General features: G+C 52.3%; 52 protein-coding genes. 23 read left to right on the top strand and 29 right to left on the bottom strand.

Annotation, left to right across the window (positions count from 1 at the left end; genetic code table 11):
* Positions 1 to 195 precede the first annotated feature (195 nt).
* The 3 genes from KNP79_RS05070 to KNP79_RS05080 all read right to left on the bottom strand — a co-directional run bounded on the left by KNP79_RS05070 (position 196) and on the right by KNP79_RS05080 (position 4,040).
* Entirely contained in the window at positions 196 to 993 is a 798-nt protein-coding gene (locus KNP79_RS05070) for an SRA domain-containing endonuclease (RefSeq protein ID WP_214754439.1), read from the bottom strand.
* Between the two features lie 96 nt (positions 994 to 1,089).
* Positions 1,090 to 2,958: a molecular chaperone HtpG gene (gene htpG, locus KNP79_RS05075; RefSeq protein WP_214754437.1), complete on the bottom strand. Its 1,869-nt coding sequence runs from the start codon at positions 2,956 to 2,958 to the stop codon at positions 1,090 to 1,092.
* Between the two features lie 170 nt (positions 2,959 to 3,128).
* Positions 3,129 to 4,040 (bottom strand): hypothetical protein, encoded by a 912-nt coding sequence (locus KNP79_RS05080; protein ID WP_214754435.1) that lies wholly within the window; start codon positions 4,038 to 4,040, stop codon positions 3,129 to 3,131.
* A 287-nt stretch (positions 4,041 to 4,327) separates the two neighbouring features.
* On the opposite strand from KNP79_RS05080, the gene gloA2 reads away from it, so the two are divergent.
* The gene (gloA2, locus tag KNP79_RS05085) at positions 4,328 to 4,708 is read left to right on the top strand and encodes an SMU1112c/YaeR family gloxylase I-like metalloprotein (RefSeq protein WP_214754433.1); all 381 of its coding nucleotides are present in this window, start codon (positions 4,328 to 4,330) and stop codon (positions 4,706 to 4,708) included.
* 26 nt (positions 4,709 to 4,734) lie between these two features.
* On the opposite strand, the gene KNP79_RS05090 is transcribed toward gloA2, so the two are convergent.
* Positions 4,735 to 5,361 carry a TetR/AcrR family transcriptional regulator gene (locus KNP79_RS05090; RefSeq protein WP_215191445.1) on the bottom strand — a complete coding sequence of 209 codons (627 nt, stop codon included), beginning with the start codon at positions 5,359 to 5,361 and terminating at the stop codon, positions 4,735 to 4,737.
* Positions 5,362 to 5,483: 122 nt separating this feature from the next.
* Here KNP79_RS05090 and KNP79_RS05095 point away from each other — a divergent pair, with 122 nt between their 5' ends.
* Both KNP79_RS05095 and KNP79_RS05100 read left to right on the top strand, forming a co-directional pair.
* The gene (locus tag KNP79_RS05095; RefSeq protein ID WP_214710772.1) at positions 5,484 to 6,233 is read left to right on the top strand and encodes an SDR family NAD(P)-dependent oxidoreductase; all 750 of its coding nucleotides are present in this window, start codon (positions 5,484 to 5,486) and stop codon (positions 6,231 to 6,233) included.
* Positions 6,234 to 6,454: 221 nt separating this feature from the next.
* Positions 6,455 to 9,079: a S8 family peptidase gene (locus tag KNP79_RS05100; RefSeq protein WP_215191447.1), complete on the top strand. Its 2,625-nt coding sequence runs from the start codon at positions 6,455 to 6,457 to the stop codon at positions 9,077 to 9,079.
* A 49-nt stretch (positions 9,080 to 9,128) separates the two neighbouring features.
* Here the strand turns inward: KNP79_RS05100 and KNP79_RS05105 are convergent, their stop codons facing one another.
* Positions 9,129 to 9,455 (bottom strand): hypothetical protein, encoded by a 327-nt coding sequence (locus KNP79_RS05105; protein ID WP_034780432.1) that lies wholly within the window; start codon positions 9,453 to 9,455, stop codon positions 9,129 to 9,131.
* A gap of 121 nt (positions 9,456 to 9,576) precedes the next feature.
* Between KNP79_RS05105 and KNP79_RS05110 the strand changes: the two genes are divergently transcribed.
* The gene (locus KNP79_RS05110; RefSeq protein ID WP_215191449.1) at positions 9,577 to 9,990 is read left to right on the top strand and encodes a hypothetical protein; all 414 of its coding nucleotides are present in this window, start codon (positions 9,577 to 9,579) and stop codon (positions 9,988 to 9,990) included.
* A 28-nt stretch (positions 9,991 to 10,018) separates the two neighbouring features.
* On the opposite strand, the gene rluF is transcribed toward KNP79_RS05110, so the two are convergent.
* Positions 10,019 to 10,729, bottom strand: a complete 711-nt coding sequence (rluF, locus tag KNP79_RS05115; RefSeq protein ID WP_214788235.1) for a 23S rRNA pseudouridine(2604) synthase RluF — start codon at positions 10,727 to 10,729, stop codon at positions 10,019 to 10,021.
* Between the two features lie 95 nt (positions 10,730 to 10,824).
* Here rluF and KNP79_RS05120 point away from each other — a divergent pair, with 95 nt between their 5' ends.
* Positions 10,825 to 11,634, top strand: coding sequence for a hypothetical protein (locus tag KNP79_RS05120; RefSeq protein ID WP_215191451.1), 810 nt, complete (start codon positions 10,825 to 10,827; stop codon positions 11,632 to 11,634).
* Here the strand turns inward: KNP79_RS05120 and KNP79_RS05125 are convergent.
* Both KNP79_RS05125 and KNP79_RS05130 read right to left on the bottom strand, forming a co-directional pair.
* On the bottom strand, positions 11,622 to 12,281 hold the full coding sequence (locus KNP79_RS05125) for a C39 family peptidase (RefSeq protein ID WP_215191453.1): 660 nt from the start codon (positions 12,279 to 12,281) through the stop codon (positions 11,622 to 11,624). The two genes, KNP79_RS05120 and KNP79_RS05125, sit on opposite strands and share 13 nt — an antisense overlap.
* A gap of 73 nt (positions 12,282 to 12,354) precedes the next feature.
* The gene (locus KNP79_RS05130; protein WP_215191455.1) at positions 12,355 to 13,731 is read right to left on the bottom strand and encodes a YjiH family protein; all 1,377 of its coding nucleotides are present in this window, start codon (positions 13,729 to 13,731) and stop codon (positions 12,355 to 12,357) included.
* A 275-nt stretch (positions 13,732 to 14,006) separates the two neighbouring features.
* Here KNP79_RS05130 and KNP79_RS05135 point away from each other — a divergent pair, with 275 nt between their 5' ends.
* Positions 14,007 to 14,999, top strand: coding sequence for an LLM class flavin-dependent oxidoreductase (locus KNP79_RS05135; protein ID WP_215191457.1), 993 nt, complete (start codon positions 14,007 to 14,009; stop codon positions 14,997 to 14,999).
* A gap of 39 nt (positions 15,000 to 15,038) precedes the next feature.
* Here KNP79_RS05135 and KNP79_RS05140 read toward each other — a convergent pair whose 3' ends face one another.
* Positions 15,039 to 15,350, bottom strand: a complete 312-nt coding sequence (locus KNP79_RS05140; protein ID WP_034780450.1) for a hypothetical protein — start codon at positions 15,348 to 15,350, stop codon at positions 15,039 to 15,041.
* A gap of 152 nt (positions 15,351 to 15,502) precedes the next feature.
* Here KNP79_RS05140 and KNP79_RS05145 point away from each other — a divergent pair, with 152 nt between their 5' ends.
* The 5 genes from KNP79_RS05145 to KNP79_RS05160 are packed head-to-tail and all read left to right on the top strand — an operon-like array spanning position 15,503 to position 20,733.
* Positions 15,503 to 18,493 carry an EAL domain-containing protein gene (locus KNP79_RS05145; RefSeq protein ID WP_251132883.1) on the top strand — a complete coding sequence of 997 codons (2,991 nt, stop codon included), beginning with the start codon at positions 15,503 to 15,505 and terminating at the stop codon, positions 18,491 to 18,493.
* Between the two features lie 21 nt (positions 18,494 to 18,514).
* Positions 18,515 to 18,673, top strand: coding sequence for a hypothetical protein (locus KNP79_RS15715; protein WP_251132884.1), 159 nt, complete (start codon positions 18,515 to 18,517; stop codon positions 18,671 to 18,673).
* A gap of 14 nt (positions 18,674 to 18,687) precedes the next feature.
* Positions 18,688 to 19,449, top strand: a complete 762-nt coding sequence (locus KNP79_RS05150; RefSeq protein ID WP_215191459.1) for a P-loop NTPase family protein — start codon at positions 18,688 to 18,690, stop codon at positions 19,447 to 19,449.
* Positions 19,436 to 20,296, top strand: a complete 861-nt coding sequence (locus KNP79_RS05155; RefSeq protein WP_214708295.1) for an MBL fold metallo-hydrolase — start codon at positions 19,436 to 19,438, stop codon at positions 20,294 to 20,296. Before KNP79_RS05150 ends, KNP79_RS05155 begins: the two co-directional genes overlap by 14 nt.
* Complete coding sequence (locus KNP79_RS05160) at positions 20,296 to 20,733, top strand: GNAT family N-acetyltransferase (RefSeq protein ID WP_152567778.1); 438 nt, start codon at positions 20,296 to 20,298, stop codon at positions 20,731 to 20,733. Before KNP79_RS05155 ends, KNP79_RS05160 begins: the two co-directional genes overlap by 1 nt.
* 28 nt (positions 20,734 to 20,761) lie before the next feature.
* Here the strand turns inward: KNP79_RS05160 and guaC are convergent, their stop codons facing one another.
* The 9 genes from guaC to KNP79_RS05205 form a co-directional block, all read right to left on the bottom strand.
* Positions 20,762 to 21,745, bottom strand: a complete 984-nt coding sequence (gene guaC / locus KNP79_RS05165) for a GMP reductase (RefSeq protein ID WP_214708298.1) — start codon at positions 21,743 to 21,745, stop codon at positions 20,762 to 20,764.
* Positions 21,746 to 21,944: 199 nt separating this feature from the next.
* A complete protein-coding gene (locus tag KNP79_RS05170; protein ID WP_251132885.1) occupies positions 21,945 to 24,005 on the bottom strand; it encodes a PAS domain S-box protein in 2,061 nt (686 codons plus the stop codon).
* A 107-nt stretch (positions 24,006 to 24,112) separates the two neighbouring features.
* Entirely contained in the window at positions 24,113 to 25,297 is a 1,185-nt protein-coding gene (locus KNP79_RS05175; protein ID WP_214754407.1) for an MFS transporter, read from the bottom strand.
* A 139-nt stretch (positions 25,298 to 25,436) separates the two neighbouring features.
* On the bottom strand, positions 25,437 to 26,693 hold the full coding sequence (locus KNP79_RS05180; RefSeq protein WP_215191461.1) for an MFS transporter: 1,257 nt from the start codon (positions 26,691 to 26,693) through the stop codon (positions 25,437 to 25,439).
* 120 nt (positions 26,694 to 26,813) lie between these two features.
* Positions 26,814 to 28,823 (bottom strand): catalase, encoded by a 2,010-nt coding sequence (locus tag KNP79_RS05185; protein WP_214754403.1) that lies wholly within the window; start codon positions 28,821 to 28,823, stop codon positions 26,814 to 26,816.
* A 109-nt stretch (positions 28,824 to 28,932) separates the two neighbouring features.
* Positions 28,933 to 31,017, bottom strand: coding sequence for an alginate lyase family protein (locus tag KNP79_RS05190; protein WP_215191463.1), 2,085 nt, complete (start codon positions 31,015 to 31,017; stop codon positions 28,933 to 28,935).
* 111 nt (positions 31,018 to 31,128) lie between these two features.
* Positions 31,129 to 31,791, bottom strand: a complete 663-nt coding sequence (locus KNP79_RS05195; RefSeq protein WP_215191465.1) for a hypothetical protein — start codon at positions 31,789 to 31,791, stop codon at positions 31,129 to 31,131.
* Positions 31,792 to 31,841: 50 nt separating this feature from the next.
* Positions 31,842 to 33,047, bottom strand: coding sequence for an NAD(P)/FAD-dependent oxidoreductase (locus tag KNP79_RS05200; RefSeq protein ID WP_034780469.1), 1,206 nt, complete (start codon positions 33,045 to 33,047; stop codon positions 31,842 to 31,844).
* 113 nt (positions 33,048 to 33,160) lie between these two features.
* On the bottom strand, positions 33,161 to 36,667 hold the full coding sequence (locus KNP79_RS05205) for a chitobiase/beta-hexosaminidase C-terminal domain-containing protein (RefSeq protein ID WP_215191467.1): 3,507 nt from the start codon (positions 36,665 to 36,667) through the stop codon (positions 33,161 to 33,163).
* Between the two features lie 387 nt (positions 36,668 to 37,054).
* On the opposite strand from KNP79_RS05205, the gene KNP79_RS05210 reads away from it, so the two are divergent.
* From KNP79_RS05210 to KNP79_RS05230, 5 genes are all read left to right on the top strand, one after another.
* Positions 37,055 to 37,810 (top strand): alpha/beta hydrolase, encoded by a 756-nt coding sequence (locus tag KNP79_RS05210; protein WP_034780472.1) that lies wholly within the window; start codon positions 37,055 to 37,057, stop codon positions 37,808 to 37,810.
* Positions 37,811 to 37,950: 140 nt separating this feature from the next.
* Positions 37,951 to 39,648 carry a glycoside hydrolase family 13 protein gene (locus tag KNP79_RS05215; protein ID WP_371743417.1) on the top strand — a complete coding sequence of 566 codons (1,698 nt, stop codon included), beginning with the start codon at positions 37,951 to 37,953 and terminating at the stop codon, positions 39,646 to 39,648.
* Between the two features lie 49 nt (positions 39,649 to 39,697).
* Positions 39,698 to 40,030 carry a hypothetical protein gene (locus tag KNP79_RS05220; protein ID WP_214797371.1) on the top strand — a complete coding sequence of 111 codons (333 nt, stop codon included), beginning with the start codon at positions 39,698 to 39,700 and terminating at the stop codon, positions 40,028 to 40,030.
* Positions 40,031 to 40,094: 64 nt separating this feature from the next.
* On the top strand, positions 40,095 to 40,298 hold the full coding sequence (locus KNP79_RS05225; protein WP_021067949.1) for a YwbE family protein: 204 nt from the start codon (positions 40,095 to 40,097) through the stop codon (positions 40,296 to 40,298).
* A gap of 1 nt (position 40,299) precedes the next feature.
* On the top strand, positions 40,300 to 40,467 hold the full coding sequence (locus KNP79_RS05230; RefSeq protein ID WP_200881508.1) for a hypothetical protein: 168 nt from the start codon (positions 40,300 to 40,302) through the stop codon (positions 40,465 to 40,467).
* Positions 40,468 to 40,516: 49 nt separating this feature from the next.
* On the opposite strand, the gene KNP79_RS05235 is transcribed toward KNP79_RS05230, so the two are convergent.
* On the bottom strand, positions 40,517 to 41,491 hold the full coding sequence (locus KNP79_RS05235) for a hypothetical protein (protein WP_034780476.1): 975 nt from the start codon (positions 41,489 to 41,491) through the stop codon (positions 40,517 to 40,519).
* Positions 41,492 to 41,910: 419 nt separating this feature from the next.
* On the opposite strand from KNP79_RS05235, the gene KNP79_RS05240 reads away from it, so the two are divergent.
* Complete coding sequence (locus tag KNP79_RS05240) at positions 41,911 to 43,374, top strand: alanine/glycine:cation symporter family protein (RefSeq protein WP_034780477.1); 1,464 nt, start codon at positions 41,911 to 41,913, stop codon at positions 43,372 to 43,374.
* A 53-nt stretch (positions 43,375 to 43,427) separates the two neighbouring features.
* Here KNP79_RS05240 and KNP79_RS05245 read toward each other — a convergent pair whose 3' ends face one another.
* Both KNP79_RS05245 and KNP79_RS05250 read right to left on the bottom strand, forming a co-directional pair.
* On the bottom strand, positions 43,428 to 44,228 hold the full coding sequence (locus KNP79_RS05245; protein ID WP_214797372.1) for a formate/nitrite transporter family protein: 801 nt from the start codon (positions 44,226 to 44,228) through the stop codon (positions 43,428 to 43,430).
* 95 nt (positions 44,229 to 44,323) lie between these two features.
* Positions 44,324 to 44,710, bottom strand: a complete 387-nt coding sequence (locus KNP79_RS05250; RefSeq protein WP_214797373.1) for a VOC family protein — start codon at positions 44,708 to 44,710, stop codon at positions 44,324 to 44,326.
* Positions 44,711 to 44,791: 81 nt separating this feature from the next.
* Between KNP79_RS05250 and KNP79_RS05255 the strand changes: the two genes are divergently transcribed.
* The 3 genes from KNP79_RS05255 to KNP79_RS05265 are packed head-to-tail and all read left to right on the top strand — an operon-like array spanning position 44,792 to position 48,077.
* Entirely contained in the window at positions 44,792 to 45,910 is a 1,119-nt protein-coding gene (locus tag KNP79_RS05255) for a GTPase (RefSeq protein ID WP_214797374.1), read from the top strand.
* 12 nt (positions 45,911 to 45,922) lie between these two features.
* Complete coding sequence (locus tag KNP79_RS05260; RefSeq protein WP_034780484.1) at positions 45,923 to 47,065, top strand: YcjF family protein; 1,143 nt, start codon at positions 45,923 to 45,925, stop codon at positions 47,063 to 47,065.
* Between the two features lie 49 nt (positions 47,066 to 47,114).
* Positions 47,115 to 48,077, top strand: coding sequence for a 2-hydroxyacid dehydrogenase (locus KNP79_RS05265; protein ID WP_034780487.1), 963 nt, complete (start codon positions 47,115 to 47,117; stop codon positions 48,075 to 48,077).
* 46 nt (positions 48,078 to 48,123) lie between these two features.
* Here the strand turns inward: KNP79_RS05265 and KNP79_RS05270 are convergent, their stop codons facing one another.
* The 4 genes from KNP79_RS05270 to KNP79_RS05285 form a co-directional block, all read right to left on the bottom strand.
* A complete protein-coding gene (locus tag KNP79_RS05270; protein ID WP_214754382.1) occupies positions 48,124 to 48,897 on the bottom strand; it encodes a YflT domain-containing protein in 774 nt (257 codons plus the stop codon).
* Positions 48,898 to 48,910: 13 nt separating this feature from the next.
* A complete protein-coding gene (locus tag KNP79_RS05275) occupies positions 48,911 to 49,426 on the bottom strand; it encodes a YflT domain-containing protein (protein WP_029596367.1) in 516 nt (171 codons plus the stop codon).
* A gap of 112 nt (positions 49,427 to 49,538) precedes the next feature.
* A complete protein-coding gene (locus KNP79_RS05280) occupies positions 49,539 to 50,462 on the bottom strand; it encodes a hypothetical protein (protein WP_251132886.1) in 924 nt (307 codons plus the stop codon).
* Positions 50,443 to 50,856: a methylglyoxal synthase gene (locus KNP79_RS05285; protein ID WP_034780495.1), complete on the bottom strand. Its 414-nt coding sequence runs from the start codon at positions 50,854 to 50,856 to the stop codon at positions 50,443 to 50,445. Before KNP79_RS05285 ends, KNP79_RS05280 begins: the two co-directional genes overlap by 20 nt.
* A gap of 226 nt (positions 50,857 to 51,082) precedes the next feature.
* Between KNP79_RS05285 and KNP79_RS05290 the strand changes: the two genes are divergently transcribed.
* Entirely contained in the window at positions 51,083 to 52,870 is a 1,788-nt protein-coding gene (locus tag KNP79_RS05290; protein ID WP_215190483.1) for a mechanosensitive ion channel, read from the top strand.
* 143 nt (positions 52,871 to 53,013) lie between these two features.
* Positions 53,014 to 54,462 carry an HD domain-containing phosphohydrolase gene (locus KNP79_RS05295; protein ID WP_371743418.1) on the top strand — a complete coding sequence of 483 codons (1,449 nt, stop codon included), beginning with the start codon at positions 53,014 to 53,016 and terminating at the stop codon, positions 54,460 to 54,462.
* Between the two features lie 38 nt (positions 54,463 to 54,500).
* Here the strand turns inward: KNP79_RS05295 and KNP79_RS05300 are convergent, their stop codons facing one another.
* Together KNP79_RS05300 and KNP79_RS05305 are read right to left on the bottom strand one after the other, a co-directional pair.
* Positions 54,501 to 54,803: an AzlD domain-containing protein gene (locus KNP79_RS05300; protein WP_138860152.1), complete on the bottom strand. Its 303-nt coding sequence runs from the start codon at positions 54,801 to 54,803 to the stop codon at positions 54,501 to 54,503.
* Entirely contained in the window at positions 54,800 to 55,528 is a 729-nt protein-coding gene (locus tag KNP79_RS05305; RefSeq protein ID WP_084592950.1) for an AzlC family ABC transporter permease, read from the bottom strand. Before KNP79_RS05305 ends, KNP79_RS05300 begins: the two co-directional genes overlap by 4 nt.
* Positions 55,529 to 55,640: 112 nt before the next feature.
* Here KNP79_RS05305 and KNP79_RS05310 point away from each other — a divergent pair, with 112 nt between their 5' ends.
* Positions 55,641 to 56,342, top strand: coding sequence for a CBS domain-containing protein (locus KNP79_RS05310; protein ID WP_214754374.1), 702 nt, complete (start codon positions 55,641 to 55,643; stop codon positions 56,340 to 56,342).
* Here KNP79_RS05310 and KNP79_RS05315 read toward each other — a convergent pair.
* Together KNP79_RS05315 and KNP79_RS05320 are read right to left on the bottom strand one after the other, a co-directional pair.
* Positions 56,325 to 56,660, bottom strand: coding sequence for an antibiotic biosynthesis monooxygenase (locus KNP79_RS05315; protein ID WP_034780505.1), 336 nt, complete (start codon positions 56,658 to 56,660; stop codon positions 56,325 to 56,327). The two genes, KNP79_RS05310 and KNP79_RS05315, sit on opposite strands and share 18 nt — an antisense overlap.
* 78 nt (positions 56,661 to 56,738) lie before the next feature.
* Positions 56,739 to 57,578, bottom strand: a complete 840-nt coding sequence (locus tag KNP79_RS05320) for a M15 family metallopeptidase (protein WP_214709644.1) — start codon at positions 57,576 to 57,578, stop codon at positions 56,739 to 56,741.
* Positions 57,579 to 57,671: the final 93 nt, after the last annotated feature.

The raw sequence follows: 57,671 nt of genomic DNA on the forward strand, positions 1-57,671 counted from the left end.
CAACTTAAACGTTAGGGTGAGATTATGGTTGCTGGCAAGTCCTTTTTCTTTTCTAAAATAGGAGTGCAGAGTTGTGTACGTTTCCGTTGCACACTTCTGCACTCCTATTTTGCATTACACAGAAATGAACACATGATTCTCGTAATAAATCGTCACATTATCAATTACAAATAAAAAACCTCAATCTAAAGCAGATTAAGGTTGTTGAATCTTATTGATGATATGTTGATTAAATTCTACTCTGTCTGTACCTTTATGCAGGCGAGCGTGACAGTTCGGACAAACTGCTACGACTTGATCCGGTTGCGATAAGCCATCATCGGATTCTTTATAGAGCGAGTGGAGCTCGAGATAAGGTCCGTTTTCCGTTTCAAACGGAGCTGGTTGCCCACAAGCTTCGCAACAGTTATTGGCACGAGCCAGCACATAATAAAGAAGCGCTGCTGTTTGTTCGCGAACTTGTAGCTTTCGTGCGGACATACTTAAGCCGGTGGCTCGTTTGGGATCGCGTGATGCAATTTCCTCTAACTCTTCAATCGGTTTATAACGCATCGTCGATGAGAATTGATGGGCCTCTTCCTGAATCACGTGTAACGGTTCAAAAGCAAAGACGATGACTTCTCGTTGATTATGATATTTATCAATTCCAAATTGAATATCGAATCCAATTAAAATGAGTTGATCGACAAAGCGATAAGTCCCTCGTCCGAGTGATTCAAATAAATAAACGTCTTCGCCGTTCTCTACATGGTTAAGGAGCGCTTTGTTGCCGAACGAGAACGATTGATTTCCTTCCTGTCCTTCTCCGCTGTAATAATAGAGGCCATCATCTTCGTTCCAACCATTTTTGTATCCAAACTCTTCGTCCATTCCACTATCGAATATAAAGATAAGTTTATGTTTGTTGGGGGTACTAATCCCTCGTTGTCGACTCCCACCATAACGATCGTGAAGTTCAGAGCGTTTATACAACTTATTTTTTTCGAACAGCATATGACACCTCATTCCCAAGAATTTCTTCTACGTTAAATTGTATCACGTCTCCATACGAATAAATGAAAAAGACAGAGGTCGCCCTCTGCCTTTCCATTATTCTGCCATCAACGCACACACCGCATTCGAATAGGCGACCGGGTCTTCAATCGGTAGCCCTTCGATAAGGAGCGCTTGCTGATAGAGCAAATCGGTATACTGTTTCGCTTTCGCTTCATCTTCCTTATAGGTGCGCTGTAACGTCTGGAAGATGGCGTGATCGGCGTTCACTTCAAGCACTTTTTCGGCTTTCATGCCGCCGCCATTCGGCATCGTGTTCAAAATCTTCTCCATCTCGATCGAGACGTCGCCGGCGACCGTCAAGCAAACCGGATGTGACTTGAGGCGTGTCGATGCGCGCACTTCTTTAACACGGTCGCCCAGTTCTTGTTTCATGAAGGCGAACAAGTCCTTGTTGTCCTCATTGAGGGAATGGGCCGCCTCGTCATCGAGCCCGAGGTCACCGCTCGCGATTGACTTGAACTCTTTGTCGTCATACGACTGGAGCATCTTGATGGCGAACTCGTCGATTTCTTCGGTGAAATAGAGAATCTCAAATCCTTCTTCTTTCAAGCGCTCCGCTTGTGGTAACAGGTCGATGCGGTGAATCGATTCACCCGTCGCGTAATAGATGTACTTCTGGTCGTCTTTCATGCGCTCGACATACTCTTTGAGCGTGACGAGTTTGTTCTCGTTCGACGAGTGGAACAAGAGCAAGTCTTTCAACTCGTCCTTGGCGGCACCGAACTGATCGTAGACGCCGAACTTGAGCTGACGGCCGAACGACTCGAAGAATTTCTCGTAGTCTTCGCGCTCATTTTGGAGCATCTTCTCGAGCATGCCTTTGATTTTCGACTTCACGTTTTTGGCGATGACGCGGAGTTGGCGGTCCTGCTGCAGCATCTCCCGGGAAATGTTGAGCGAAAGGTCTTCCGAGTCGACCATCCCTTTGACGAAACCGAAATAGTCCGGGAGCAGGTCAGGCGACTTCTCCATGATCAAGACGCCGTTCGAGTACAGCTCGAGCCCTTTCTCGAACTCTTTCGTGTAATAGTCGAACGGGACCGTCGATGGGATGTAGAGAATCGACTGATACCGGATGGAGCCGTCGACGTTCAAGTGAAGGTGTTTGAGCGGCTCGTCGAAGCCGTAGCGCTTCTCGTGATAGAACGCCTTGTAGTCCTCGTCCGAGAGCTCGCTCTTCCGTTTGCGCCAAATCGGCACCATGCTGTTGACCGTCTCTTCTTCGATATAGTCCTCGTACTCTTCTGAGTCGTCTTTTTGACGGTGCTTCGTCACGTCGAGCTTGATCGGATAGCGGATGAAGTCCGAATGCTTCTTGATGAGCGAACGGATCTCGTACTCTTCGAGAAATGATGAGTACGTCTCGTCGTCCGTGTCGGCTTTCACGTGCAACGTGATCTCAGTCCCGATGTCGGTCTTATCCGTCGGCTCAATCGTATAGCCGTCCGTACCTTCCGACTCCCACAAGTAGCCTTGTTCGCTGTCGACCGAGCGGGTGCGGACCGTCACACGGTCGGCAACCATAAACGCCGAGTAGAAGCCGACACCGAACTGACCGATGAGGCTGTGATCTTCTTCCATCTTCGTCGCCTGCTTCATCGCGAGCGAGCCGCTCTTGGCGATGATCCCGAGGTTCGATTCGAGCTCATCGGCCGTCATACCGATTCCGGTGTCACGGATGGTGATTGTGCGGGCGTCTTTGTCGAACTCGACTTTAATGAAATAGTCGTCCTTGTTGAAGTCGATCGCCTCATCTGACAAGGCCCGGTAATACATCTTGTCGATGGCGTCACTCGCGTTCGAGATGAGCTCACGGAGGAAGATGTCCTTATGCGTATAGATTGAGTGGACCATCAACTCTAAAATTCGTTTCGATTCGGCTTGAAACTGTTTCTTTGTCATGATCGTTCTCCTTTTTATTTGTTCGATTTTGGCACTCTCCCGATAAGAGTGCTAACACTATTGATTATCCTAATTTTTAGGAAGATGTCAAGGTGCTTACTAAAGTATGAAATATAAAAATAGACTAGATGAAGGGATTGCTTCACCTAGTCTATTATGAAAATCCTAAATTATTCGGACCAATAGTCCACGTATAATTGTTCGAAGTTATCAAACGAAAAACTTTTTGCTTCAGATTGAGCCTTTCCAAAGTAAACGTAAAGTTGAGTCGTGAATTCGTATTCTTCCATTCCGAATTCGTCATCATACTCCCCGACCCAATACATTTTCGTATCGTTCGAAGTAGTCGACAAAAATGATAACTTGTCAGATCCTGCATCTTCGATGAGAACTTTGCTATTCTCATCGACTGGCAGCGAAATCGTCTTTTCAATCGAATCAATTGAAGATCCGTCTTCCACATTAATATTTAACTGATCAACAGAAATTCCTAAACCTTCGTAATAAGTGGCTACACCTAACATGGATAAATAATCAATGACGCGTGTTTTAGCAATGGCGTTAAATTTAGGTGCATCGCCTTCTGAGAATTCACTATTCTCGATTTTTTCAAAAGTGGCGTTCACAGCGATAAGATCATTTTCTACAATACGTTCATTATTAAATGAAGCAGGGTTATATTCGAGGATGGCAGTATGCTCATTGGCAGAATCGCGAACTCGAACGGTAAGTGTTTGAATCCCAGCCTCTGAAGTTTGCGTGTTGTAAACGTGTGCGATGAAGGAAAATTCTTTTCCTGTATAGTCTGCCGGTTTCCGCAGAGTTTGATTGATATCGTTCCCTTTCAGCTCTGTAAGCTTGAAATTATGTGCAATAGCTTCAGAATCATCCACGTTTGTTGCATCTGCTTCCTTAGCCGTCTCTTCTGTAACTGGTTCAGTGCTTGAATCAGTCTCTGTTTCTACTGGTGTTTCTGTTGTCGAATCTACTAGGTCTTTACTCTCAGTGACAGCTTGTTCTTCCGTGGAATTACATCCTACCAGTAAAAATGATAAGGCCAACATGGTTAATCCTTTTTTCAAAACTTGTTCCTCCTATTTTTGGAAATGATTAATCTGTATGGAAATCAAAAAAACACAAATCAAATTATAACATCCAATTAATTGAAATTGATATTCTAAATTTGTGAACAATTATTCTTGACGTGATTCATGTAAACGTATATTGTTGAGTACATGCGATGAGCTGGTCTATGTAAGACGGCGGACATTCCTTCGGGAGCACGTTGTGGAGCGTGGTTCGACGCGGTAGACTTTTCGAGAGCACCTCTAGTGAGAGGTGCTCATTTTTTTGTATATGGGGGATTTTTATGGAGTTACATACAATCCATCACGTGGCGATTATCGCCTCGAACTATGACGAGGCGAAGCGGTTCTACATCGATATCCTCGGTTTCGACGTCATCCGCGAGCATCATCGTCCGGACAAAGGCGATCACAAGATCGACCTGCGGCTCGGCGCGTACGAGCTCGAGCTGTTCATCAAACCGGATAGCCCGAAACGGCCGAGCTTTCCGGAGGCGTGTGGGCTCCGTCATCTCGCCTTTAAAGTCGACGACATCGAGTCGGTCGTCGCCGAACTGAATACGCACGGTGTCACGACGGAACCGATTCGGTATGACACGTTCACGGGCGAGAAGATGACGTTCTTCTTCGACCCAGACGGTCTGCCACTCGAGCTACATGAATAAAGCCCCTTCACGCGAAGGGGCTTTCGTTATGGGCGCACATACGACAAGAGCATCTCTCGCAACACCCGTTGTTGGATGTGCGGTTCGATATCGTCCTCTAAATAACTGATGTGAGACTTCAAAATGATATTGTTGCCGAACGTACCGAACGCGTTGATGACGGTGACGACGGTCGTTTTCACGTCGATGTCACTTCGAAGTGAGCCGTCCGTCTTCCCGTGCTCAATGAGCGGTTCGAGCGTCTCCATAATCTCGCGCTGTAGTCCGATGTAGTTATCGATTCCGGGAAGGGGACTTACGACGAACGAGGCATAACTCTCGAACGCTTCACGGAAGCGAGAGTGACTCGTCCGTTTCATTTGTTGTTCGAGCAAATAGTCAATGATCGCCTCGAGTCGCGAGTACGCATCTCCCGTCCGGCTCGTCAATTCCTTGAACGCGTCGAGCGTCGGTGCCAAGTTACGGACAGCTGCTGCGACAATCAACTGATCTTTTTTCGGGAAATAGCGAAACAGTGTCGCGACCCCGATTTCGGCGGCATCAGCGATATCCTGCATTTGGACGCGCTCGAATCCGTCTTTCAGAAACAGGATTTCAGCCTGACTGATGATGCGATTTAATCGTTCTTCTTTGTTTTGTTGACGTTTACTCATATCATCACCTCTTTGTTCTCTTGTCATTATAACGCTTTGAAGCAGTTTCGTTGAGAATCGAATGTGCATCGACTACTATTATGATAGTTAGACTATCATAATTTAAGATTGGAGCTGGAACAATGCGGTTAACGGGGAAAGTAGCGGTCATTACGGGGGCAGGCAGCGGTATGGGTGAAGAGACGGCCAAACTGTTCGCACGCGAAGGAGCGACGGTTGTCGCGACAGACATCAATGTAGACGCGGTGACACGTGTCGTCGAAACGATCCGGGCGAACGGAGGAGAGGCGCTCGCACTTCAGCACGACGTCACTTCGCGCAGTGATTGGGAAAGAATTTATGATGAAGTGCAATCGGTGTGCGGGAAGCTTGATATTCTCGTCAACAATGCGGGCATCGCGCTTGCAAAACCGTTCTTGGAACAGACCGAGGACGACTGGGCACGGACGTATCGAATCAATATCGATGGCGTCATGCTCGGGACGCAGTATGCCATCCCGCTCATGGAGCAAAATGGCGGCGGTTCAATCGTCAACATCTCGTCAATCTCGGCGCTCACCGGTATGGCCGGGGCAGGTGCCTATACGGCTTCAAAAGGGGCCGTTCGCTCACTTACGAAGGCTGCGGCCGTCGATTACGGGAAGCACAATATTCGCGTCAACTCGGTCCATCCGGGCTATATCGTGACGCCGATGAGCGCGCCGCACATGGAGCACCCGGACTATAAACAGCATTTCCTGAATCAAATCGCTTTGCCGAATCTCGGTCAGGCGGGGGAAGTGGCTGCGGCTGTCTTGTTCCTTGCATCGGACGAGGCGAACCACATCACCGGAATCGAACTACCCGTCGACGGGGGTGTCACGGCCAAATAAGAAAAATCATTTGTCCAGGTCAGAGGAAATTCCTCTGACCTTTTTCATATTATTTTTTGAAAAAACCATATTAGAGATAGACAAATTGAGCGTTTCCTAAAATAATGAAATGAAGTGATTTTTTGGAGTTAATTGTTGGAACCTTCAAGCCATTATCTCGCATACATGAATTGACGGATCCGTCGGTCGTAGCTATGGACATGTAGAAATGAGGAAAACAGATGAAAGCAACATGGAAACAAGTATTATCATTCGTCACGGTGCTCATGCTCGTCTTGGCCTTGATCCCGCCCCACGTGAGCGCGGATGCAGGAGCGGGCATGCAAGATGCGAAGACGCTCAGCCCGGGAGTGGAGGTCGCGTTTGAGACCGGGACGGACGCAACGAATACATATTGGTTCAAGATGGAGCGGGGTGCCCCGTCATCAATGACACATATGGAAATCCAGTTCGAGTCAACAAAACTCGCAAACATCTCGGTCTATCCGAGCGCCGACATGGCAGCGAAAGATGAGACGTTCGAACAATATCGTTCGAGCGCGACACAAGAGGAAGAACAACAGGCGGCGACGATTCGTCTCCCGTATGCATGGGAAGGCCCGTACTACATCAAAGTGGAGTACCTTCCAATGACAGAAGACGCGGAGGAGGCCGCTGCGTCTGACATCAAGCTCGTCTACAACCCGGTCAAATTGCCGGTCAAATATGAGAACATCGAGACTGAGGCCGGCATGTGTGCCGTCGAGTCGATTTTGAATCCGACACCGGAGCGCGACTCGATGTTGAAGCTCATCCGTCGCATTCAGACGGAAGTGTTGTCGCAGTCTGAGGCCGGGAACGATTTGGCCGCCTTGTACTATCGCACGTCTCCGTACTTGATCAAAGCGATTGTGAAAGACGGAGCCAAACGTCAACAAGCGTACAATGATTTGAAGGCGCTACAGCCACTCATGAACGCGCTCGTCGACCGCAAGGCGTACACGCTCACGAAAGCGGATGAGGCTGCCATCAAGAGCTTGCAGGCCTTCGTGACGACAAACGTCCCGACCGCGTTACAGGCAGAAGTAAACAAAGTAGCAGCCACACTCGGCACAGGTACACTTGCCGGGACACCGCTTCAAGATGTGATGGTCAAATTCGGAGTATCGATTGAAATTGATGATGCCCCGCGTTATATCGTCAAATACAAGTCGTCACCGAGCAAGTCGCTCGGCAAGATGAACGCATTGTCGAACGTCTCGGCAGAACAGATCGATATCGGTCGCCCAGGTGACCACTTCGCGGTCGTCGATGTCGAGTCGGCGAGCACGAAAACGCAGGCGACGGCCAAGACGACGCTCGAGCGTGACACGAACGTCGAATTCATCGAGCCGGTCCAGACGTATCAAGCGTTCATGGCCGACACGAGTTACGACTATCAATGGTCACTCAACTCGAAATCGGTGTTGCAGCCATTCCAGGAAGCCGGAATCGGAATCGATGCGTATGAGGCTCTCAAATTGCCGGTCCGTTCGGTGAAAGTCGCCGTCCTCGATACGGGTGTCGACTATCGCCTCCTTGATTTCAAAGGACGGGTCGACATCGCCAACGAGAAAAATTTTGTCGACCCGAACGGGGAAGGCAGCGCGCTTGACGATCACGGACACGGGACACACGTGGCCGGCGTCATCGGTGCGATTCAAAACAACGGGACATCGATGCGCGGGATGATGCCTGCTGTCTCGATTCTCCCAGTCAAAGTGCTCGACGCGAGCGGTTCTGGGGATACGGAACAAATCGCGCTCGGAATCAAATATGCCGTCGATGCTGGTGCGAAAGTTATCAACATGAGCCTTGGCGGCAGCGAGAGCCGGACGATCGGCTACATGTTGAAGTACGCCTATGACCGCGGTGTCGTCGTCGTGGCGGCAACGGGGAATGATGGCGATTCAAGTCTCTCTTACCCAGCTTCATCGAAGTATACGATTTCGGTCGGTGCGACGAACACGTTCGGCATCGTCTCGGATTACTCGAACTATGGCTATGGGGTCGATGTCGTGGCGCCGGGCACGAAAGTCGCGAGTCTCGTCCCGAACGGAAACGTCGTCTATATGGACGGCACGAGTATGGCGACGCCACACGTCTCAGCCGTCGTTGGATTACTGCTATCGACACGTCCGGCACTCAAAGTCGAAGAGATTCGTCAGTTGCTCCATCGTACGGCAGAGCCGCTTGCTTTCTCTGGCGGGGATGCGACAGGTGGAATGAGCTATGAAGACGGCCTTGATTATTTCATGGAAGACTCGGAGGAAGAACTTCCGTTCAACTATGACTACATCAGCGGCTATGGCAAGGTTAATGTGCACCATGCGGCTTCGATGCTACGTCTCTACGCCAAGCCAGGCGTCGTCCGTGACAATTCGACGGTGTTTGCTGCTAGCGTGCAGAGCGGGACGACAGTGACGGTCTATAACGGCGAGAAACGTCTCGCGACAGGAACGTCGAAACAAGCTCGTGTCGCATTGAATATCGGAGCTCAAAAAGCAGGCACGGTTCTCCGGGTCGTCTATAGCAACGGGAAGCTCGTCTCGAGCGAACGCCTTCTCGTTGTGAAAGGTGCCCGTGCGAAACAACCGACCGTCTCGACACCACGTGCGAACGCGAAGCAAGTATCGGGTCGCGCGGATGCGGGAATGACGGTCATCGTCCGAGACGCGAAGCGCCGAGTCATCGGAAAAGGGACGACCGGCCTCACGGGAACGTTCGTCACGAAGACACGCACCCTTAAAAAAGGGGAGCGCCTCTCGATCCACATCGAGGACGCGAAAGGTCGCGCGAGTCAGATGAAACACGTCGTCGTCAAATAAGTACACATGAAACAAGGAGTTCGCTGCGGCGAACTCCTTGTTTTGCCTTCTACTCGAGAATGCCGAGGAGCTCCATGACCAATAAAACGAACAGTCCGGAGCCGAGAACGGCCGCGAAGAAGACGAGCACGGCGTACTCTTTTTGTTTCAAGATGGCCCACCATCCGGTCACGAACGCTCCGAGCCCAAGGACGAAGAATGTGGTCATGTAGCTGAGCCGTAGCATGTTCGCGGCGTTGTCGCTCCAAAGCGTCGAGTGGAAGGTCGTATCGAAGTTATCGAGCAGGAGGAACGGCACGTACATGGCGAGGAACAAGCCGATGAGGATAATCGACCACTTGCCGACCGAGGTGCGTGGGAACAAGGCGCCATTCATGACGATTCACCTCTTTTCATTACGAAATCATCTGTATAGGACTATTCCCGTTTTGGCGAAATGTTGACGGATTTCGTTGAAACGACATGATATAGTCGAAATGAGAGAGTGAGGGATGGCTATGGTGGAACAGTTCAAACTGAGACGGATTTGGGAAGACGTGTTGGAAATGGAAGTCGTATTGACGCTGAAAGGGAAATGGTGCGAGGTCACGGTGGATGAGTATGTCACCGCATCCGATATCGACGCGCTCGTCTCCACGTTATTCGCGTTCAATGCACGAAACGGGAAGTCGCCCCAGACGTGGAGACTCGATGTTCCGCTCGTCCACGTCTCCTTGACGTTCGAACTGGCGAATGCGAGAGGGACCGTGCAAGTCAACGCCGTGGTCGAACAAATGAAAGGCGATGGGGGAGACATGAACGCGTTCTTCTTGTTCGAGACGACGATGGGGCAGCTCGATGATCTGAGCGCCCAGCTCAAACGTTTCATCCGTCGTGAGATCGACCATGTCGACTCGCTCCGACCAGAATAAAGCAGCCTGAGACGTCTCAGGCTGCTTTTCAGTACCATTCTTTCGGTTCGTAATTCAATTCGCGGAACAACTGCTCGCGCTCTTTCTTCGATAGGTCGCGCCATTGTCCTGGCGGGAGCTTGCCGAGCGTGATGTTCATGACACGCACGCGTTGAAGTCGGTACACCTCGTAGCCGAGCGCCTCACACATGCGACGGATTTGGCGGTTGAGTCCTTGCGTCAGCGTGATGTTGAAATCGAACTTCGACAGTTGGTGGACTTTACATGGCAACGTCTTCTGGCCGAGGATTTTGACGCCGGCTTCCATCTGTTCGACGAACTCCGGGGTGATCGGCTTATCGACCGAGACGATGTATTCTTTCTCGTGCTCACCCTCTGCGCGAAGGATCTCGTTGACGATATCACCGTCGTTCGTCATCAAGATGAGTCCTTCCGAGTCTTTATCGAGACGGCCGATATTGAAGATGCGGAGCGGGTGGTTGACGAGGTCGACCAAGTTGCCTTTGACCTTCTTCTCGGTCGTACTCGTGATGCCGACCGGTTTATGGACGGCGATATAGACGTTGTTTCGCGCGACACGGGCGGCCGAACCGTTGACGAGCACTTCGTCTCCTGGGTTCACTTGGTCGCCGATTTTCGCTTTCTTCCCGTTGATGGTTACCCGTCCTTCTTCGATGAGGCGGTCGGCTTGGCGGCGGGACGCCTTGCCGGATTCACTGATAAATTTGTTGATACGCATAGATCCACGTCCTTTTTTGGCTTCGTCCTCTCACTATAACGTATTTTAGAGGTGCCTGAAAGCGGGAAACGACCGAGTAGAGAGGATGTGGCATGATGGAGCAGGCACGTTTGCTATTGCAAGACGCGATACGATTTCAACAAGAACTCATGACGTCGTCGTTTCAGGCAGAGCTGATTGATGGGGCGTCCCCGGTTCTATGGTACGGGCAACCGACGGAGGAACAATGGCTCACCATCGGGACGAACCCGTCGCGCAGCGAGTTTTTCGAACGGGACGGTAGCGTCAGAAGTGGGGAGTCGCAAAAGTTTTATTGGCGAGACCAATCACTCGATGCCTATCTTCAAGACGAAAGGGCGCAAGAAGCGACGCTTGAACACGCCGCGGCCTATTTTGAGGCCGGACGAGCGACGACGAGTTGGTTCGGCAAGCGGGGTGGGGCGAAACTGGAAGCGTTGCTTGAGGGCATGGGACGCTCGTTCTACGACGGGTCCGCGCTCCATGTCGACTTCTTCAAATATGCGACGTGGCGTCAGATGGGCCGGTTGCGGACGGGGCGACAATGGATGGAGCACCCGACGTCACTCGATTTGCTGCAACGGACGATCCGTTATGTGACCCCGTCGCGTCTGATTGTCCTTGGGCGGGACAACTGCGCGTCGTTTGAAGGATTCACTTACAGTGAACGGATCGAGGCGTATCCGAGTGCCCGGTTCGAACTCGGTTATCATACGACGCTCGGTGTCCCGATGGTCGGACTGCATTTCAAACCGTCCGAAGTGTTCGTCGGTCTCGGGAATGGTCGAGACGTATTCGGACTCCATCACGGTTCGTACGCGAAGCGAGACCATCTGATTCGAATCGGGTCAGCCATCGAGACGAGCGCTCGTCGTTATTTTGCCTGAACGTCAAGCTTTGGCGGATGGACGCGCGTGATGCTGCCCCAAAAGTTGAACTCGTTGAAGTCGATATAACGGACGTCACGTACCCGATTATCGAGCACCTCGAGCAAGATGACGTCGGGAAAGCCGGGTTTGCGGAAGATGATGTACCCGATTCCGGTCACGGAGTGATTTTTATAGAACCCGTTCGCCATATTCAAGATGAAGGGACGGTCGGCCGCGAGTTCGCGCTCGAACGTCGACCATTTCCATAGATAACGTGAGCTGCTATGCCCTTTGTAGCCGTAGTGGGCCCACAGTTTCGTGACGATTGTCGCGATGCGGGTCGGGGGTGTGCCTTTCTCGTCTTTGAACTGATGGGCGAGGGCGATCTCGCGGGCATCTTTTTGAATCTTGAACACGTCCTCAGGGATTTGGTCATAGCCTTGGTCACGGTAATAACGAAAGACGGCCGTCATCGAAGTGAGCGTACAATTGTTTTTGCCGCCGTTGAACGTTTTTTGCAGGAGCGCCGGAACTCCTTCAATCCGCTTTTCGGTTTTGATCGTCCAATGGCCGTGATAGCGGTCGTTCACATAAGCCACAGGGTCGACGATCCCGGCATAGCCTTTTTTCGCGACCTCGAGCTGACCTGCGTAATGATGTTCCATGACGCACCTCCTTTTTCTTTAGTATACAAACAACGCCTCTTCTCAGGAAACTACGAGAAGAGGCGTTGTGTCGTCAAAAGACCAAGTGGGCGATCCCGACGATGATAGGTAACGTGATAAACGTCCGGAGTAAGAAAATGAGGACGAGGTCAAAGAATGAAATCGGCAGTTTCGATCCGAGCAGCAGTCCCCCGACTTCCGACATGAAGATGAGCTGCGTGACCGATACAGTGGCGATGACGAAACGCGTCAGCTCACTTTCGATCCCGCTCCCGAGGACAGCCGGTAAGAACATATCGGCGAACCCGACGACCATCGTCTGAGCAGCCGCTTCGGCTTCAGGAACTTGGAGCAACATCAAAATCGGTTCGAACGGTTTACCGAGAATCGTGAAGAGCGGTGTATATTCTGCAATGACGAGCGCAATCGTCCCGACGGCCATGACGACCGGCAAGATACCGAGCCACATGTCGAGCACGTTTTGGAAACCATCCTTGAACGTGGCGACGGCACCTTTGCTAGATTTCGACTTCAACAGTGCTTGGCGCAACGCCCACGTCCGCATCTTCACGTTGGCCGGCACCGGTTCTTCCGGTTTTAGTTCAGTTTCTTCGTACGGTGTATCAGCCTTTTTCGACAACGGATAAATCCGAGGCATAATCAGCGCTGCGACAATCCCTGATAAGACAATCGCTCCGTAGTATTGCAGGAAGTAAGCGTCGAGCTCCATATACGACAAGATGACGATGGTGAACGTGATCGAGACGACGGAGAACGTCGTGGCGATGACGGCAGCTTCTCGTTTCGTGTAATAGCCGTTCTCATACTGTTTCGTCGTCAAAAGAATCCCGATCGTCGCGTCCCCGACCCAAGATGCGAGCGAGTCGAGCGAGGCCCGGCCCGGAAGTTTGAAGAGCGGGCGCATCACTTTGATGAGCATCGTCCCGACATACTCGAGCAGACCGAAGTTCAAGAGGAGCGGGAGCAACATCCCAGCAAATAAAAACGTCGCGAATAAAATCGGAATCAAATCATACAGCAAGAGTCCGCCAGTGAATTCGGATGTGATCATCTCCGGTCCGATCACGAGAAGCGTCATCACCCCAGCAATAAAACCGACGACTCGCATCCCGAACCAGAACGGTGTGACGTTGAACAGTGAATTGAAGTGTGGCCGTTCTAGGATGAACGCCGGTTTAGCCAAATACGTCCATAATGATCCAAGCACTGAGATGCCCATCATGATGACGGCAAGCGTCGGAACGATCCCGCCGATGAGGTCGATCAACTGATTCGACAAGAGTGCGACCGGAATCGTAAATCCGTCCTCGGTCGGAACGGGCACGATGAAGAACATGAGGCCGATCAAAGAAGGAATTAAGAATTTCAGAAAGTCGTTGGACGTGAATGACGTCCCGCCTTGGTCAGGCTTGTTTGGTGTCTGATTCATGTGTTTTACCCCTTTTCCCCGAAAAAGTAGTTGGCGCGCCTCACTCGCATGTCCCCATCATGCGTGAGTGAATCGCTATGAAAGAATAGTTTCTTCTCGTTCATTATAGAGAAGGGGATACGTAGCAGGCAACAACTCGTTGCAATTTTCTGAAAAAAAGAAAACGGTCACACGAGCGAACTGCTCGTATTCTCGGGCTCACTTTAGTATGATGACGGCGAGTCTTACAAATTCGAGATATTCACCATATATACTTTAGGAACGGAGCGATACAGATGAGATTAAGTGTACTCGATCAAGCGCCGGTGACATCCGGCCATACGTCAGAACACGCGTTGCAAAGCGCGGTCGAACTCGCCCAAGTGGCAGAAGAACTAGGATATTACCGGATGTGGATGGCCGAACACCACGGAGGCATGTCGTTCGCGAGCTCGGCCCCGGAAGTCGTCGCAGCGTATATCGCCGCGAAGACGGAACGGATTCGTCTTGGGTCGGGTGGCATCATGATGATGCACTATTCGCCGCTCAAGATGGCCGAAGTGTTCAAGACACTCAGCGCGCTCGCACCGGGCCGTATCGACTTCGGGGTCGGCCGGGCACCGGGGGGAGACCCTAACGCCATCTACGCGATGTCACAAGGTCAAAAACCGATGATGGACGGTTTGTATGAAAAACTTGGAACGACGTTGCAACTGATTAACGACGAGACCCCGGAAGAGCGATGGTATAAGAACACGCCGGCCGCTCCGACCGGGGTGACGCTTCCTGAGGCGTGGCTCCTTGGATCGAGCGGAAACAGCGCCGTTCAAGCAGGGCGGATGGGGCTCGGCTATTCGTTCGCCCAATTTTTCAACGGTGAACTGAGCGTCGATGCGCTCGATGCATATCGCCATCACTTCACCCCATCCGCGTTCATGGAGAAGCCCGACATTAGCGTCACGTATCTCGTCACGACGGCCGAGACAGAAGAGGAAGCCGAGTATTTGGCCCGTCCGTCGGATTTGTCGCGCTTGTTCTTGATGAAAGGCCAGCTCCGTCAACTGCTTAGTCCGGAAGCGGCGCACGATTACCCCCTCACCGAAGTCGATAAGATTCAAATCGCCAACAACCGCAAGATTCATCTTGTCGGGACACCGAAGCAAATCGCGACGCAGCTACAAGAAGAGTCGGCCCATTATGGATTTAATGAGGCGATGATTTGCAGCATCCAACATACGCAAGAGAGTCGTCTGAACGTCTACCGCCTCCTCGCCAAAGAGCTTCTCTGACCAAAACGCACCTGTCCCAACGGATAGGTGCGTTTTCGATTAGAGAAACAGTTGCATGAGGACGAACAGGGCGACCAGTCCACCGAGTGAGACGGTAAAGAAGACGGCGACCGAGCGCTCATGGTTGCGGAAAATCGTGTAAAGTCCAATGACAAACGCACCGAACGCGGCGACGACGGCCGATATCGACACGACGGCAGCCCACGTGTTGTCGAATAGGGTGTCGAAATTGAATGGTTGACCCGACTGGACAATGAGGGCAGAGATGATTAAGAGAAAGAACACAGCGAGCAACAAGAGGACCGACCATTTCCCTGGACGTGTCTGTGGGTAGACGTTTCGACTGAGCATGATGGTTCACCTCGCTTTTTCAACTTTTACCTATCTATACCCGATTTTCAGTACATCTCAAAAAATGCTTCCCCTTTTTTTGAACGGTTTCGTGAACAACGTCGTCTAAAACAACTAAACTAGAGGAAACGGAGATTGCCTGGAGGTTCAGTATGCAGCAGATGAAGATTGACCCGCATTATTTGTTTGATGTTTTCGTTCATTTATACCGGATGGTGTTTTTGATGGAAGTGACGCCTGACGGTTACCGTTATGTGCGCGTCAGTGAGCAAGGGAAACTGGCGTCCTCACTTCCGGAAGACGTAGGGGGACGTTATCTGCATGACATGTACGCGGCCGAGGTCGCTAACGAGCTGATTGTGCATTACGACGCAGTCGTCGCCTCGCATGAACCCGTCTATTTCATGTCGAAGATGAACATCGACGCCAACACGGCCCGATTCGCCTCATCCGTCCTCATGCCACTCGAGAATGAGGCGGGAGAGGTGCGTTACGTCCTCGGCTTGACGACGGACTTATCGGAAGAGGCGGAAATGAAATTGTTGAGTAGCATCGAGAATATCGACTACTTGACCGGGATGCCGAACTTGATGAAAGTGAAGCTCGAACTCGAGAAGTTGTTCCTGAAACAAGAAACGGAAGCGACGAGCGTCATGCGCCTGCACATCAATCGATTCAAAATCATTCTGTCCCTCCAAGGCGTGGAGCGGTCACATCGCCTGATTAAAGAGATGACTCGGCACTTGTCGAACCTATTGCCGAAAGGCTCAATCATCGGGCGCGTCGACGGGGAGGATTTTATCGCCGTCTTACCATACACGTCGGTCGAAACGGCGACGATGCATGGGGAGCGTCTGCTCGCGGCGATTGCCGACTACACGTACCAAGTTGCCGAGACGGAATTCGCCTTGTCCGGATGCCTCGGAATCAGTGCGGGAACCGAGGATGCAGACCGGGTCATCATGAACGCGTCAACAGCACTCCTTGAGGCCAGACAGGCTGGGAAACAAATCATCAAAGTGTACGAGAAAGATGACTACGTGCAGCACTACATCGATGAGATGACGATTGAGATGGAACTCGTCAAAGGGTTGAAGGCGGATGAATTGAGCGTCGTCTACCAGCCGAAAGTCGGGTGTCAGGACGGAACGGTTCATTTCGAGGCGCTCGTGCGTTGGCAAAGCGCGGCACTCGGGAACGTCTCGCCGGAAACGTTTATTAAGATTGCCGAAAAATCACTTTTGATCGAGGATATTACCGAGTTCGTCTTTGATCGGGTCTGCCGTGACATGATTGATCAGCGGGACTTGTTTGAAGGCCGACGTGTCGCGATCAATGTCTCGCCGGTATTGTTCCGCCAAGATTATATTCAGCAGTTGTTACCGATTCTCTCGGCGTATGGCTTGCTGCCGGAACAGTTCGAGTTTGAAATCACAGAGCATACACTCATGCAAGAACCGCTCCTCGGCATTCAAACAGTCGATTATTTGAAAGCGAAGGGGTTCCGGATTTTGATTGACGATTTTGGGGTCAGCTATTCGTCGCTCAACTATTTAAAAATGTTTGATATCGATGGCATCAAGATTGACCGTTCGTTCATCAATCAATTGGACAAAGACAACGGGCTGAAAGAGTACGAAATCGTCAAACTGATCGTCTCGCTCGCCAAGAAATTGAATTTAGAGGTCACGGCTGAAGGTGTTGAGACTGAAGTACAGTATCGTGCGATTGATCAGCTCGGATGTGACGAGGTTCAAGGATACTTTTTCAGTCGGCCCCTTCCACCATCCGGCCTCAAGCAGGCGCTTGAAGCGCTCGTCTCACAACATACGGCGTTGCGTCAGGGCGAGTCAGATAAAGCCATGGCGGTGACGTCACTCGATGAGACGGAGGCCGAACGAATGAAGACAATCCTTCGGCTTGAAATTTTGAACACCCCGCGAGAAGAGCGGTATGATCGGATCTCACGGCTTGTCGCCCGGACGTTGGACATGCCGGTCGCACTGATCTCGATTTTGACGACGGATCAACAATGGATCAAATCGTGCCAAGGGGTCGCGCTTGAAAATTCGAGCGTGGAGCGGAAGTGGACGTTGTGCGACCGTGTCGTGACAGGAAAATCGGCGCTCGTCATCGAGGATGTACGGACGGCCGAGGCGATGTCGGACAATCCGTTACTCGAAGGGATTGGTTTTTATGCCGGCGTGCCGCTCTTGACACGAAGCGGCCACGTCATCGGTACGCTATGCGTGACCGACGAACGGTCACGTCGCTTCGATACCGAGGCGCTGCAAACGCTCGAAGATTTCGCCCGATGGGTCATGGCGGAAATCGAATTGACCGAGCAAGCGCGACGGCAACAGACGCTCGAGTCGCTCTATGAAGTGACGGCCATTCACGAACCGTTCAGTGATAAATTGAAACGGATTCAGACGGTGCTCCGTGACTGGATTGGATATTCCCACGCACTCGTTTTCTCGACGGAGTCCACCTATCGCGTCTTATCAGAGGATGGGGAAAGCAAACTCGATTGGACGGGAGACGAGTTGCAGCAACTACACGCGTTGACGACGATCGGTCATCAAAAGCTGGGTCGAAACGAATTCGTCATCGATGGAATCGAGTTTGCCTCGATGATCAGCCTGCCACTAGCGAATGAAGGGAAGACGTTCGGATGGGTCGTCTTTTTGGCTGAACAAGGCAGCTTGGACGATGTCGTCGACACGGTGACGATCAACGAGATGACCGATACGATCCTGCTCGTGACCCGCTGGATGGAGAACGAGATTCGACGTGAACGCAAGCATCAAGAAGTGATTGAGCTCATCACCCAAGATGGGCTGACGAAGCTGGCGAACCGGCATTCGCTCATGACCGATTTGAGACAGAAAATGAATCGGAAGCAAACGGTCGCTCTGCTGTTTATCGATTTAGATGACTTTAAACAAGTAAACGATTCCTACGGTCATTTGATCGGGGACGAGGTGCTCATCGAGACGGCGAAACGAATCCGTACGTTCAGCCAAACGGTTTCAGGGAAAGCGTACCGATTTGCGGGCGACGAGTTTTTAATCGTCATCGAAGCGGAGCCGGAAGCGCTCGATCCAACCGTGTTTGGCGAGTTGAATCATGTCATTTCCTAGGAAATGACGGTCGGGAACGGCTTGAGACTTAGATTATCAGCCAGTGTCGGTGTCGCCTACTCTAGGATGGACCAAGCATCCCTTGATGCGATCATCCATCACTCGGACGCGGCCATGTACGTCGCGAAAAACTGTGGCGGGGACGGATACTACGTGTACGACTCATATCAAGAAAACTGAAAAGGAGACAGACGATGGGGAAGTTGTGGCTGATTGAAGGGTTGCCTGGGAGCGGAAAGACGACATTCGCCGAAACGTTTGTGGCGAGAGGGAGTTCCTACAAATTCTATTCGGAAATCGATGCGTCCCACCCGGTCGATTTGCATGACGTCCATTGGGTCAAAGGGGACATACGGTTCGAGGGAGAGGTCATCGATCAAGATGGAGACGGTCGATTCGTCCGCTATCGGGCTGGAGAGGCCATCTACGGCACGGACGTCTATGAGTTACCGTTCGAGAAACATGTCGACCTCATGATCGGCCGCTGGCATCGGTTCGTGGAACGTGCACAAAGGGATGAGGTAGACTATGTGTTCGAGTGTGCCATTCTTCAAAATCCGTTCACGATCGGCATGGTGTCACAACACGTTCCGAACGAACAAATTGAGCGTTATATTGAGACCGTGGCGGCCCTGATCACTACGCTTGATCCGACGGTTGTGTACTTGGAGACGAACGATGTCCCGGCTGTGTTTCGTAATGTGTATGCGGAACGTCCGCCCGAATGGCAACAAGGTTTCGTCGACTACTATACGACTCGTGCGTATGGCCGGGCGAACGGATTGGATGGAATCGAAGGAATGATTCGACTTCTGGAAGAACGGCAACAACGTGAATTGAAGGTGTTGAGTCATTTGTCGCTACGAACGATTCGGATCGTCAATGACGAACGGAGAGCGCTCGAAGCGTTCGACAAATTATGGAATAAGGAAGGAGCCGGTCATGCAGACGCTTAAACAATATTCCGACCGCTTTTGGTACATGACCCCTGTCGCCGAGACCGATCGTCCGATTTTAGGAGCGGTTGTCGGTGACACGCATACACTCATGATTGATGCAGGGAACTCCGAGGCGCATACGAACTTATTTTTAGACGCCTTGACCGTACAAGGAATCAAGCGCCCAACGCTCGTGGCGTTGACGCATTGGCACTGGGACCATGTTTTTGGATTGTCGGCATTGACCGATACTGTCTCGATTGCAAGCACGGCGACAAAAGCCGGAATCGAGCGACTGCTTCCCTACACGTGGGACGATGAGGCGTTGGCCGAACGGGTCGAGGACGGACGTGAAATCGCGTTTTGCGCGGAGGCAATCCAACTCGAATACGGTGAAGACAGGTCGATGCGTGTCGTCTTACCAACCGTGACGTTCGATGATACAATCACGCTCGACCTTGGCGGGGTCCACGTCCTCTTAAAGCATGTCGGTGGAGATCATGCTGCCGATGCGGTCGTGGCCTATGTGCCGGAGGAAAAAGTACTGTTTTTAGGGGATGCCCTCTATGCGAACTTGTACGCGCCGTCTTGGCGGATGACGCCGGCCCAGACGCTTCGCCTTTTAGAGGTGCTCGACCAGTTCGAGGCCGAGGCGTACGTCTGGTCGCACGGTCAAGTCGTGACCCGTCTCGAGTACGAGAAAGACCGAGACATATTACGGAGTTTGGCCCAAATCACTATCGATTTCCCAGGAAATAAGGAAAAGATAACCGCACAGTACGAACGTTTGACGGGGCGCTCGGTCGACGAGGAAGAACAAGAGCTGATTTCGTTCTTCGTGAACGGCTCGAGTGGGGAAGCGTGATGGAAATCAAACGGATTCACGACGAAGACGAAACGTTTCAACAGTTTTTGACGAGTCGGTTGCGAACGTTCAATGACGCTCACTCGATGCACCATCGCGAGATCCGCAATGCTGACGTCCCGGTCGTTCAGCTGAAAGTGGAACACGACGGGGACGTGATCGCAGGGTTGTTTGGGAGCGTCTATTGGGGCTGGTTCGACTTGGACCGGTTATGGGTCGCGTCAGAATATGCGGGAACAGGCCTGGGAAGCCGTCTGCTCGAGGAAGGGGAGCGGTTGGCCCGCGAACTCGGGGCGACGCGCGTCAAGTTGACGACGTTCTCGTTTCAAGCGAAGACGTTTTATGAGCGCTTCGGTTATGAGGTGGCGGGCGTCCTATACGACTATCCGCCTGGCTCTGATTACTATATGATGACGAAACGATTGATTGATGCATAAAAAAAGCGGCTCACGCGAGCCGCTTTTTTTAGTACACTTTATCCCCGTTGAAGATTGAGTTTTTCACCATGACGTAATCGACGGTGCGCAATGCATCGAGATTGTCCCCACCCGAGTAAGAGATGGCCGATTGGAGGTCTTGCTCCATCTCGGTCAACGTGTCTTGGAGCGCCCCTTTATGCTCGACGAACACTTTCTTGCCTTCGACGTTTTTCCGTTCCCCTTTTTGGAATTCAGAAGCCGACCCGAAGTATTCTTTGAGCAACTTCCCGTCCTGTTCGAACGTCTCGCCCGGTGACTCGTCGTGGCCGGCGAACAACGAACCGATCATGACCATCGACGCCCCAAAGCGAATCGATTTGGCGATGTCCCCATGTGTCCGGATGCCCCCATCCGCGATAATCGGTTTCGTCGCCGCCTTGGCACACCAACGGAGCGCGGCGAGTTGCCAACCGCCCGTGCCGAAGCCTGTCTTGATTTTCGTGATACAGACTTTGCCCGGTCCGATACCGACCTTCGTCGCATCCGCCCCGGCATGCTCGAGTTCCCGGACTGCTTCCGGGGTCCCGACGTTGCCGGCGATGACGAACGAGCCTGGAAGGTGGTGTTTGATGTGTTGAATCATGCGGATGACCGCGTTCGAATGACCGTGCGCGATATCGATCGTGATGAACTCCGGCGTATGCCCGGATTCGGCCAGCATCTCGACGAAGCGATATTCATCTTCCTTCACACCGACACTGATCGATGCATATAACCCGCGTCCATGCATGTCTTCGATGAACTTGAGCCGCGTCTCTGGATGGAAGCGATGCATGATGTAGAAGTAACCGTTCTCGGCCAGCGATAAGGCGACTTTCTCATCGATGATTGTCTGCATGTTGGCAGGCACGACCGGAAGTCGGAACGTAAAGCCCCCAAGCGTCACGCTCGCATCACATTCAGACCTGCTGTCGACGATACATTTTGCAGGAATCAATTGAATATCTTCATAATCAAATACTTTATCCATGTTGTCACACCCCTATTTACGAACAATTAGATTCGTTGAATGATAAATACTTCGTCCATTCGGTAATGTAACGTAAATTAGAGCATATGTCAAAGGGATATAGCGATAAATGATAAAAATTCTTGATGATCGTTGATTAATCCTCTTTAATGTTCGTGTTTAGGTGCTGTCTTCTGTGTTTCACGTGAAAAAAGACCGCTCAGGAGCGGTCTTCAAAAACGACGTATTGGTTTCGCCCACGGGCCTTGGCTTCATATAGTGCCAAATCCGCGTGTTTGAGCAATTGTTTCGTCGGCATTCCTGGTCGATACGGGGCGACCCCGACGCTCGAGGTCGTGACGAACGTATGTCCTTCGATTAACCACGGAAGTTGGAGCGCGGTGACAAGCTTTTCGGCCACCCGTCTCGGCGCATCGGATTCCGTGTAACGGATGAGCACCGAAAATTCGTCGCCGCCAAAGCGAGCGATCACGTCTTGGTTTCGCAGGACATCGGTCAGGCGAGCAGAGAATTGGCGTAGCAGTTCGTCGCCGATGTCATGTCCGAGTGTGTCGTTAATCTGTTTGAAACAGTCGATATCGAGCGAGAGGACGGCGAGAGACTCGTCCTCTTCATCCAATCGCACCAATGTCTCTTCCAAGTAGGCGAGGAAGTAGCGCCGATTCGGCAAGTCGGTCAACGTGTCATGGTAAGCCAGGTGCTTGAGCTGTTTCTCTAACACTTTGCGTTTCATGATCTCCCGCGTGACCGTCAAATAATGGAGCAGCTGGCCGACGTCGTCGTAAATCGCTTGAATCTTCGTCTCGAGCCAAATCCAACGTCCATCCTGGTGCAGGTGACGAAATTCGAGGGTGAGCGGTTCGCTCGACGCTGTCATCGTGTCGAGTTGTCGTCTCGCGGACTCGACGTCATTCGGATGGATGAAGTCGAGCGTATTTTTACCCTCGTAAAGCTCGGGCGCATATCCAAGCACGGTCTTGTGGGACGGCGAAGCGTAGCGCACTTGACCGTCACGCTCGAGGATACAGACGAGGTCGCTCATGTTCTCCGTAATGAGGCGATATTGCGTCTCACTTTGGTGCAGGGCGCGCTCCATCTCACGCTTTTCGGTGACGTCGCGCAACAAAGTCATGACGGCAGTCGTGCCTTCGTAATCGATGAGCAGGCTGCCGATGTCCATATGTAGTCTTCGTCCTGTCGGCGTGAGGAGCACGATTTCCGTGTCTTGAACGGGATCACCTTGCCGTAAGGCTTGGAGGCGCGCCTTTGTCGTCTCATGAAATTCCGAGGCGACAAATTTAAAGATTGATTCGCACTCGATATTCGTCTCTCCGATCGTTTCTAGCGCTAGGGCGTTGGCGTATAAAATGACGCCGTCTTTATGAACGATAATCCCTTCCGGAATCGTCTCGATCAGTTGGCGATAGCGACGCTCGCTCTCTTGGGTCGCACGCTCGGCATTTTTCTCCGGAGTATGGTCAATAATGATGGCGAACAAACCCGTGATTCGGCCTCCGACTTCAATCGGAATATTCAAGATGGCCAAGTCGAGGAGATCCCCGGTCTTTTGAAGCGCCGTGATCCCGTATTTGTGCGGGGTGCCGGACAAGGCAAAGCGGAGACCGTCGTCGACGAGCATTCGTTCTGACTCTGGCAACCATGCTAAAAATGACTCGCCTAACAAATCATCTTCTCCGTAACCCGTGATTTGCGTGGCAGCGGGGTTGATCGATTGGACGCGAAACGCGTCATCGAGGACGAAGATGCCATGCGGCGAGTAGCGCCGGAGCGACTCGTGCTGGTCTTTCAGAATCGACAGTTCGAGTTCACGACGCTTCCGCTCCGTCACTTCCCGGACGACCGAGATGACGTGTGTGCAGACGCCTGCCTCGTCGAAGACCGGGGTCACCTCGGATTCGTAGTAATGAACCGGTAGTTGAATCTCATGTGAGACGGGTTGGACCGAGTAAGAAGGTTCGGCCAGGCGGTAGTCTTCGAAGACGATACTCTTTCGTTCCCGAACAGCCTCCTCGTAATGTCGTGTGACGAGAGCGGCTGTCTCGGGCGGGACCATGTCCTCGACACGTTTCCCGATATCGGCATCTGTCCAGCCGATCGCCTGCTTCCCCGGCTCGTTTACAAATATATAGCGATAAGTTGAACCGTCCACTTCCATGAAGAAGACAAAATCAGAGATTTTGTCGAACGTTCGGAGGAGGACGGAGGAATAGTGTTGGATTGTCTGGTCGGCGTGCATCATGTCCCTCATTTCAATCAAAAACTTTTCGGCGCGTCATTCTCATATTACCGTAAGTGACGATGAAATGTGTGAACATTCTAAAAAAGACAGGACTGTAAAAAGTCCTGTCAGGCAGCTTGTTTCATTTCGGATCGCTCGTGGCGACCGTTCATCAAGTAATAGAGGAACAACGTAAAGAAGACGACGCCGGCAAGCAACAGATAGAGCGTTGAAAAACCGGTCAACGGAATGAGCAAGCCAATAAAATAAGGCCCGAATCCTAGACCCGCGTCCAAGGCGATGAAGAAGGTCGACGTGGCCATGCCCATCCGGTGAGGGGACGCCGCTTTGACGGCGATCGCTTGTGTGCCGGATTGGATATTCCCGAATCCTAATCCGATTAGCGCCCCGGCGAGTAACAGCATGACTGCGTTGTTTGCTTGGCTCAAGACAAGCATGCCGATCGCAAAGAAGGCGATGGCCGGGTACATGACGATGTTGGCCCCTCGCGCGTCCATCAGGCGCCCGGTGATCGGCCGCGAGATCAGGACCGCAATAGAATAGACAAGGAAGAAAATACTCGCCGCTTCCACGAGATCGAGTTCACTCGCATAGAAATTGATATAAGACAACACGCTCGAGTAACTGAGGGCCGCGACGCCAATGATGAGTGCAATTGGCAACGCCTTTGGTTCGACGAAGGCACTCAGTGACAAGCCCCGAACAACTTCCGGATTGTCAGCCTCAGGGACGTTCACGAACAAGGCACTTCCTAGACTGATGAGTCCAACGACGAGACAAGTTAGGAAGATGACCGAGAAGCTCGTGTACTGACTCATCATCAAGCCGACGAACGGGCCGATGGCGGTGGCGAGCGTCGAGCTCATGCTGTAATAGCCGATGCCTTCGCCTTTTCGAGAGCCGGGGATGACCTGGGCGACGATTGTTCCGGTCGCCGTACTCGACAGTCCCATTCCGAGACCGTGAACGAAGCGGGTGAACAGTAAAAAGCCAACGCCGAGGTCGATAAAATAGAGCAAAATTGTCGCCGTGAAGAAGGTGAGACCGATGAGAAGCGTCTTACGCCGTCCAATCGAATCGATCAAGCGTCCGATGAAGAGTCTCCCGACGAGCGTCCCGATAATAAAAATGCCGGTGACAAGCCCGGCCTCGCTCGTCGAAGCCCCATATGTGGAAACGGCATGAACGCCGATGGTTACCATTAGTAAGAAGAAGATAAGCGTCAAGAAGAAGTTGACGAGGGAGATGATGAGAAAATCTTTCGTCCATAGTTTTTGTGCGGTCAGTTGCATCGTCGGCCCGCCTCCTTATCCATTTGATTCTAAATAGTTAACAAACATAACTAAAGGAGTATAACAAAAGGATGGAGGTTTGTCCGAACAGACGCTTGTCACTAGAAAAACCGATGCGCGTTCACGCATCGGTCGGTCGTCAGGCTAGATGACGGCGATACCAGAGGACAAGCGGGACGAGCACGAGGGAGATGACGCCGCCGAGCAGTGACAAGGTCAGATAACTCGACTGGGCGGCGATGACGCCCGAGAGCATCCCTCCTGATGCGCCGGCTAAGGCAATCCAAACATCAACTGAGCCTTGTGTCTTCGCGCGCGTCTCCGTCGACGTCGCATCGACGAGGATGGCGGTCCCGCTGATGAGACCAAAGTTCCACCCGACACCGAGCAGGACGAGCCCGACAATCAACAAGAAGAGAGAGTCGGCTGGGGCAAAAGCGGCGACGACCCCGGCGAAGAACAAGGTCACTCCCGAGGCGATCGCCATGATTTCACGGCCGATCCGGTCGACGAGAACGCCTGTCACGAGGGACGGCAAGTACATCGCCCCGATATGGAACCCGATGACGAGCCCGACCGCACCGAGCTCGTGCCCGTGGTGGCGCATATGAACGGGCGTCATCGTCATGATGGCGACCATCACGATTTGGCTGAGGATCATGACGAACGCACCGACATAGACACCACGGCGGTCATACGTCGATTCAAGCGGATGGACCGATGTGTCGATGGTTTCTTGCCGTTTCGCCTCGATGGCACGGGCGACGAGAAGCGGGTCAGGGTTCAAGAATACGAGCAAAATGAGGCCGGCGAAGAGATAGGCTACCCCCGCAAGCAAAAATGGTCCTGATAGTGTCGGCAACCCGAGCCCGTCGGCGACACGTCCCATCGGCTCGACCAAGTTCGGTCCGGCGACAGCCCCGAACGTCGTCGAGACCATCGCGATACTGACCGCGGTCGCTCGCTCCGTCGCATTCGCCAAATCCGTCCCGGCGTAACGGGCTTGGAGGTTTGTCGCTGTCCCCGCCCCGTAGATAAGGAGTGAGATGAACAAGAGCGGTACGCTCTCGAGCGTCGCGGCAATGATGACCCCGACCGCTCCGAGCGCACCGGTCAAGAACCCGGTCGCCAGTCCGAAGCGGCGTCCGACCCGCTGTGACATCAACCCGATCAAAAAGGCGGCGGCGGCGGAACCGAGCGTGAACAGTGCCGTCGGAACGCCCGCGTACGCGTCGGTCCCGAGTAAATCACGGGCCAGCAAAGCGCCGACCGTGATCCCGGCGGCGAGGCCGGCCCCTCCAAATATTTGTGAGAGCACGACAGTGACTAACGTTCGTTTGTATAACTGTCGTTGCAGTTCAAGGTTTTCCACATATGTAGCAAACTCTTTTCGCATCCAGTCTTTCCTCTTTTACGCTATATACCCCGCCTAGTATATCGTTAGAGAGGAGGGGAAGGGAAGCACGTAAAAAGGATTCGACCCGTCGATTTGGGTCGAATCCTTGAACTGTTCACATTAGGCGCGGTCCCAGAACCGTCCTTGCGCGATGCCGTCGATAAACGTATCGAAACCATCGAGACTATGTTGTTTGAACGTGTAGACACCTGGTTGATCTGTCTTCACCCGGCAGCGGTCGAGCACTTCATCGTGGTGCAAATGTAGCGCGAGTGGCTTGAAGTGCTTATACGTGTTCTCGATGAATTCGAGCACGTCGTCCTCGACCGAGGTCGCGGTGCTGACGAGGAAAGCGGCATCGAACAGGCTCGAATCGACCGTATCATACGTCTCTTTCACTTTAAGGTCGCCGAGCGTATACGACTTCTTCCCGACGAGGCTGTAATTGACCTTGTTGTCAGCGAACACCTGGACCCACGCCTTCACTTGCGCGGCATCGACGTCTCCGGCGAGCAGGACGGCGACGCTCTTCGTGTCCGGTTTCGCGATTGTATTGGCCATGCTGAGCGCCGGTGAGGTCTTGTCCGAGACGACTTCATTGTTCTCGTCCGGAAGCTCGACGCCTAAGTTGTCAGCGACGACAGAGGCGAGGTGACGGTCGATGCGATTCAACAAATCGACGGCGTTCTCTTTGACCATGTCCGACTCACATTTGCCGAGCTCGAAGCTGTAAGCGTCTTGAATGTGCTGCTTTTCGACGTCGGTCATGCTGTTATAGAAGAGCTTCGCTTGCGAATAGAAGTCGAGGAAGCTGTCGCTTCGACCACGAATCTTGTGCCCGTCGATTTTCTCTTGATAGTGCTCGAACCCACCTTGCTCGGCTGGAACAGGCTCGGGTTGATTGTTGTTGAGCGCATTTTTGTGGTAGCTTGTCTGTCCTTTATGAACGGCCATCTGATGCATCCCGTCGCGCTGGTTGTTATGGAACGGGCAGACCGGTTTGTTGATCGGGAGTTGATGGAAGTTCGGTCCTCCAAGACGTGATAACTGGGTATCGGTGTACGAGAACAGGCGTCCTTGCAGGAGCGGATCGTTTGAGAAGTCGATCCCAGGCACGAGATGGCCAGGGTGGAACGCGACTTGCTCGGTCTCGGCGAAGAAGTTATCGACGTTGCGGTTGAGCATCATCTTGCCGACAAGTTTGACGGGCACGTCTTCTTCCGGCCAAAGTTTCGTCGGATCAAGAATATCGAAGTCGAACTTGAACTCATCTTCTTCCGCGATGATTTGAAGCCCGAGTTCCCATTCCGGGTAATCGCCTTTATCGATTGCTTCATACAAGTCGACACGGTGGAAGTCGGCGTTCTTCCCGAGCGCTTTCTGTGCTTCGTCCCACACTTGCGAATGGACGCCAAGTTTTGGTTTCCAATGGAATTTGACGAAATGTGCCTTGCCTTCCTTGTTGACGAGTCGGAACGTGTGCACGCCGAACCCTTCCATCATGCGTAGGCTGCGCGGGATGCCGCGGTCGCTCATCGCCCACATCACGTGGTGAGCCGCCTCATGGTTTTGACCGACGAAGTCCCAGAACGTGTCGTGGGCACTTCCGCCTTGCGGCACTTCCGTGTGCGGTTCCGGTTTCACGGCATGGACGAGGTCCGGGAATTTGATGGCGTCTTGGATGAAGAAGACGGGCATGTTGTTCCCGACAAGGTCATAGTTCCCTTCATCCGTGTAGAACTTCGTCGCGAAGCCTCGGACGTCGCGGACGGTGTCCCCAGAACCGCGCGAGCCTTGCACCGTCGAGAAGCGGACGAACACAGGCGTCACTTTCGACGGGTCGTTCAAGAAGTCGGCTTTCGTATAGTCAGCGAGCGACTCGTACACTTGGAACTCCCCGTGGGCCCCGACGCCGCGCGCATGCACGATGCGTTCAGGAATCCGTTCGTGGTCGAAGTGCGTCATCTTCTCACGGAAATGGAAGTCCTCGATGAGCGTCGGTCCGCGTCGCCCGGCTTTGAGCGAAAACTCATCCTCCGCCATCTTTAGACCTTGGTTCGTCGTGAGCCCGGCTTGCTGCTCGTTATCGATCATATGTTGTTTTAATTGCTCTTCTTTCTTGTTCCCCATGTTATTGCCTCCCCTTTAAGTATGCACACGCGCTGTAAGCCACGTTTTGGCCTACTTAACGAGTTTTCCCTAACCGACCGAGAAAAAACCCCCATTTTTAAAATGGAGGTTAGCGTAACATGGATAGGGTTTTCGTCTTGCCGTCCGACAGTTTGTAGCGCACGACGTAGTGGCGCGCCGTCGTCTGGACCGTGGCGGATGTGATTTTCGTCGTCTTTTCACCGATATGAATCAGCGTCAAATACTCGACTTGCTTGCCGCGCTTTGTCGTCACGACTTGATTGCGGCGTTGCCAGTCATAATCTCGGTATGACACGTAACTCGCACCGACGGCGACTTTCGGGGTCGTGCCGACCTCGAGTTGCAACAAGTGGATGGAGCGGTTCTGGTTGTCTTTAAACATGGCATGACGGCTTCCGCTCGAGACCCGGTTCAAACCGGTCCCAAGATGGAACCGCTGGACGAACGAGGTCGTGGTCGGACTCGTGATGTCATCGTACACGAGCACCGTCCCGTCGCGGTCGTAGGCGAGGCGACGGGTGTGCGTCATCCCCTGGCCGAGCAGTCCGCTCGTCCCGGCTGCCGTCCACTGTGTCGATGAAGCGCCGACCGAAGTGATTTGACTGCGTCGCAAGTTGCTCGGCGTCAATTTGAAGTTCTGTCCGGCAACATGAACGGTATTATGGGCCGCTGCCTGCATGACGACCTTTCGTTCGGGTCGATTCGTATAGGCGTAACGACCGCTCTCGACGATAAAGTCGCGTCCGTAACCATAAAGGTCGATCGATAAATCGTCGGCATGTTTATGGATGTTGCTGTGGTAGCCGGCCGTCATCATCACTTGGACCGCGTCGTGGAACGGACCAGAAGCCCCGCCCCAATGCTGACGGAAGAAGGCGTACTGGTTCGACAACTTGCCGACCCGTGTCGACGGTTGCGCCCCAGATTTCCCTTGTGTCATCGCATAATACAAGTGTGGATAACGCTCGACATAGGGAATCGCGTCCGGACGGTGAACGATGGACGGGGTGTCGCCGAACATCGGGAGTGTCCCGTTCGGCTTCAACATATACGTCAACGCACCAGGCATGTCTTTGACGTCTCCCATCCGGCTCGACAAGGCGAACCGGTTAGCGGCGGCCCAGTCGTTGAAACGGGCGAGCGTGTCATATAAATAAATCTGATAGAACGGTGAGTGCTCAAGGTGGACCCCGTCCGTGCTCAAGCTATGGTTCAACTGCTGTGTGAGCCGGTTCGTCGCCAGCGAACGCCATGACGACGAACGATAGAAACTTCGGTGCGTCTCCGCGACAGCGGTCAACGCCATGTCTTGGAACATGCCATGGTTATTGTTCGGCTTATAAAAGCTCGGTGTCGCGAGGAGCGTCGCGTGCTCATAGAGCGTCTTGGCGAACAGTTGCGAGAACGCTGGGTCGGTGTTGATGGCGGACGAGCGGAACTCGTTCCAGAAGTTGAGCAGATGGAACGTCCGGATCGCCGTGCCGTGGTCGTGATACGGCCACGGATAGCGTTTGTAGTTCCCAGCCGGATATTGCTTGGTCCAACTCGTCACGATCCGCTTTCCGTAACGGAGATACTCAGTGTTTCCGGTCGCGGCATACGCTTGCGTCAACTGGTTCAACGTCGTGAAGTAATGGATTTGGAACTTGAACGACTTCGAGTCGACCTCCGGGACGCTGACGTCGAAGCGGTATGTATCGATGTTCGGGACGCGCAGCTGATAGGGCGGGGAGGGGATATACCAGTTCCCTTTCATCGCTGCGTCAGCCCGGATGACGGCGGTCTTGGCTGTCAACTCATCATAGTAGTACGGCGTCTGGCCGCGGGTAAGCGAGCGCATATATTCGTGGGTCAGACGTGCATACGTCGAACCAGAAAACGTCGTCAAGGACAGGTTTGTCGCCACTAGTTTGACGGCCTTCTTTTTCACGTAATAGATGGTTCTTCCGTCCTGGACTTTATAGTAATAACCGGACGTGCTGAGCGCCTTGAACCGCTTTGCTGTTCGCAACGTCGCTTTCGGCTTGAGCGTCTTGCCGACAAATTGATAAAGCGTTGTGCCGGAAGGGGCGCTCACCTCATAAGGGGATGTCGTCGCGGCCACGGCGGACTGTGGCGTCATAGTAGAACCCATCACGAACAACAGCACCCACAAAATCATCAATCGTTTCATAACGTCTTCCTTTCTTTGGCCGTTCAACCAGTTACGTGTATACAATTAGTATACAATTATATATTTAGCCAAAGAAAGGAAAATTCGATGTATTTTTCTGGAGGATTCAGGTTATAAAGCGGCCCAAACATTCTGCTTTAATACAATTTGTTGGACAGTTTCCGGATTCAAGTCGTATTTCGTGGAAATGGTGCGGGTCACCTTCGCTTTCAAGTCAGGATCGTCCGACTGTTCCGCTTCATAGACACGATTCCATGCTTGCCAGACACGTGCTTCCTTGTCCGAAAGTTGCGTGCCCCATTCTTTTTCTTTCAACTGCCACCCGAACGTCATGTCTTCATAAGAACCGGCTTTTACCGTATCAGCAAGGCTCCAATCTCCACCAGGCGCAAATACGGCCTCGCCGAGCGGGGATTCTGTACCGATATAGGCTTCGTGGTCATAAAAACGGATGAGGGCGGCTTGGAACGTGTCTTGTACGGCCACCTCGTCGATCACATCCTGGCTGATCGATTGGAGTGTCTCGACGTCGGGTTGGCCGTGGACGATAACGTCATATGCATAGCGGACGGCCTCGTCTTCCTTCACGGCCTGCCTCGCCTCGATCGTATAGCGTCCTTCCTCATGTGTCGCCTCTGTTCGGGTGATCGCGCCATCGCGTTCCTCCTCGATAGACTCATGCGGCCAGACGTAGGCGGTCAAGATTATGGCGGGGATAAAGAGAAGACTGCGCCTTAGACGATACACCCATTTCGGTTTACGTTTCGTTGTCATTTAAATCACTCCAATTCTTATGTATAAAAAAATCCCCTGATGTCAGGGGATTAACGTGTGCGGTCGAGCCGTACGATTCGAGAATCGGGACTGTCGATCCCACGAACGAGCTCACTCAAAATTTTAGAACCTAACATGCTGTACACCGTTCCATTGCCCCCGTATCCGAGTAAATAAAAGAGATTGGGGCGGTCCGGGTGTTCCCCGATAAAGGGCAGTTGGTCGATTGACTCACCGAACAAGGCTACCCAGGCGTATTCAACTGTCAAATCATACATCGGGAACAAAGCCTCGACTTCTTGGCGCAACCGCTCGGCCCGTTTTTGAATGAGCGCCTCGCTATGCGGCGTCTCTGGTTTCTCTTCATCGAGCCCGCCGGCGATAATGCGGCCGTCGACGGTCGTCCGTAAATAAAGGTACGGCCGTTTCGTTTCCCAAATGAGCGCCTGGCCATCCCATTCTTTAAAATCAGGGACGGGATTCGTCGCAATCGCATAAGAACGGTTGAGTTCGATCCGGTGTGTGTCGAGGAGCGGGGCCGGGCGATAGCCGGTCGCGAAGATGACGTGGCCCGCCTTGAACGTTCCTGCTGGAGTCAGCACGAGCCAGTCGTCTCCGTCGGCGACGACTTCCGTAACGTCCGTCTCTTCAAAGATGGGGACGTCCTGTGTCGACAAGTAACGGACGACTTGGCGGCTGAGTGTGAGCGGATTGACCTCGGCGTCCCCGTTCGTGATCAAGGCGGCCGGTTTGTCGAACGGATAGCGTGCGCGTAACGCCTCCCGGTCGAGCCATTCGGCTTGAAGCCCATGTTTCGTCAGCATCTCATACTCCCGTTTCAATTTGGAGACATCTGCCTCACTGCTGGCAAAGCAAAGGCTGTCGCGCCGGATGTAGACGTCTTTGGCATCGACCGTCTCGGCGACCTCGTCGAGCGCATCGACCGCCTCGGCACACAATTTATAGAAGCGGACGGCATCCTCTTCGCCGATTTGCTCGGCGAGTTCATGCAACATGATGTCGTTCGAGTATTGAATGAGCCCGGTATTCGCGGCCGTGCTCCCGGCACCGACTTTCCCTTGGTCGATAACGGCGAAATCGACACCATCCTTGTGAAGCGTATAGGCCGTCAGCGTTCCGGACATGCCGGCGCCGATGACGAGTACGTCGTAGCGTTCTTTTTTGATTGGTTTCTGTAAGACGATCTGTTCCGATTCCGTGATCGGCCAATATAAGTTCCCGTTGTGCATCTCCATGACGTCATCCTCCGATAATCAGCATCTCCTTCTTAATCCCCGAATTTCACGATTGAAAACGCCAAAAACCGCAGACGACGTGTCTGCGGTTTTTTAAATCGGATGTGTGTTCGTTACTTCTTGATGACGACCGTGTTAGCGGATGCGCCTTTCGTGTAGCTGATTCGTTTCACATTCTCTGCGCCACGGATTTCAGCCAAGTTCGTTCCATCTACCACGACTTCTTTGACAGTTGCGCCGTCGAAGTCGATGATGGCACCGACTTCTTTCGGTTTCACTTGAACGACGATGTTTTTAAGCGGGTCACCTGTCAATTCCGTGTAAGCGCCACGTACGAAGATACCGTTCTTGAAGTTCGTGCCCTTGCCGATCGTCACGCCGATGAAGTCGTCTTGAAGGACGAGGCGAGCAGCACGGTTATTTTCGATCGTGTAACGTGTCAATTCCACTTCCGGCTCCGGAGTGAGGTCGATTTGAGCGAGCACCGGATCGTGGTCACTTGCGCGACCAGACATTTCCGTGAAGTCCGCGTTGACGTGGATCATATCGATCTCGGTCGTCGCCGCTAAGTGGTTCGACACGAGGATGTGGTCGAGCACTTGCGAGTTCCCTTGGTAGACGTACGAGTAGCGGTCGACGGCAGGTACTTTTTCGACCATGTTCGTCATCAAGTCGCCTTTGAAGATTTGCATCGCGTCTGAGAACTCGAAGTCGTTAAAGTCACCGAGGGCGACGACGTTTGCGTCCGGGTTGTCCGTCTTCACATCGGCCACGAAATCATGGACGATTTGTGCGATTTGTTTCCGTTGGACTTCGCTGCCAAGAACGACCGGCTGTTTCGAGCCGAAGAAGCCAGTGTCGCCACCTTTCGAGTTCCAGTGGTTGGCGATGACGACGACGTTCTCGCCTTGGAAGTCGAATTGCGCCGCGAGCGGTTTACGTGAGCTGTTGAACGCCGGGTTGAGCGGGTCGATGCGGCCCGGGTTGTGCGTCAACTTGCCGTTCTCATAACCGACAGCTGTCGTCGCGTCACCGGCAGGGATGCCTTCTGTGAGCGAGACACGTTCTGGGTCATACAAGAAGCCGACACGGATGTTGGCGTTCGGTGCACCGCCATCTTTGTTGTTTTCTGGGTCGATGTTGACGTACTTGTACGATTTGCCGCCGATCGAGACGATATTGTCAATCAAGCGTTGATAGCTTTGGTCGGCCGCAGAATCGCCTGTGCCCTCACCGTTGTTGTCTTGAACCTCGGTCACGCCGATGATGTCCGGGCTGTTCAATTCCTCGACGAACGCTTTCGCGAGTTTAAGTGCCTTCTCATCCGATGTTTCCTTCACGTTGTTCGAGAAGTTCTCGAGGTTGTAAGAGGCGATCGTCAATTTGTCCTCTTCGGCTTCGATGAACGTCGTCTCGCGCTTGGCATCGCCTTTGACGAAGGCGGCTTTCATTTCGTCGAGTGAGGCTTGAATCTTGTAGTTTCCGAACGAGTATCCGACGATTCCGACGATCGGGCCGTTGAATCGGTCACCGGTCGCGACATCGAATTCACGCGCTTCCGCGTTTGGTTCGAGACGGAATTGGATCCGTTCCGGGTTGGCGTCATCTTTTTTAAGAAGCACACCACCGTTGAACGTCTCCGTCGGTGTTCCTTCGAGCACGGTCACGAGGTCGCCGTATTGTTGTGGGGAGACAGATTTAAGGTTGCCCGTCTCGACGCGCATCCCTTCAAGGCTCTCCCAGAAGTCGATGGCGTCTTTGTCCGGGTTGAAGACGGCGAGGGCGTCGCTGTCGATGAACTCGGTCGGCAAGTTCGACTCGTCGATTTTCACTGGCGTCGGGAGGGCGACACCGCTCTTGATGACGTCAACACCACCGTTACGTGTATCGATTTGCGTCATCTTCATGTCTGTCTGTTGACGGTCGCTATATCCTTCGATGGCGTACTCGCTGACGAGACCTTTCACGCTGACGAGGTCTCCGACTTGGATGCCGGCGATCGAACGGCCACCATACAAGATGATTCCTTCTGACGTGCGTGCGTCTTGGTCCGCTTCCATGTCAGGTGTTTGAATGTAGTAATACGTCGTTCCGTTCGAGACGAACGAGTACGTGACGATTCCTTCGACACCTTCGACCGTCTGTCCGTTCATCGGCGACGTGTGGCTCGCGCCTTGAATGTCGTGGATGCGGATCTTGTCCGTGATTTTATAGTCGAACGTCGTCACGGCGCTGAACGAATCACCTGATTTGACGGCCACTTTGAGCGTCTTCGTTTCTTCAATGCGGACTGGTGATGTATAAAGCGTACCGTTCACTTTCGGGTCCGACCCGTCGAGCGTGTAATAGATGTCAGCGCCCGCTGTCGTCGTCGAGAGTGTCACGTTTTGTGGACCGACGAACGTGCCCGCACCTGGCTTCGCAGTTGCCGGACGGAGTACCGACGCGTCGATGACCGTGTCAGATGCGTCACGCGGGATGATTTGATACGTGTTATCGAACTGTTGCACGATTCCTGTGATTGACGAGTAGTTGACGTCCGTCTGTAAATCGAGAATGCCGCGCTCATCGCGCACGACGAATTCTTTCGTTCCGTCCGTGGCCGTCAAGTTTTGACCACTGCCCGAGAGCGTGACGTTATTGACGGTGACGAGTTCAGACTCGACGTCCTCATTGATCTGTTCGCCAGTGAGAACTTGCGCAGCCGGGACGCTCGCCGCTTGTTTTGAAACGACGACGGCGCTGTTCAATTGAAGCAGTTCACGATACGAACCGATCGCACCCGTGACGACGACTTCATCCCCGACGTTGACGGCGAGTGACGTCGGACGGACCGAGAGGCCGCCTGTCGCATCTTGAATCGAAATCGTGTTGGCCAGTTTCGCCGTGACGACGCCTTTAATCGTGACCGTTTCACCTTCGGCTTTCGTACGGGCGTCACTGATCGAGATCGGAGTGACCGCCGCCGGTGGTTCTACTGTACCGCCATCGCCGTAGTCGACGCCTTGGAACGTGTGGGCTCCGAGGTTCGTGAACGTATCGATTGGTTGTGTGTTCCATTCAGTGGCCGGGTCGAACGCATCGGCGCCGTTCGCATCCCCTGTCGTGACCGTATCTTTTCGAACTAACGACTGGTCAGCCGTGGCGACGCTAGTTCCCCATTTCGTACCCGGATCGAATCCGACTTGACCGAAGACGTCGAGCACCGTGTCGCCTTTTTTCAAGACGAGCGTGTCATCGCCGTTAAAGTTCGTCACACCGCTTGTCGTGTTCGACTTCGCTTTCAAGGCATCGCTCGCGTTGGCGTTGACGATGACATACGTGCCACCTGGCTCGAGCGTACCTGTCAAGTTGAGGGTCGTGCCTGGAGCCGTCCCGCCGTTTGAATACAGTTCAAGTTTATAGGCCGAGAGGTCGATGGCCGCATTCGTTCCATTGAACAGTTCGATCGCTTTATTGTTGCTAGAGCCTTCAACATATTCCGAAATGAATAAATCTGTAGCGTTCAACGTCTCTGCGTGTACGTTTGCCGCAATCGGCGTCATGCTGCTGACGATGAGTCCAGCCGATAAAGCGAGGCCGGTCATTTGTTTGAATGAACGTGCTTGTGGTTTCCCCATGTGTTAGTCTCCCTTTGATTATGTAGATGGCCGATACGATGTCCCAGTTCGTGTGGTCACTTGCTTGAGCGGATGCCCCCTTTAGGCCAAAACAAAATGATAGCGCTTACATTACTCGACTTGATGTAAGGAAGATGCGTTCGTATTCCCTCCATCGATTGACGGATTCCACTATCATTTACCAACTTTTCAACTACATGTTAAACATAACCAAGCAGACGTCAGAACTCAATCCACTTATTGCGAAGTTCATATTACAGTTTGATTACAGACCAGAAGAAAACAAGGCAGAGGTCAATCGGGTTGACGTGACGTCGTCCAACTCTTACAATTCATTAATACAATTAAGTGTATCGGTTAACTGTGGATTAAATAGGGAGGAAACGAATGACGACAATTACTTATCCGGTCATCCCGGGAGCGGGCGCGTTTTTTTATGAAGGAAATGAAATAGGAATCTTATTGTGTCACGGCTTTAACGGAACGCCTCAAAGTGTGCGTGATGTCGGGATCGCTTTGATGGAGAAAGGATTCACCGTCTATGCGCCTCGGCTCAAAGGACATGGGACGGACCCGGAAGAATTTCGGCACTCGACGCGTCGCTGTTGGTACGAGTCGATGGAGGCCGGGATCCGTCTCTTACGCGAGCGATGTCGACACGTCATCGTCGTCGGGCAGTCGATGGGCGGAACGTTGGCGATGAAGGCGGCCTTGTCCGGTCATGCCGATGCGATCGTCACCATCAATGCGGCGTTGTCGGTCCCGGGCTATGCCTGTCACGCCACAGATGACGTCTGTCGCTTCATCGATGAAGACGAACCGGACATCTGTGCACCGGGCGTGTATGAGATCGTCTATGACAAAGTCCCGACGTCAGCCATCCGTGAACTGCTCGCGCTCATCGAGGAGGTGCGCCCGATGGTGGCTGAGGTGGCCGTCCCAACGTGCGTCATCCATTCCGCCATCGACAACGTCGTCCCTCCAGAAGATTCGGTATGGCTCTACGAACAAGTACAAGCACCGAAACAACGGGAAGTGCTCGAACGCTCGTACCATGTGGCCACGATGGATTATGATCGCGAGCGGTTGGCCGACGTCATCGGTTCGTTTTGTGAACAAGTTGCGACCGTCTCTAAAATGTAGTCCTCGGACTGCATTTTTTTATGTCTGATTATTTGCAAACGCTTGCACAAGTGCTATTGTAGGATTAGATTGAGCCTAAAACAGGTATTGCTGTTCAAGTATATAACTAGAAATCATGACATATAGGAGGCAGGCGGCGTATGGAGTCGATGGTCAGTAGACAACAAGAGAAACAGAAAACGGTCACCCGCACGTGGTGGAAAGAAGCGATTGCGTATCAAATTTACCCACGCAGTTTCAAGGATTCAAATGGGGATGGGATTGGTGATCTCCGTGGCATCATCGAGAAGCTCGATTATTTAGAAGACCTTGGTATCGATGTGATTTGGCTATGTCCGATGTACAAGTCCCCGAACGATGACAACGGCTATGATATCTCAGATTATGAAGACATCATGGAAGAGTTTGGGACGATGGAAGACTTTGACGCCTTGCTCAAGGCCGTCCATGCACGCGGCATGAAGTTGCTCTTGGACCTCGTCGTCAACCACACGTCCGATGAGCACCCGTGGTTCGTCGAGTCGAAGCGCTCGAAGGACGACCCGAAACGCGACTGGTACATCTGGCGCGACGGGACGGATGGGGGACCCCCGAACAACTGGGCGAGTATCTTTGGTGGTTCGGCTTGGGAATATGATGAAACGACCGAACAATACTATTTGCACGTCTTCTCGAAAAAACAGCCAGACTTTAACTGGGAAAATGAAGAAGTGCGCGGCGCCGTCTATGACATGATCAATTGGTGGCTCGACAAAGGCATCGATGGATTCCGTGTCGACGCGATCAGCCACATCAAGAAGATGCCGACCGAGACGATGTTGCCATCTCCAGACGGCAAATCGTTCGTCACGGCGTTCTCGATGTATTCGAATATCGACGGCATCCACGATTATCTTCAAGAGATGAAACAAGCGACATTCGCCAATTACGACATCATGACGGTCGGCGAAACGAACGGGATTGAACCGCAAGCGGCCGACTTATGGATGGGGCCGGACAACGGGGCGATGAACATGGCATTCCACTTTGACCACGTCGACATCATGCGCAAGTCACGCCTGGCACCGCTCGATGTCGTCGAATTGAAACGAATCTTTGACAAGTGGCAACAAGGCCTGCTCGAGACGGGATGGAACGCTCTCTATATCGAGAACCACGACATGGTGCGCGCCGTCTCGCTCGTCGGGGATGAGAACCATTACTGGCGCGAAAGCGCGACCGCCCTTGGCATGATGTACTTCTTCATGCACGGGACGCCGTTCATCTATCAAGGTCAGGAAATCGGCATGAAAAACGTACCGCTCCCTTCAATTCATGACTATGACGATGTGGCGACAAAAAATGAATATTTCGAACGGATTGCCAACGGGATGAGCGAAATCGATTCGATGCAGCACGTATGGGGCACGTCGCGCGACAACGTCCGCACCCCGATTCAATGGGACGCGTCACCGAACGCGGGCTTTTCGACGACGAAGCCGTGGATGCCAATCCACGAAGAATATGAGACGCTTAACGTCGACGCCCAATCGAAGGATGCCCACTCGATTCTATCGTTCTACAAGGCGATGATTCGTCTTCGTCGGGCCGAAGAGACGTTCACGTACGGCAGTTACCGTGATTTGCTGCCGGACCATCTGCAAGTGTTCGCCTATGAACGGAAGTTTGAAGAACAGACATTTTATGTCGTCGTCAACTTGACGGCAAACCCTGCCGAGGCGACGCTTCCTGGTCTCGATAAAGCGACGCTCGTCTTGACGAATGAGATGGACCCTGAGACGATTGAGACAGAAACGTTTATGATGCGGCCGTTCGAAGCAAGGTTGTATCGTTTATAATTGAGAAGGCACCTTCACGTCGAAGGTGTCTTTTTTAGGAGGTGGGATCATGCATCACTTCGAGATTAGAAACGAGGAGACGACATTCCGGTTCGTCATCGCGGAAGCGTCACGAACCACGTTGCGGCTCGTTCACGACCAGGAGCCAGAAACGGTTCGGACAAGTGATTACGTCCAGTTCGCGAATGATTTGACTCGCGTCTATCACGAGTTGAACGGTGCAGCCAGGCTTCAAAATGCAGACGGGCGAAACATTTTGACAATCTCATTTGAACGCGGCCGGGTCGAGGCCGAGACGGCGTGGGGGCAAACGAAGCGTCGATTGAGGACCGATCAAAGTTACTTGACGAGAACGGTCAGTCAAATTGGCATCGTGGAATAGATTGTGACAAACGCGGGAAAAGAGCATATGATAGAGGTTGACTATACGGAAAGGGGTGTCGGGTATGGATGGCACGAAACGCGCGGACATTCGCCCAGGGCTCCACGTCCAGATTGTCCTAAAACAAGATCAGCGGAGTGGGAAGTTGACGTCAGGCGTCGTCAAAGACATTTTGACGAACTCGCCGCGTCACCCGCACGGCATTAAAGTACGCTTAAGCGATGGACAGGTCGGTCGGGTGAAAGTGATCGAAGCTGGAGGTGAATGACATGAGTGAAAAGAAATTAAGTTTTCAAGAGGCGATGAAGCAAAAGCTCGCCGAGAAGAAACAAAACGATACGAAAGTGCCGACAGGACTTCGTGGGACGAAGCAGAAACCGTTGACGAACCAGTTGACGAAGAAGCCGAACAACCAGAAGAAACGGACGGGCATCTAAAAAGCAGCCGCTCAGTGAGCGACTGCCTTTTTTGTTTGTCCACGTTTGTTCAGTCATGTGACGTACCGATGAAATAGCCATTGTTGAAGTGGTCGAGCAGTTGTTGATAATACTTCATCTGTTCGATGTTCTTGCTTGCGAGCGCCGCGTCCGCACCGGCAAGCAACTCACCGACGGTCAACCCGACTTCACTATTGTCTATGGCGTAGACGAGTTCGAGGTCGAGCACATCAGCACCGTTTAACAAGACGTTAATTTTTGCCGCCGTCAGTTGCATAATCAATCGTTTCTCTTCGGTCATTCCTTTTTTCGCAGGATCCATGAGCAGGGCTAGTGCTTCACGGTCGTCAATCACGCTATAGGTTTGGCCGTCGATCGTAATGAGCGTTCCATAGGAGAACGTCACTTTGTCGAAGTTGAATGTGTTTTTCCAGAAGCCGATCGTATACACGTCATAGTCGTCCATTGGTGGCGGTGGTGGCGTACATTCTTCCACCGTCAACGTGACGTAGCGGACCCAAGGGGTACCTGATCCCGGATCACCAGGATAAGCCGTCTCGCTAGAGCCGTTCACGACCGTATCCAAGTGAAGGAAGACGTTAAATTGGAATCCGTCCGATTTGAGTGTCGACTCTAACACGCCTAAATAGCCCGCGAGGTCCGCATACGGAATTAGCAAGTGGGTCGGATCGACGTTTGAGTACGCTTTAAAGTCGTATCCTCCTGGGTTTCCTCGTTCCAATGAGCCGCTCAATAGACGGAAATCAATCTTGATATTCTCCGGTACATCTTGCAAGACGACTCCGTCATTCAAATCGATGACAATCTTCAGCCCATCGGTCACGAACTCAAAATCAACGGTACCAATCGGGATGTTTTGTCCCGCATAGATTGTCGTGTCCGATGTCGTCGACACACACCATTGTTGACTACTTTCTTCCGCAACGACTCCTTTCATTGGCAAGAGCGACAGTACGAACATGAGCACGAACAAGAGTGACCACCATTTTTGATGCTTCTTCATCTCGTTCCCTTCTTTCCTCCTGATGACTGAACGTGGTGTTATAGAAGGTGCGCACCTATAGTTATTTATTACCCGGTAAGTTTTGGTTCACTCAAGAATCAGGGAAATAATTCAAAGGGAACGAAAATAGTTTCATAACCTTCATAATAAAACCTATTCATAAAGCGAATGGTTTGAAACAAGTTGAATGTAGACATCAAAAATTAGTAGGGAAATAAAGATTTATTATTTCTTAGGTTTAACTTTGTAAGCGCTTTAAATAAAGCTATCACTCACTTTTTGTTATATAACATATGAAGTTTGTGTGAACTGACCTATAAAAAAATTATTGCTAATTGTCAGAATCTTTGTATAATTCAGAACTAAGACATCATAAAACATTTCAACTTTAGATTCACACAACAGGGAGGAACTTATTCATGGAAGCTGTACAAAACTTGCTGCAAGGAAGCGTCGACTTTTTAAACAACATTTTATGGTCGTACGTGCTCATCGTCGGATTGATCGGGGCCGGGATTTACTTTACGGTCAAAACAAGGTTTATGCAGTTCCGTTACTTAAAAGAGATGTTCCGGGTCGTCACCGAAAAATCAGATGTCACAGACAGTAAGAGCATCAGCTCGGCGAAGTCGTTCTTCATTGGAGCGGCAACACGGATCGGTACAGGGAACTTGGCCGGTGTCACAGTTGCAATCACGCTCGGTGGACCAGGGGCGGTCTTCTGGATGTGGGTTGTCGCTCTCGTCGGTGGAGCGACCGCGATGATCGAGAGTACACTCGCGCAAGTGTATAAAGTAAAAGACGATGTCGCATACCGCGGCGGTCCTGCTTACTACATCGAAAAAGGTTTGAACAACCGTGTCCTCGGTATTGTGTTTGCGGTTTTGATTGCCTTCACATTCGGTCTCATTTTCAACTCAGTCCAATCGAACACAATCGCGGCAGCGTTCGATAACGCCTTCGGTCTTGAAGCCGCTGTTGGTGGAATTGCACTCGTCGTCTTGACTGGACTCGTCATCTTTGGGGGCGTCCAACGTGTCGCCAACTTCTCAGCAATCGTCGTACCAATCATGGCTGTTCTTTACTTGGTGATTGCGCTTTACGTGGTCGTTGTGAACATCGCAGAAATACCAGCTGTGCTCGGTATGATCTTCAAGAGCGCATTCGGTATCGAGCAAGCGTTCGGTGGATCGGTCGGTGCAGCCATCATGATGGGTGTTCGTCGTGGTCTCTTCTCGAACGAAGCAGGTATGGGTTCGGCACCAAACGCCGCAGCGACGGCAGAAGTGTCACACCCAGCCAAACAAGGTTTCATGCAAACACTCGGTGTCTTCTTAGACACATTGATCGTCTGTACAGCAACAGCAGCCATCGTCCTTCTCTCTGACAGCTATGCGGCAGGGAATGGCGAAGGGATCGCACTCCTTCAAAACGCATTGTCTGAACAAATCGGTTCATGGGCTCCGGCCTTCATCGCTGTCAGTGTCTTCTTGTTCGCTTTCAGCTCGATCGTCGGTAGTTACTACTACGGTGAGACGAACATCGAGTTCATCAAGAAGAGTAAAGGTGCCGTCTTCGGCTTCCGCCTTCTCACGATGGGCTTCGTCTTCCTTGGATCGGTCGCAAGCCTCGGGTTCGTTTGGAGCCTTGCCGACTTGTTCATGGCCGGGATGACGTTAATCAACTTGGTAGCCATCACGCTTCTCGGCGGCGTTGCCTTCAAAGTCCTTCGTGACTACGAAGAACAGCGTGCCCAAGGTCTCAACCCGCGCTTCTCGGCCCGCAAACTCGGCATCGAGAACACGGAATGCTGGGATGTCGAAGAAGAAGAAGTCGCACAAGGAGCGGTCCAAGCGGCTGCTGCCGACTCATCTAAAGCTTAATTTCATTCAATCAAGCAATAACAGGGGCCCTGCGCATCGGGGCCCCTGTCTTTTTATGCGTTTTGACGGATCGATTCAATATTTTTCTCGGCAGGTTTCGCGTTCAAATGGACGTACGTCCCGGCGACGAACAAAGCGCCTCCGACGATGTTGCCAAGCGTGGCAAACACGAGATTGTTCAACGCCAGCCCGAGGTTGATCGCCTCAGATGGGGCGTAATAGAGCGCGAGCCCGAAGATGCCCATATTGGCAATCGAGTGCTCGAAACCGGCGGCGAAAAAGACGACGACCGGGAGCATCGTGAGCGTAATCTTCGCAACGTCATTTTTCGTCTTCAACGGCATAAAGATAGCGATACAGACGAGGATGTTGCACAAAATCCCTTTCAAGAAAATCGCGAGTACGTCTCCGCCCATTTTTTTCGCGGCGACGACCGATAACAGGTGGTCGGCACTGACGTCGCCCATGCTATGGGCACCGATGACGAGCCCGACGAGGATGAGCGCACCGACCAAGTTACCGAGCCAGCTGATGCCCCATACGGCCGTTAAATCGCGCCAGTCGACACGTCCGCGTTTCGCGCCCGTATACAAATACATCGTATTGCTCGTGAACAGCTCTCCGCCCGTCCAAACAATGAAGACGAGGGCAACCGAGAAACTCATCCCCGCGAACAGCATCGTTCCTGGCACATCGATGAACATGTTTCCGACGGAGAAGGCAAAGACGACCCCAATTCCAATCAGAAAACCGGCGACGATGGAGCGGAGTGCGTAGTGACCGAACGCGTGACGCAACAACGTCGCTTTTTTATAGGCGGCTTCTTCCATATACTCGACAGCTTGTTTTTCCATTTGAACACGGCCTCCTTTAGACAACTTAAGTCTAGGAGGTCTACAAAAAGTTTGCAATTGTTTTCACAAACTTTTTTGAAAGCCGTTTCAACTGTTCACATCGTTGCCACGAGTTCGACTTTCATCCGGTCCGGATCTTCAAAGTAAAGCGCGGTGTAGGACGGTCCTCCGGCGTGCGGGAACCGATCGGCGTAGAGCTCGGTGAATCCGTGCTGTGTCAGTTCTTCACGGAAACGTACGAGTTGCTCAATCGACTCGGCGTGGAAGGCGAGATGGTTCAACCCGGTCTTCTTGCGATGGTACGGCGGCTCGAGATAATCGGCCTCGGTTTGGACGAAGACGAGATACGTATCGCCGAAACGATAACTCCTTCCTTCTTCCCATTGTTGGTAGACGGTATAGCCGAGCTCAGTGAGGAGCCAGTCCCACGCCATGAGGCTCTTGTTCAAATCAGAAACGTACAGTTCGACATGATGTAACATCGGTCTCATCCTTCCGTCGGACGTTTCAAATTTGTCCGTTTAGTATAATGGTTATTATATAACGAATGCAGGGGGAACCATATGGACAACACGGGGCTTGTCTCGAACATATTGATTGCGGGGAAGACCGGGGTCGGCAAGAGCGCTTTTTTAAATTATATTTACGGGCGTGATGTGGCCGAGTCACGTGCCGGCAGCCCAGTGACGGCGGAAGGGCTGCATGAATATGAATACTATGACCTTGAGCGAGGCATCTTGTTCCGTTTCTTCGATACATGGGGACTTGAGGCGGACCGATCCGACGAATGGCATGAGGCGGTATTGTCCATCGTCAATCAACGGGAAGATGCACTCGATATCGCCGATTGGTTCCATACGATTTATTACTTACTGTCCATCAACTCGGGACGCGTCGAGGCGTACGAGTTAGAAGCCATTTTAAAACCGCTCTATGCGAAGCGAAGCAACGTCACGATCATCTTGACGAACTATAACCCGGACAGTGCGATGAACGTCGAGAAGGCGGAGGCGATGGAAGCAGTCCTCATGCGCGAGCTCGGAATTTCACGGGATGCGATGATTCGCGTCAACAGTGTCGAAAAGAAGTTGCTCGGTGGACAAGTCGTGCCGCATATCGGATATGAGGCGGTATGGCAACGTAATCGGACCAACCTCTGGAAAGACGTCGAACGAAAACTGCCACACAACTTGACGCGTCATTTATTGACCGAGTTAGAGGCGTGGCGCGCCCGAAGCTATCGTTCGGCTGAAACGATCCGCATGATCACACCACAAGTGATGATCAGTTGGAAAGCCCGCCAAATCGAAAAAGACTTGGAACAAACACTCGAAGCGGCCGCCGAGACCACAGAGGCCGCGATGGCCCAAGGTGTTCGTCACTACATTCAACTGATGGAGCGTTATCCGCTCGTCGGTGCCCCGTCTGACCTTGTGTTCAAAACACGCCGGGTCGAGCTCGGGTTTGACTATTCATTCAATCGCACCGTTCGGAAGATGGTGCTCGGGATGATCCCGGGCGTCCACTTCATCTATTGGGCGTTCAAACGGAGGACGGCGGAGCGAGGTATCAAAAAAGCTGTCGATCAGCAATACGAGTTGGTCAAACAGACGATTGAGCTGGATGTGCGCCGTGGTTTCGAGGAAGAGATGCGACGGCTTGGCCGAACGCTCAATCAATGAGGAGGAACTGACATGGAGAAAAAAGTCCCATTCAATTTGGATACGTACGATTTAAAAGAAGAACTCGACCGGTTGCGCGGAAAAGTAAAAAAACCGAACATCTTGATCGCGGGAGCGACCGGGTCGGGCAAAAGTTCCGTCGTCAACCACGTCTTCGGTCGTGACTTGACGAAAGTCGCCGCCGGCGAGCCGGTGACGCGCGGGATCCATCAGTTCATGAGTGACGACATCGCCATCGTGCTTTATGACAGTGAAGGGTATGAGATTGGGAGTGCCCGGCAACAAGCATATGCTGATGAAGTCATCGGTTTCGTTGAACGGGCCCAGACGAAAGGGGCGGCCGAACAAATTCATCTTGTCTGGTATGCCATCAACGCCTCGATGAAACGGGTCACGCCGCTTGATCGGGCGCTCATCAAACAATTGAACGAAGCGACGTCGGTCGCGGTCTTGTTGACGCAAATCGATCAAGTCGACCTAGATGAACTGACGGCGCTCCGAAACGAGTTAGTGGACGTTGTCCCGGAACAGGCCGTGTTCCAAGTCAGTGTCGCTGAAGAGCTGTTGAATGACCAAGAACTTCGGAACCATCTCGATTGGGAGCGTCTCGTCACCTGGTCTGTCGAACAACTCGACCAATCGCTCCAAGAAGGACTGCTCATGGAGATTCACGCAGAGAGCGAGGCGATGCTCAAGCTGAAACGGAAGAAAGCGAACCGGATCATCTCGGGTTATGTCGCCAGTGCCGGGACGGCGGCGGCAGTCCCGCTCCCATTCGCCGATGCGATCGCGCTCACGCCGATTCAAGTGACGATGAGTGTTCACTTGTTCCGTTATTGGGGTGTGAAAGCGAATGACGATATGTTGAAGACGCTGATTGGGAGCACGATCATCCCTCAAATCGGTCGGGCGCTCTCGAAGACGATTTTATTGAACGTCATGAAGTTCTTCCCAGGGGCAAACGCCGCCGCGAGTGTCATCAATGCGACTGTCGCGTCAGGCATCACCTGGGCGATCGGGCTCGCCATCAACGAAGTTGCGTACCGGAACGCGATGGACTCATCGAAAACAATCGAGCAACTGCTCAACAGCGACTTCGGCTCGCTATTCGAGCAGTTCATGGAGCAAAATCCAGTAACGAAAAAGAAACCTTGATTCGACACGTTTGATAAACTGGTCGAGACAAGACATAGGGGGAGACGGAATGAAGAAACGCATTTACATTACGAGACGGTTACCGGAAGAAGCAGTGGCGCCACTGCGAGACAAGTACGAGGTCCGCATGTGGGAAGAAGAAGCGAAGAGCGTCCCGCGCGACGTCTTGTTGAAAGAAGCGGCGTCAGCGCATGCGCTCTGGACGATGCTCAGTGATACAATCGACCGGGAAGTGATTGAACAGGCCTCGCAACTCGAAGTCATCTCGAACTTGGCGGTTGGCTATAACAATATCGATATTGGAGCGGCCAAGGAACGCGGCATCGTCGTGACGAACACGCCGGACGTGTTGACAGAGACGACGGCCGATCTCGCATTCGGATTGATGATGATGACGGCACGTCGGCTCGGGGAAGCAGAACGCGATTTACGAGACGGCGAATGGAAATCGTGGACGCCGATGGGTTACGTCGGGATGGACTTGTACCGGGCCAAACTCGGGATCATCGGCATGGGTCGAATCGGGGAAGCGGTCGCACGTCGGGCCCGCGGCTTCGACATGGATGTGTTGTACCATAATCGGACGCGTCGCCATGAATCGGAATCGATGTATGGCTTCGTCTATGCGGAACTCGACGAGTTGCTCGAACAGTCCGACTTCGTCGTCGTCCTCGCGCCGCTCACCGAAGAGACACGTGGGATGTTAGGCGCAGACCAGTTCGCGAAAATGAAAGAGACAGCGGTCTTCATCAACGTCGCTCGTGGCGAGATTATCGATGAGACGGCGCTCTATGAAGCACTGAAGGAACGGCGGATTTGGGCGGCGGGACTTGATGTGTTCGCTAAAGAACCGGTGGCGATGGACCATCCACTCTTGACGCTCCCGAACGTGACGACGTTGCCGCATATCGGCAGCGCCTCCATCAAGACAAGGCTTGCCATGATGGCGCTCAATCGGGAAGCCATCGTGAACGTGCTCGAAGGAGAAGAGCCGAAAAACCGATTAACGTAAAACAAGGACCTGACCGGGTTGCGGTCAGGTCCTTGTTGCATCTTGGTTAGAAACGGCGGATATTGTCTGGATCTTCGTAATCGTTTCGGAGGGCCCGGTCATCGAGTCCACGCAACTTATTCTCACGGTCAGTCAACTCGGATTTTTTATCCAATTTGTCCTGCTCGGGGTCGACGGCCCGGTTCGGATTGTCGGCCGTCGATTCGTTGAACGGTTTCGAATCGATTTCTACACCATCAGACGTATGGCGATCGTCCCGGTTCGCGTCACGATGTTTCGGGTCATTATATGGCTCCGAATCAATCTCGACACCATCGGACGTGTGATGATCTGAACGGGTCGAACGGGTCGTGTCAGGTTTCGGATCATTATACGGCGTCGAATCGATTTCAAGCCCATCGGCCGTATGGTGGCCTTGGTGACTCGTATCGTGTCTCGAGTCGGTATAAGGTGACGAATCGATCGTCAGCCCTTCATTATGACGACGCTCGAAGTCTTCATCCACATAGATTAAAATCTTTCCAGCCTCGACATCGCTGTAGTGGCGCTTCACCTCGTCCTCGCTCAAGCCCATATTGCGAAGTCCGGCATGGACATCCTCATGTCCGCTCAAGAAAGCCCGTACCTTATCAAACCAGCCGGCGTGGTGTGCTGCTTCGGTATGGACGTCCGTTTGACGACGCAAAATCGAGACGTTATCTTCATGTTTGGCGACGACATAGATGTCTGAGTCTTTATAGCCCTTCGCACGCAACTCCTCGACTTTTCCGAGTGCCGCGTCCTGTGTGTCATACATGCTGATAAACCGTTTCTCACTCATCTTCGTTTCCTCCTTATAATCGACGGTGGTCTTCTAGACCGGAATGTCCGCGGACGATCGGGTCCTCTTTCGTACCGCGAGGTTCTTCGTCGTGATCATTGAACGGCTTCGCGTCGAAGGCGATGCCATCTGCTTCTTCCCCTTTATCATGGTCGAGTTCACTATCTTTCTTATACATATTCGGATAGCGTTCGTATGAGTGTTTATCGATGTAAAGCAATAATTTGCCGGCATCGATCGACGTATAATACTCTTCAGCCTCCGCATCACTGAGTCCCATGTTCCGCAATTCATCACGAATGCGGTCACTGCCGTGAAGGAACGCTTTCACACGGTCCAGCCAGTTGACATCACGAATCCCCGATTCGGCGTTCACATCGGTATGGTAGCGCAAGGCGGAAATTTCCCCGTCCCGCTTGGCCACGACATGCATGTTTTTCTCTGCTTCCCCAGCTTGTTTGAGTTCGTTCACCTTATCCATTACTTCTTGCTCGTTATGGAACAACCCAATAATTTTGCGATCCGACATGTTGTGCCTCCTTCGATTTCGTTTCATTTTTAATTGACGTCACGCTATTAGTAATTTCCGTTCTAGCAAAGGTTCAAACAAAAAACGCCATCTCCTAGAGAGAATGGCGTGATCAATAATAAATCATTAACGTCTCATTGCCGAGGTGGCACCGCGTGTTCTTCCAGACGAACTCGATCAATGTCCACATGGCCATGAATCCGCTGATCGCAAGCAGGATGAGCGCATACACAGGTGTCAATTGAATCAAGAACGACCATCCGAGTGCGAACAAGATGGGCTGGGTCAATAACACGAAACCGACGTACAAGGCTATGATGAGCAATGCGAAGACAATCCGTCGTCCTAGCGTTTGGAAGTGGTGACGGAAACGCGTCAATAGGCCAAAGATGGCACCAGTCAATAGAACAGGGAGGACGAAGCCGAAATAATCGAGCGGGTAAGGCGTAGCGGGTGCCGTGAACAAGCGCAGACTGAACACATCATCCATTACAAGCAATAAGTTGGCGTAGGCGAATGCCAAAATCATACCGAGTAGCCAACCGAATTGATTCCAGACGCGACGAGATGACTTGATTGCCTCAATTTTCGTATAGGCTAAAAAGGAGACATCACGCATCTCGACATCCTGGAGCTTGACTTGAACTTCGTTGAGCCGCTCAATCGCCCAATCGAATTCCCGATTCGCCTGCGCTTTCTCATGAGGTTTCAATTCATCTGTCGCCTCAATCATCATATGGTAGCGACGTTGGTATTCTTCGTTTGTCGCCGGTTGTTCAATTAAAAATCGAGCATAGTCGTGCGGGTTTTGTTTCGTGAGTCCTTCGAGAGGCTGCCCGTTCTTTTCCGCCTGTTGAATATAGCCGGCTAAACTGTCGAGCAAGCGATCGGCTTGCTGCTTGTCATCTAATAAGTCGTTTAAATGCGTACGGACTTGATCGTAAAACTGTTGAACGACCGGGTCGTTCGATACGTGTGGTTTCAGAAAAATTCCTCTCTTCTTCTTGATAAGTTGTTCATACAGGTGGTTTGTCATTATGGGTCAAGGTCAGCGATTCAAAATCGCCTTGCTCGATACTGCGGATGAGAATCTCACTTCCCCCCATATTAGTGGCCAAAGGGATGGAATAGACATCACAGAGACGCATCAAGGCACTCACATCAGGTTCGTGCGGTTGAGCCGTCAATGGGTCACGGAAGAAAATAATCATGTCCATCTCACCCCGGGCGACGGCAGCACCGATTTCTTGGTCTCCGCCGAGCGGGCCCGACTGAAAGCAATGGACGGGCAATCCTGTCGCCTCGGCAATGCGCTTACCGGTCGTGCCAGTGGCGAACAGATGGTGTTTTTCCAAGACATGAGCGTAGGCTTTCACAAGTACGATTAAATCATCTTTCTTCTTGTCATGGGCAATTAGGGCGATGTTCATCTTACTTCCTCCTCAAAAAGACTTCTTCTTTTAATTCGTATCACATTTGACCTAGAAAGACACGCCTTCTTTCTTTAAGAATGCTTTCTGAAAAAGCTGTTTTCCCATCAAGTCTTTATCGGGAAATAGGAAATGGCAAGGTTTAGGTAGATGAAAATGTTGGTATTTATACAAAGAGTCAAATAAATGAAATCATTTTTAAAAAGAGATGGGAGGAAGATGTTAGATGAACGATACTACTTATAATTTCAACACGTTCATGTCATGGCTGCCTGAGCTTTTGCTCGCATTGCTCATTCTTGTCGTCGGATTCATTTTGGCGAAAGTTCTAGAAAACGTGACGCGCAAAGCGCTTCGCAAAGCACGCCTCGACGATCGTGTCGGTGTCAAACCAGAAGGGGAACCTGGAAAACCGGGTAAAGAGGAGAAACGATGGACGCCTGAGCGGATCATCGGGAAAGTCGTCTTCTTCGGCGTATTGCTTCTCGCATTTTTAATCATCTTCGAATTCATGAACGTACCAGCTATCACACAACCGTTCAGTCAAATCTATGCTGGCTTCTCTGGGTTGATCACAGGGGTCATCAAAGCAGGTCTCATCTTGCTCGTCGCATGGATTATCGCGACGCTCTTGAAAAAAGGTATTCAAATGGCGGGTCATCGCCTCAACTTGAACAAGTTGATGGAGAAGACGGGCCAAGAGTCGACGAGCGTCAATCAGACGAAATGGGTCGACACGGTCGCCAATATCGTCTTCTACCTCGTCTTATTGTTAGCTCTTCCGGCGGTGCTTGATGCGCTTGGGTTGCAAGGCATCAGCGGACCGTTTGAAGACTTGTTGAACAGTTTCCTCGCCTTCATTCCAAAACTTGTCGCGGCTGCACTCATCTTCGCGATTGGTTATATCGTTGCGAAAATCGTCCGTGACATCTTGACGAAGTTCTTGGAAGCAGCAGGTCTTAACCGCTTCGCTGAAAAACTACACTTGTCAGACTACGTAAAAGGGTCAAGTCTCGCGAAAGTGGTCGGTACGATCGTCTTCATCTTGATTATGATCCCGGTCACGATTTCAGCGCTTGAAGCGCTCGATATTCGCGGAATCTCGGATCCAGCCATCTCGATGCTCAACGACGTCTTGGCAATGATTCCAAATATCATCGTGGCCATCGTCTTGATTCTCGCAGGTGTCTTCCTTGCTAAATGGTTGAAAGGCGTCGTCGTGTCTCTCCTTGAGAACTTAGGCGTCAACTCACTCGCTAGTAAGATGGGTCTCGGTGGTCGCTCGTCGTCATCGACATCGATCGCACAAGTGATCGGAACAATCGTTCAAATCATCATCATCTTGTTGTTCGTATCGGAAGCCCTTCAAGTCGCAAACCTCGACTTTATGGCTTCGCTCGCGACAGCCATCTTCGCATACTTGCCAATGGTCATCGCAGCCATCGTCATCTTGGCGGTCGGTTTCTGGCTCGCGAACATGGCAGAGCGTCTCGTCGGCAGTGTGCTCGTAGATGGAGCTGGCCAACCGAGCGTCCTGCGCCACGTCGCGAAGTACGCGATTCTTGGAATCGCCTTCTTCATGGCCATCAGCCAACTTGGCATTGCGCCAATGATCGTCAATACGGCATTCTTGCTCATCCTCGGTGCAGTTGCGCTCGCCTTCGGCCTTGCCTTCGGTCTCGGCGGACGTGAGACAGCAGCTCGCTACTTGAAGAAAGCTGAGAAGCGAATCGATGAGACAGAAGTATCAAAAGAAGGTCTCGAGCAAGAAAAAACCCAAATGAACCAAGAAGCCGAGGCTGCGAAGCGACAGGCGAAACAAGGTATGGAGCAGTCGAAGCGTGAAGCGGATCAAACGAAACAAGAGTTGAAACGTGAAACGAATCGTCCGCAAGCCTCACAATCTGACGTGACGAACGTGGACGGTCCAGAACCGAACCCGTTCCATGACAACATCACACCAGATCAAGACAATCGTTCACTTGATGACAACGAAGGTCCACGTCGTCCGTAACGGTGAAGGACGGGTCCCTAAAAAGGGGCCCGTTTTTGTATTTCTGTAAAAAAGTGTCACTTTAGTCGATATAATAAGAAAGAGGTCGACGAAAAGGCAGGAGTGAGGCGAAGATGTTTCAACGATTTCAACACACATTAATCATGAATTACATATGGGGTTCAGGCATCGCCGTGTTCGGTGTCGGGGGGCTGTTCATCTTTCAGACGCTCGATTTATCCAAGACGGAGATGCTCATCCTCTTGGCTATCATGGGGCTGTCCGGGATGATGATGATTGGGCTTGAACTGCTTCTTTATCGGCGTCACATCCGGCCGATCCGTCGTGTGTTTCAAACAGAGACACCAACGTATGAGGAGCTTCAACAGGCGTTCGATCAAACGAGTCACTTTCCTACGTTGACGGTGAAACGGATTCTCGGTCCGCATTTGTTCGGCTTATCCGTGCCGGCGATGAGTATGACGGCACTCGCCATCGAACAAGGGTGGATTGACTTGCCGTATCGGTTGATTGGCTTGGCGGCGTTCGGTGCTATTTTAATCGCCATCTTGCATGCGTTGATTGAATTCTTTTTGACCTATCGCTCGGTTGAACCGTTGTTGCTTCAGTTGCAGGAGATGAGCGGAAACTTGTACGGGCGGCCGCTCCAAGCGACGTATCGCTCCATTAGCGTCCGGACGAAACTATTGATCAGCATGCTCGTCATCGGTGTGTTCCCGGTCGCATTGTTCATCCTCGCGTCAGGGGTGCAACTGTCGACTGTCAATCAGGTCGATGCATACTGGCAGTGGGCGGCTGTGATTTTAGTCGTTATCATCGGGGTCGCGACGTTTAGCAGCTTTTTGCTGTATGACAACATCAAACGTCCGATCAGTGCATTAACCGAAGGGGTCGCCGCGTTAGATGCCGGACGATTGAATCAGATTGACAACCCTTACTCGGATGAGTTCGCCCAACTCGTCACGGGCTTTAATCAGATGGTCACGAACGTCACGTATCGAGATGCGGAAAACGAGCAACTGTTGAACAGTCTGTTCGTCTTGTTCGCTGCAACACTCGATGCCCGGGATTCGTATACGGCCGGGCATTCCGAGCGAGTCGCCGCCTATTCTGTCGAGTTGGCACAGGCGCTCCAGTTGCCGACCGGACAAATCGAGCTGCTCCGCAAATCGGCGCTACTCCATGATATCGGGAAGATTGGTATCCGTGACGATGTGTTGTTGAAGGAAGGGAAGCTGACGGATCATGAGTTCGCGCAAATTCAAGAACACCCGACCATCGGAATTCATATTTTGAATCAAATTTCTCTACCGGCTGCGTTACAACCGATATTGGCAGGTGTCCGGTCCCATCATGAACGGATTGATGGGACCGGATATCCGGATCGATTGGTCGGAGAGGAGATTCCGCTCTTCGGTCGTATCATGGCAATCGCCGACGCATATGACGCTATGACCTCTGACCGTCCATATCGGGACGGGATGCCAGTCGAGAAGGCTCTATCGATTTTAGAGAGCGGTCGCGGTACACAGTGGGATCCGGCGTTCGTCGATGTATTCATTAGGTTACGACGTCAGGCCATCTCTGCTTAAACAAACAGGTCCGCCCCACAATTGGGCGGACCTGTTTGTTAAAGGAACGTTTCAATGAGATACACCCCGACGATGCCGCCGATGACGACGAGCATCAAGTTGACCCGAAGGAATGCGAGCGTTGCGGCGACCACCCCACCCGCTAAAGCTGACGTAAGACTGGTCGTTGCCTGCAGGATGCCCGGGAAAATGAGACTGGCGAGCACCGCATAAGGCGTGAAGAGTAAAAACCGCTTCAAGAGCGGAGGTAATTTCAAGTCCCGGAGCCAAAGCAGCGGCACGAGTCGCGGGATATATGTGACGAGCGCCATGGCAAGGACGAGCAACAAGAGGCTGATCATGTTTCGTCCTCCTTATACAGCAAGGCTCCGGCTCCAGCGGCGACAATCGTGGCCAAGATGATGCTCAAGCCGGACGACAGCGGGATGAATGGAGAGACGCCGAAGTAGAGAATGGCTTGAGTCAAGACGGCGATTGCAGCCACGACGATGACCGGTTTGCGGGTAAGGGATGGGACGAGTAGGCCGATGAACATGGCGTACAAGGCGATGCCCATACTCGCTTGGACCGAGGCGGGCAAGCCGAAGGCGAGAAAGACGCCAATCCATGTTCCGACGTTCCAAGCCAAGAAGGCAATCATATTTAGCCCGAGCACAAAGTGGCCGCGCGTCGATTCGTCACGCGTCGAGGCGACACTGAACGTCTCGTCGGTCACGCCGAACGCGATGGCGGCCAGAAATCGATTCGAGGTCGTCTCGAGACGCTGGGACAACGACGCCGACATGAGGAAGTGCCGTAAGTTCAGGATGAACGTCGTCAAGATAATCTCCCAATACATCGAACCGGCCATGATCAGTTGGACGCCAATAAATTGACTGGCGCCGGCAAAAATGAATAATGACATGGCGAGCGTGATGACGTTTGGCATATCGAATGATTTCGCAAGCAGCCCGAAAGCGATGGCAATCGGGATATAGCCGACAGCGACCGGTATACCGGCCCGCATGCCGGAACGGAAGGCGTCCTTATTCGGGATCGGTGTCATTTGTGAGACCGGAGTTGCCATGAGACCCCCTCCATTTCAGAGATGATTAGTTGTGGATTCGAGATTGGGTCACGCTTTCCTGCTCGAACCCGAAAAAAATAGGGTATATATAGGCGATAAGGAGTGTGAATATATGAGTCGTGCAGAAGAATTTATCGCATCGTATCACCGGATCGAGGATCATTTGAGTCGCGAGATGGGGGACGGCCAGCATTTCAGTTTCAGCAACATGGTCAATCGTCTCGCCAAACATAATCCCATTATCGAACGCTATAAAGAAGATTTACATCAGATGAGTCAGTTGCGCAACGCCATCGTTCACGAGCGGCGTGAGCCGGATTTCATTATCGCCGAACCGCATGAATCGATTGTCAAGTTGATTCTTGAAGTCGAACGGGAGTTGCTTCACCCGCGTCAAGTCATTCCGATGTTCCGTAAAATCGTGACGACGTTCGACGCCGACGACTCGTTGGTCGACGTGCTCGGTGAGATTCGGGATAAGAACTACTCGCAGTTCCCGGTCTATAATCATGACGGGTCGTGGCGCGGATTATTGACGAAAAAAGGAGTGACCAGTTGGCTCGCCGAAACGGTCGACGGGCCTCGTGTGTCACTCGAAGGCGTGCAGGTCAAGCACGTGCTCCATCACGACCCGCACCTGCGACGGTATCGGTTTATCGCGAAAGAGACGTCGGTCATCGAGGCGCATCATCATTTCATCAACATGAAAGACGGGGTCCGGCTCGATGCCTTATTGATTACCGAGACAGGACAAGAAGATGAACCTTTGCTCGGGATCATCCGGCCGCAAGATATTTTATACGTCATCGGTTGAGGCGCCGTGCTCGATGGCGACCTCATATTGGGTGACCGTGTTTCCAAGGACGATGGGCTTCACTTCAGAAGTGCCGTCGTCCCGTTTTTTATGGGCATGTTTATACGCTCCGCTATCACGCCAATTTTCGAAGCTCGCCGCATCGCGCCACGTCGTCATGATGACGACTTGATCTTTCGTCTCGTCCGACGTATCGGTCAACACTTGCATCCGAACGAACCCATCCATCGACTCGATGCCTTTCGTCGTCTGGAAACGGGCCGTGACCGCAGCGACTTTCCCTTTTTCAACGTCTAGTTTGTTCATGACAATCCACATGCACATGTCCTCCTCTGCGATATCGTACGCGTCCATTATACCTTGAACGCATTCAATGAATCGCTCGAGATGCTCGCGTCAACGTTTCGCCCACCAGTCCTCGAACGTCCAGTTTTGTTGTTTGATTATCGTCGCTTCTTTTACACCGACATAACGAAGATGCCACGGTTCATAATTGTAGCCGGTGATTTTCTCTTTGCCTTTCGGATAGCGAACGATGAACCCGTAACGGTGTGCCTGTTGGAGCATCCATTTTCCTTCAGGGGTTTGGTCGAACGAGGCATAGAGCCCCATCCGCATCCGCGCACTCGTCATATCGACGGCGAGTCCGGTCTGATGTTCGCTATGGCCGGGACGGGCGACATATTTTGAGGCGTATGCCGTGCCGCGGGTATTGACCCAATACGTGTAAAGCGATTTTTGCGTGGCATAGGAGCGATAGGCGCTGAGCGCATACAGCGTATGTCCTTCTTTTCGACCGGCATAATAGAGACGAGCGAGGGCGTGAGCGGCTTCAGCGGCCATGAGGGTGCGCTCGCTTCCTTTTGTATAGACGGTCGGGATGGTCAACGTGACGAGTTGACGAGAGCGATACGTGCTCGATAGTCCGTGTTGTTTATTGACGAGTCGAAGCCGTTCTGTAGCCGTAAGTGTTGGGATCCCGGCTTTCAAATTACTAGACGGAGTGTAGTAGCGTGTGCCATTGATGTAGACGTTCGACCAGCTTCGGTTGTAGGTCGTGTAGCGGACAGGCGTATTGGTCAAAAGCGTCTTGGCGACCGGAGACGATTGCATCGCCCGCCAATACAATTTCGTCGTCTTGATGGTATAGCCTGGCTGAGGTGAAGGCGTCGCGGCAAAGGTGGACGTGGTGGGGAAGACGAGCAACAGGACGAGGAGTACACGGATGAGCTTCACAGGAAAGACCCCCTTTTTGCTGGATAGTCTTCTTTTCCCGGTTTTTAAGGGGATGAAAAGAAGAGAAATTAGGGAATAGTGAACAGGACTGTC

This window comes from Exiguobacterium sp. s7 (assembly GCF_018618195.1).
In the GTDB taxonomy this organism is placed as follows: Bacteria; Bacillota; Bacilli; order Exiguobacteriales; family Exiguobacteriaceae; genus Exiguobacterium; species Exiguobacterium mexicanum_A.

Coding starts and splice junctions, on each gene's coding strand:
- KNP79_RS05070 (WP_214754439.1), bottom strand. CDS start 993: ATGCTGTTCGAAAAAAATAAGTTGTATAAACGCTCTGAACTTCACGAT.
- htpG (WP_214754437.1), bottom strand. CDS start 2,958: ATGACAAAGAAACAGTTTCAAGCCGAATCGAAACGAATTTTAGAGTTG.
- gloA2 (WP_214754433.1), top strand. CDS start 4,328: ATGGAGTTACATACAATCCATCACGTGGCGATTATCGCCTCGAACTAT.
- KNP79_RS05090 (WP_215191445.1), bottom strand. CDS start 5,361: ATGAGTAAACGTCAACAAAACAAAGAAGAACGATTAAATCGCATCATC.
- KNP79_RS05095 (WP_214710772.1), top strand. CDS start 5,484: ATGCGGTTAACGGGGAAAGTAGCGGTCATTACGGGGGCAGGCAGCGGT.
- KNP79_RS05100 (WP_215191447.1), top strand. CDS start 6,455: ATGAAAGCAACATGGAAACAAGTATTATCATTCGTCACGGTGCTCATG.
- KNP79_RS05105 (WP_034780432.1), bottom strand. CDS start 9,455: ATGAATGGCGCCTTGTTCCCACGCACCTCGGTCGGCAAGTGGTCGATT.
- KNP79_RS05110 (WP_215191449.1), top strand. CDS start 9,577: ATGGTGGAACAGTTCAAACTGAGACGGATTTGGGAAGACGTGTTGGAA.
- rluF (WP_214788235.1), bottom strand. CDS start 10,729: ATGCGTATCAACAAATTTATCAGTGAATCCGGCAAGGCGTCCCGCCGC.
- KNP79_RS05120 (WP_215191451.1), top strand. CDS start 10,825: ATGGAGCAGGCACGTTTGCTATTGCAAGACGCGATACGATTTCAACAA.
- KNP79_RS05125 (WP_215191453.1), bottom strand. CDS start 12,281: ATGGAACATCATTACGCAGGTCAGCTCGAGGTCGCGAAAAAAGGCTAT.
- KNP79_RS05130 (WP_215191455.1), bottom strand. CDS start 13,731: ATGAATCAGACACCAAACAAGCCTGACCAAGGCGGGACGTCATTCACG.
- KNP79_RS05135 (WP_215191457.1), top strand. CDS start 14,007: ATGAGATTAAGTGTACTCGATCAAGCGCCGGTGACATCCGGCCATACG.
- KNP79_RS05140 (WP_034780450.1), bottom strand. CDS start 15,350: ATGCTCAGTCGAAACGTCTACCCACAGACACGTCCAGGGAAATGGTCG.
- KNP79_RS05145 (WP_251132883.1), top strand. CDS start 15,503: ATGCAGCAGATGAAGATTGACCCGCATTATTTGTTTGATGTTTTCGTT.
- KNP79_RS05150 (WP_215191459.1), top strand. CDS start 18,688: ATGGGGAAGTTGTGGCTGATTGAAGGGTTGCCTGGGAGCGGAAAGACG.
- KNP79_RS05155 (WP_214708295.1), top strand. CDS start 19,436: ATGCAGACGCTTAAACAATATTCCGACCGCTTTTGGTACATGACCCCT.
- KNP79_RS05160 (WP_152567778.1), top strand. CDS start 20,296: ATGGAAATCAAACGGATTCACGACGAAGACGAAACGTTTCAACAGTTT.
- guaC (WP_214708298.1), bottom strand. CDS start 21,745: ATGGATAAAGTATTTGATTATGAAGATATTCAATTGATTCCTGCAAAA.
- KNP79_RS05170 (WP_251132885.1), bottom strand. CDS start 24,005: ATGATGCACGCCGACCAGACAATCCAACACTATTCCTCCGTCCTCCTC.
- KNP79_RS05175 (WP_214754407.1), bottom strand. CDS start 25,297: ATGCAACTGACCGCACAAAAACTATGGACGAAAGATTTTCTCATCATC.
- KNP79_RS05180 (WP_215191461.1), bottom strand. CDS start 26,693: ATGCGAAAAGAGTTTGCTACATATGTGGAAAACCTTGAACTGCAACGA.
- KNP79_RS05185 (WP_214754403.1), bottom strand. CDS start 28,823: ATGGGGAACAAGAAAGAAGAGCAATTAAAACAACATATGATCGATAAC.
- KNP79_RS05190 (WP_215191463.1), bottom strand. CDS start 31,017: ATGAAACGATTGATGATTTTGTGGGTGCTGTTGTTCGTGATGGGTTCT.
- KNP79_RS05195 (WP_215191465.1), bottom strand. CDS start 31,791: ATGACAACGAAACGTAAACCGAAATGGGTGTATCGTCTAAGGCGCAGT.
- KNP79_RS05200 (WP_034780469.1), bottom strand. CDS start 33,047: ATGGAGATGCACAACGGGAACTTATATTGGCCGATCACGGAATCGGAA.
- KNP79_RS05205 (WP_215191467.1), bottom strand. CDS start 36,667: ATGGGGAAACCACAAGCACGTTCATTCAAACAAATGACCGGCCTCGCT.
- KNP79_RS05210 (WP_034780472.1), top strand. CDS start 37,055: ATGACGACAATTACTTATCCGGTCATCCCGGGAGCGGGCGCGTTTTTT.
- KNP79_RS05215 (WP_371743417.1), top strand. CDS start 37,951: ATGGAGTCGATGGTCAGTAGACAACAAGAGAAACAGAAAACGGTCACC.
- KNP79_RS05220 (WP_214797371.1), top strand. CDS start 39,698: ATGCATCACTTCGAGATTAGAAACGAGGAGACGACATTCCGGTTCGTC.
- KNP79_RS05225 (WP_021067949.1), top strand. CDS start 40,095: ATGGATGGCACGAAACGCGCGGACATTCGCCCAGGGCTCCACGTCCAG.
- KNP79_RS05230 (WP_200881508.1), top strand. CDS start 40,300: ATGAGTGAAAAGAAATTAAGTTTTCAAGAGGCGATGAAGCAAAAGCTC.
- KNP79_RS05235 (WP_034780476.1), bottom strand. CDS start 41,491: ATGAAGAAGCATCAAAAATGGTGGTCACTCTTGTTCGTGCTCATGTTC.
- KNP79_RS05240 (WP_034780477.1), top strand. CDS start 41,911: ATGGAAGCTGTACAAAACTTGCTGCAAGGAAGCGTCGACTTTTTAAAC.
- KNP79_RS05245 (WP_214797372.1), bottom strand. CDS start 44,228: ATGGAAAAACAAGCTGTCGAGTATATGGAAGAAGCCGCCTATAAAAAA.
- KNP79_RS05250 (WP_214797373.1), bottom strand. CDS start 44,710: ATGTTACATCATGTCGAACTGTACGTTTCTGATTTGAACAAGAGCCTC.
- KNP79_RS05255 (WP_214797374.1), top strand. CDS start 44,792: ATGGACAACACGGGGCTTGTCTCGAACATATTGATTGCGGGGAAGACC.
- KNP79_RS05260 (WP_034780484.1), top strand. CDS start 45,923: ATGGAGAAAAAAGTCCCATTCAATTTGGATACGTACGATTTAAAAGAA.
- KNP79_RS05265 (WP_034780487.1), top strand. CDS start 47,115: ATGAAGAAACGCATTTACATTACGAGACGGTTACCGGAAGAAGCAGTG.
- KNP79_RS05270 (WP_214754382.1), bottom strand. CDS start 48,897: ATGAGTGAGAAACGGTTTATCAGCATGTATGACACACAGGACGCGGCA.
- KNP79_RS05275 (WP_029596367.1), bottom strand. CDS start 49,426: ATGTCGGATCGCAAAATTATTGGGTTGTTCCATAACGAGCAAGAAGTA.
- KNP79_RS05280 (WP_251132886.1), bottom strand. CDS start 50,462: ATGACAAACCACCTGTATGAACAACTTATCAAGAAGAAGAGAGGAATT.
- KNP79_RS05285 (WP_034780495.1), bottom strand. CDS start 50,856: ATGAACATCGCCCTAATTGCCCATGACAAGAAGAAAGATGATTTAATC.
- KNP79_RS05290 (WP_215190483.1), top strand. CDS start 51,083: ATGAACGATACTACTTATAATTTCAACACGTTCATGTCATGGCTGCCT.
- KNP79_RS05295 (WP_371743418.1), top strand. CDS start 53,014: ATGAATTACATATGGGGTTCAGGCATCGCCGTGTTCGGTGTCGGGGGG.
- KNP79_RS05300 (WP_138860152.1), bottom strand. CDS start 54,803: ATGATCAGCCTCTTGTTGCTCGTCCTTGCCATGGCGCTCGTCACATAT.
- KNP79_RS05305 (WP_084592950.1), bottom strand. CDS start 55,528: ATGGCAACTCCGGTCTCACAAATGACACCGATCCCGAATAAGGACGCC.
- KNP79_RS05310 (WP_214754374.1), top strand. CDS start 55,641: ATGAGTCGTGCAGAAGAATTTATCGCATCGTATCACCGGATCGAGGAT.
- KNP79_RS05315 (WP_034780505.1), bottom strand. CDS start 56,660: ATGTGGATTGTCATGAACAAACTAGACGTTGAAAAAGGGAAAGTCGCT.